The following is a 53,659-nucleotide window of genomic DNA, read 5'->3' as shown; positions in this document are numbered from 1 at the left end:
GTACTGCAGGGGGGACCCTGTGGGAGAGTAGGACGCCGCCGAACAATCTTTGAGAAAGCCCCTGCCGGGTGACCGGCGGGGGCTTTCTGCATTCCTGGGCGCATTTCGGCGTATTTCCGGTGCTTTTCGTGGCGTTCCTTCAGGACGGCTCTACCAATTTCGTGTCGTACGCCAGGATCACTGCCTGGATGCGGTCCCGTGAACCGGTCTTCGCGAGGACGCGGCCGACGTGGGTCTTCACTGTCGATTCCGCGAGATGGAGACGGGCCGCTATCTCGGTGTTCGTCCAGCCCTTGCCGATGACGGTGAGGATCTCCCGTTCTCGGTCGGTCAGGGGTGAGAGACGGGGGTCCGGGAGGGCGGGGGCTGTGGGTTCTTCCGGCTTCGGCAGATGACGGGCGTAGGTGTCGAGGAGGCGGCGGGTCAGGCTGGGGGCCACCACCGCGTCCCCGGAGGCGACGGCCCGGACGCCGGAGAGGAGTTCCTCGGGGAGGGCGTCCTTCACGAGGAAGCCCGAGGCGCCGGCGCGGAGACCGGCGTAGGCGTACTCGTCGAGGTCGAACGTGGTGAGGATCAGGACGCGGGTGCGGTCGCCTGCCGAGACGATGCGGCGGGTGGCCTCGATGCCGTCCAGGCCGGGCATGCGGACGTCCATCAGGACCACATCGGGGTGCAGCTCGGCCGTCATACGGACCGCCTCGCTGCCGCCCGGGGCCTCGCCGACGACCGTCATGTCGTCCTGGCTCTCCAGGAGCATGCGGAAGCCGAGCCGCTGTAGGGGTTGGTCGTCGGCGATGAGGACGGTCGTCACTGCGGGGATTCCTCCGGGAGGTGTAGGTGGACTCGCCAGCCGCGTCGCGGGTGGGGGAGGGGGCCGGCCTCAAGTGTGCCGCCGTACAGGGCCGTTCGCTCGCGCATGCCGGGGAGGCCGCGGCCGCCGTTCGTCGAGGAGGGCGGTGCGGGGGCGGTGCGGGAGGTGTCGGTGAGGGTCAGGGAGACGGCGCCGGATTCCTCGTAGGAGATGAGGAGGTCAGCCGTGGCGTCCGGGCCCGCGTGTTTGAGGGTGTTGGTCAGCCCCTCCTGGATGACGCGGTAGACGGTGAGCTGGCGGCCGGGGGAGAGGGCCGGGACGCCGTTGACGGTGCTGTGCACGGGAAGGCCCGCGGACCGTACGCCGGTGAGGAGGCGGTCGAGGTCGGTGAGGGTGGGCTGCGGGGTCAGATCGGCCGGCGGGGTGGGGGCGGACGTGTCCTCGGGGTCGTCGCGCAGGACGTCCAGGAGGCGGCGTAGTTCCGCGAGGGCCTGGCGGCTGGTGGTGGAGATGGCGTGGAGGGCCTCGGTGGCGCGGGCGGGGTCCTTCGGCGCGGCGTAGCGGCCGCCGTCGGCGAGGCCGGTGATGACGGAGAGGTTGTGGCCGATGATGTCGTGCATCTCCCGGGCTATGCGGGCACGCTCGGCGGCCGCGGCGAGGCGGAGCTGCTGGTCGCGTTCGACTTCGAGCTGACGGGCGCGTTCGACGAGGGAGGCGAGGTACTCCCTGCGGGTGCGCACGGCGATGCCGGCGACCGCCGCGAAGGCCAGGGCCGTCGCGGCGGGGCCGATGTTCTGGTTGAGGCCCTGTTCGGCCGGGTGGCGGATGCCGCCGACGACGTAGGGCAGGAGGGCCAGGGCGTAGGACCAGAGCAGGGTGCGGTGGCGGGTGCGCAGGGCGACGTGGAAGACGGTGAGCAGGCAGAGTTCCCCGGCCTGGAGGGAGGCGCCGGTCCAGGTGTTGACGAGGGCGAACGGCAGCGTCGTCAGGAGTACAGCGAAGGGGTGGGTGCGGCGCCGGAGGAGGGGGAGGGTGAAGCCGAGGGAGAGCGTGACGATCAGCCAGTCGGGGAGGGTGGGGTCATCGGCGACGTTCTGCCAGCCGTCGCTCGTGTAGTCGATGAGGGCGGCCGTCACGAAGAAGCCCGTGACGAGCAGGTCCCAGAGCAGGGGGCGGCGGCGGTCGAGATCCCGCGCTCGTTCGGTGACCTCGCGGAAGTGATGGGTGAGGGGTTGGGGGCCCGTCGGCCGCCGGTCGCCGTCGGTGTCGGGTGTGGTGCCGTCGCTCGTCACGTGGGCATCCTCGTACGTGGGCGTGGTCGGAGCGTGGGACCGGGGCCGGAAATCCGGTGAAGGGTGTAGTACCCCGGTACTACCTTGGCCCGCATGAAGCTGCCTGCGCGTGCTGAGAGCCCTGCTGTTCCCGAGGGGTACCGGATCCGGTCCGTCCGTACCGGGGAATGGCGTGAGGTGCGGGAGCTGAGGCTGGCCGCGCTGCGGGATCCGGTGGCTCATCTCGCGTTTCTGGAGACGTACGAGCAGGCCGCGGCCCGGCCGGACGGGTTCTGGCGGGAGCGGGCGGAGGGTGCCGCCGACGGGGTGGGCGAGCGGCGGCAGTTCGTGGTGCTGAGCGCGACCGGCGAGTGGGTCGGAACGGTGACCGTGCTCGTGGAGGAGGCCGGGACCCGGGACTTCTTCGGCGAGGTCGTCGAGCGGCGGCAGGCGCATCTGGTGGGCGTGTTCCTGCGGGACGGGCACCGGGGGAAGGGTGTGGGCGAGGCGATGTTCGCGGTCGCGGTGGAGTGGGCGCGGGAGGCGGGGGTCGAGCGGGTGCGGTTGTTCGTCAACGAGGGGAACGGGCGGGCCGCGGCCTTCTACCGGCGGGTCGGGTTCGTGGGCAGCGGGGTGTCCGTCGAGGGGGACGAGGGGCGGGAGTTGGAGTACGTGCTGCGGTCGGCGTAGGCGTCGGGCGCGGCGGCTCGGGTGTTAGCTTCGGCGGCATGGACGACAGCGTGTATGTGGGCAATGCGGGCAAGGACGCGGCGCTGGACCGGGGTTGGCTGCTCGGGCACTTCAAGGCGGAGGGGGATCCGCGGCGGAGTGAGGCGGTGGAGATCAAGTGGGGTGTCCATCCGCGGGGCGACACACGCGCCCAGTGGGTCCGGGGTGAGGAACGGACCGCCCTTCAGGTGCTGATCAGCGGGCGTTTCCGGGTCGACTTCCCCGGTCGTAGCGTGGTGTTGGAGCGGCAGGGCGACTACGTCGTCTGGGGGCGCGGGGTGGACCACTCCTGGGTCGCGGAGGAGGAGTCCGTGGTGCTGACCGTGCGGTGGCCGTCCGTGGCCGGGTACGCGGTGCCGGACTCGACCAGCGATGCGACCAGCGATGCGACCAGCGATGCGACCGGGGATGTGACCGGGGATGTGACCGGGGGTGCGGGCGGGGAGGCTCGCTGACGGTCGTCAGGGCAGTGGGAGTTCGGTGTTGGGCCAGCGGGATCTGGCCTGTTCGCGGGAGCGCAGGAGCGCCAGTGTGGGCAGGCCCTGGTCGGCGCCGTCGGTCAGGAGGGCCGGGAGCTGGGGGAGTGGGGCCACGGCCGCCACGTCGTCCAGGACCAGGGTGAGTGGTGGGTCGAGGCGGCCGGAGGATGACCGTTCGGCCATGCGCCGGCCGCGCTCGACCACGCTCGAGGCGAGGGCCGTCAGGAGAGGCATCGCCGAGGGGTTCGCCTTGGGGTCCTCGATGGGATCGCCGACCACATAGAGCGTTCCCCCCTCGTGCACGAAGGAATCCAGCGCCAGGGAGTCGGCTCGGTTGGGGGCGCAGGCTTCCCGGACGTTGACCGTGGAGAGGGCCGAGAGGGCGCGGGCCGTCAACTGCTGCGCGATGTCGCGGCGTTCGGGGTGGGAGGTGAGCGCCGACTCCAGTTCGCCCGCCGCGCCGGGGGCCGCCTTCGGGTTCGTCCGCAGGGCGCGGACCGCTTCCTGGACGTTGCTGCCCTGGGCCCAGCGGTGCAGGTGGCGGATGGTGCGGGTGTCTATGGCGGCGGCGTGCAGGTAGCTGCGCAGGAGCGTCTCCGCGGTGTCCGCCACCGCTTGGTCGATCCTGGCGGTGGGGCGGACCGGGGCGAGGAGGGCGGTGGCCCTCGCCAGTGCCGTCGGCTTGTCCTCGCAGCCGGAGATCGGCGACCAGTGCAGGCGGGCCGGGGTGTCGCAGCGGTGTGCGGGGTCGTAGAGGAGGACCGGGCCCAGCTTCGCGCGGGCGTCCTTGGTGTCCGACCAGAGCGTGGGGTCGGAGGTGACGACGAGGGCCGGTCCTTCTGCGTCCCGTACGGCCTGCGCGGCGACCGGGCGACGGGACTCGGCGGAGCCGAGGACGACCGTGGGGGCGGGGCCCGCCCAGCCGGTGCCGGTGCCGGTGCCGACGCTCGGGTGGGTGCCGGTGGGTGCCGTACCGCCAGTTGCGGACGGCAGGGGGGTGGTGGCGTACGCGCCGGCCGGGGGCGCGAGGGGCGTGGCCGGCGAGCCGGCGGGCGTGCGGGGCGCGCTGTGGCGTGGCTCCGGGACCGTTGGGGATGCCGCCGGGTCGGAGTCCGCCGGGTCGGGGGCCGTGAACCCGTCGGGCGGGGTCTCGTGCCGGGCGGGGTCCCCGGGATAGGGCTGGGCCGGGGGTGCCTGCTCCACGGGGGCGGGAGCCGTGCTCTGGACGTGGGCGGTGGCCGGGTCGGGGTGCTGGAGCGGGGCTCCTGCCGTCGGCCCGCGCTGCTTCTGGGCCCGTGCGGCCTTGTCCCTGGCGCGTACGGCGCGCCAGCGGGCCAGGGTGCCCATCGTGAAGACGGCCAGGACGAGCAGGACCATGAGCTGGCTGATGAAGAGGCCCCAGAAGAGGCCGTAGCCGGAGAGCTGGGCGCCGGGGGTGTCCGGCCAGGCGCCGGGGAGGTCCTGGGGAGCGGAGATCAGGCTGCGTACGGCCAGGGGTGTGCGGGTGAAGGTGACGCCGTCGGGCCAGGCGCCGTGGGCGAAGAGGCCGGCCAGGCCGGTGGCCGTCCAGACCAGCAGGGTCAGGCTCACCAGGAAGCCGAGGAGGGCGACGAGCAGCCCGTCGGGGATGCCGCCTCCGCTCTGCCGGGGGTGCCGGTCGTCCGGTCTCATCGCTCGCCGCCGTGCATGCCGTGTGTCCTGTCGCCGTACATGTCGCCGTACAAGCCGTTGCCCTGCTCGTTCCGGGTCATCGAGGGTGCCGCTCAAGCCACCGTCGACTCGGAGGAGCCGTATCCGTCGACCTCGCTCAGCCGGTGTTCGACGAACGCGGCCGCCCGTTCCTCCGCCTCCAGTTCGGCGGCGCGCAGTGCGTCGTCGTCCAGCAGGTGGTCGACGGAGGACTCGGTCATCGCGCGGTCGGTGAAGACGAGGGGGCGTTCGGTCTCGGTGATGAGGTGTTTGACCACCTGCACATTGCCGTTGACGTCCCAGACGGCGATGCCGGGGGTGAGGGTGGGGATGATCTCCACCGCCCAGCGGGGCAGGCCGAGGACACGGCCCGTCGCTCTGGCCTCGTCCGCCTTCTGGGCGTAGATCGTCCTGGTGGACGCCATCTTCAGGATGGCCGCGGCCTCCTTGGCCGCGGCGCCGTCGATGACGTCCGACAGGTGGTGGACGACGGCGACGAAGGACAGACCGAGCCGGCGGCCGAACTTCAGCAGGCGCTGGAAGAGCTGGGCGACGAAGGGGCTGTTGATGATGTGCCAGGCCTCCTCGACCAGGAAGATGCGCTTCTTCCGGTCGGGGCGGATCCAGGTGTGCTCCAGCCACACGCCGACGATCGCCATGAGGATGGGCATGGCGATGGAGTTGCGGTCGATGTGGGACAGGTCGAAGACGATGAGCGGCGCGTCGAGGTCGATGCCGACCGTGGTGGGGCCGTCGAACATGCCGCGCAGGTCACCGTCGACCAGGCGGTCCAGGACCAGCGCCACGTCCAGGCCCCAGGCCCGTACGTCGTCTATGGCGACGTTCATCGCCTCCGCGGACTCCGGTTCGGGGTGGCGGAGCTGGTCGACGATGTCGGTGAGGACCGGTTGGCGGTCGACGATGGTCTCGTTGACGTAGGCGTGCGCGACCTTCAGGGCGAAGCCGGAGCGTTCGTCCAGGCCGTGGCCCATCGCGACCTCGATGATCGTGCGGAGCAGCGCGAGCTGGCCCGTCGTGGTGATCGAGGGGTCGAGGGGGTTGAGGCGGATGCCCATGTCGAGGGCGGCCGTCGGGTCGAGGCGGATGGGAGTTATTCCCAGCTCCTCCGCGATGAGGTTCCACTCGCCGACGCCGTCCTCGCCCTGGGCGTCGAGGACGACGACCTGGCGGTCGCGGAAACGCAGCTGCCGCAGGACGTACGTCTTCTCCAGGGCCGACTTGCCGTTGCCGGACTCGCCGAGGACGAGCCAGTGCGGGGCGGGGAGCTGCTGGCCGTAGAGCTGGAAGGGGTCGTAGATGTAGCCCTTCCCGGAGTAGACCTCACGGCCGATGATCACGCCGGAGTCGCCGAGGCCGGGGGCGGCGGTCGGGAGGTAGACCGCCTGGGCCTGTCCGGTGGAGGTGCGGACGGGGAGGCGGGTCGTCTCGACCTTGCCGAAGAGGAAGGACGTGAAGGCGTCGGTGAGGGCGGAGATCGGGTCCCTCATCAGCGCTTCACCTCCAGGTGCGGTTGGATCGGGTGGTCCCGCATCGCGATGGCCCTACCTTCGGATTCCGGTGGCGAACGGGAGCGTGTTGACGAAGGCCCGGTGGTGCTCACGGTCGCACCACTCCAGCTTGAGGTACGACTTGCCGGCCGAGGCCCTTATCGTCCGCTTGTCGCGGGCCAGTGCCTCTGGTGAGCGGGAGGAGACGGTGATGTACCCGACGAGGTTGACGCCGGCGGCGCCGCTCGCGAGGTCCTCGCCGCGCTGGTCGAGGCGGGAGTGGGAGGCCACGTCACGCGGGTCGACGGTGCGGTTCATCTTGGCGGCGCGGGACGCCTCCGCCTCGTCGTTGGTCTTCTCGGTCAGCATGCGTTCGATGGCGACCTCGGTGGGTTCGAGGTCCATCGTGACGGCCACGGTGCGGATGACGTCCGGGGTGTGCACGAGCAGCGGTGCCAGGAAGTTGACGCCGACCGGGGTCATCGGCCACTCCTTCACCCAGGCCGTGGCGTGGCACCAGGGGGCGCGGGTGGAGGACTCGCGGGTCTTGGCCTGGAGGTAGTCCGGTTCCATCGCGTCCAGTTCGGCCGGCCAGGCGTTGCGCTTGGTCATGGCCTGGATGTGGTCGATGGGGTGGTCCGGGTCGTACATGGAGTGGATGAGGGAGGCGAGGCGGCCCTGGCCGAGCGGCTGCCGTACGCGGATGTCGGCCTCCTGGAGGCGCGAGCAGATGTCCGTCAGCTCACGGGCCATGACGACGGCGAGGCCGGCGTCCTTGTCGAGCTTGCGGCCCTGGGGGCGGGCGGCGCGGGCCATGGCGTGGCCCTCGGCGGCGAGTTCGCGGGAGTAGTGCATGCAGGCGACGAGGTACGCGCGGTGCTGCTCGCTGCTGGTGGAGACCATGGACTGCAGCTGGTCGTACGACTGCTGGAGCCAGCCGGGGGAGCGGTCGTCGCCGCGCTGGGCGACGTCCTTGGCGTGGGCGTCCGGGTCGGCGGGGAGCGTGCGGGCGAGCATCTGGAGGCGGGTGACGAAGCCGTCGCCGTTGGCCACGTGCTTGAGGAGGGTGCCGAAGCGGTCGACGAGGGCTTCCTGGTCCTCGGAGTCGCGCAGGCCGACGCCGGGGCCCTCGATCTCGATGGCGGCGGTGACGGTCCGGCGGTCGGCGTGCAGCAGGACGGCGATCTCGTCGGGGCCGAAGGGCGCGGCGAGCCAGGTGATGCGGCCGATGCCGGGCGGGGGGCCGACCTCGACCTCACGGCCGTCGAGGTGGGTGCCGGCCTCCATGTTGGCGGAGCGGTACGTGGTGCCCTTGCGCAGGCTGCGCTTGTAACTGCGGTTGATCTCGAACCACTTGTAGAACGTCCGCCGCTTGTACGGGACGTACACCGCGGCGAGCGCCAGCATCGGGAAGCCGGTCAGCAGGGCGATGCGCGGGACGAGCACCGGGACGAGGAGGCCGCACATCATGCCGAGGAACGCGCCCGCGATGATCAACGCGATCTCGCCGGACTCGCGGTTCCGGCCGATGATCGCGTTCGGCCGGGCGCGGCCGATCAGATATGTACGGCGGGGCGTGACCGGATGGAGATGGTGGGACTCGGTCGTCAACGCCCTTCACCTCCCGTGCGGTTGCTGTTGCGGGTGTTGCCGGCGTGGGGGGTGTTGACCGGGCTCGTACGGGGCGGGGGTGCGGCGGAGGGGACAGTTCCGCCGCCTCCGCTCGCGCTGCGCGAGCTGTGGGCGGCCACGCCGCCGGATGCGGGGTTGGACGGGCGGGGGGTGCTGCTTCCGCCTCCGCCGCCGTTGTTGTCGGCCCGGGAGCTGTGGGTCTTGATGCCCTGGGCGACGAGGGTGGCGGGGGAGCTGATCACGGCGGCGGCCTTGCCTTCGGCGCCGCGCATGATGCGGTTGTTGCGGGAGCTGGCGATCTCGTCCCCGAAGCCCGGGACGAAGCGGTAGATCATCGCCGAGGCGAAGATGGCGAGCAGGATGATGGCGAGGCCGGAGACGACCGCGGCGAGGGAGTCGGGGCCGTCCTCGGTGGTCAGGGCGCCGGCGAGGCCGAGCACGATGACGATGACGGGCTTGACCAGGATGATCGAGATCATGATGCCCGCCCAGCGGCGGACGTGGCCCCAGAGGTCCTTGTCGACGAGGCCGGCGTAGACGACGACGCCGAGGAGGGCGCCGACGTAGAGGAGGACGGCCCTCAGGTACAGCTCCAGGTACAGCACGCCGGCGGCGACGATGGAGACCAGCGACACCAGGATCAGCATGATGGGGCCGCCGCCGATGTCGTTGCCCTTCTTCAGGGCCTCGGAGAACGTGCCGAAGAACGTGTCCGTCTGGTTGCCGGTGGTCTTGGCGATGATGTCGCTGACGCCGTCGGTGGCGGAGACGATGGTGTAGAGGATCAGCGGGGTGAAGGCCGAGGCCAGCACGGTCAGCCAGAGGAAGCCGACGGCCTCGGAGATCGCCGTCGTGAACGGCACGCCGCGGACGGCTCGCTTGGTGACGGCGAGGAGCCACAGTACGAGCGTGAGGATGGCGGAGGCCGCGAACACGACCGCGTAGTGCTTCAGGAACGTCATGTTCGTGAAGTCGACGTTCGCGGTCTCGTTGACGGCTTCGGAGAGCTTGTCGACGGTCCAGGAGGCGGCGTCGGCGCAGCCTTGGGCTAGGGAGGAGAGGGGGTCGAGGGTGGTGGTGAGGTCTTTGGGGGTGGTGCCCGCCCCGCCACCGCCGCCGCCACCGCCGCTGTCGCTCTCGCAGAACTCCCTGGCCGTTCCGGAGAGCAGCGAGCAGGAGTCGCCACTGGGCGAGGGAGAGGGGGACGTGGGTGCGGCGACGGCACGCGTCGCCAGCAGGACGACCGCGGTCTGTACGGCTGTGAAGGCTGCGGCGACCTTGAGTACGCGGCGTGGCCTACCGGGCATAGGTGAACCCTCCGTACTCCTCGACGGCCTTCGAGATCTCGTCGGACGTGGAGATTTTGTTGTCGCCGTTGACCGGCGCGGGGCCTTCCTTCTGCGCGAAGCTGTCGACCTTCCAGTCGTCGTTCTCCCAGCGTAGTTGGAGGGTCATGGTGAACCAGTCGCTGGTGACCGGGGTGGTCGTGTTCTCCGACGCCATGCCGAACACGCCTGTGCACCAGACCTCGACGGTCGCGGTGCTGTCCGAGTAACTCGTGGTCGTGGTGCCGACCGGCATGGTGCGTGAGACGTATGTGCTGCCGGACGGTGCGTTGCCGTCCTCGTCCAAGCCGACCTTGTCGAGGAAGTCAGCGCTGTACACCGTGTTCAGGCGGTCTTCCAGTTCGGCCGACTTGTCGGCGGCGAAGACCTGCCGCACGATCTCACTGCGCCGTACAGGCTTGAGGATGTCGGCCGAGACCAGCACCACGGAGTAGTTGGCCGCCGCGGACTCCGCCCCCTGCTGGTCGTGGGCGAAGCCGGAGGGGATGCCGCCGGTCTTCGACTTGACCGGTCGCTCCCCCGAAGCCGCCGTAGGGGCCGTTTCCGGCTTGTCGGTGGTGGAGCCTCCGGATGTGTCGGAGCCTCCGCCTCCCCGGTTCGCGAAGGCGATCGCGGCGATGAGGAGGACGACGACGCCGACGACGGTGACGAGGCTTCTGGAGGAGGAGCGGGGGCGGCGCGGGGCGCCGCCGTAGGGGTCGCCGCCGCCCTCGGGGAGGCGGGTCCGGGTCTGGCCGGTGCCGGCGTATCCCCCGTACGCCCCGTCGTCCCCGGAGCGCGAGGACTCGCGGTACCCGTGCTCGTCGCCGAGACTCATGCCGCGGTCGCCCCTTCAACTTCGACGTCGTATTGAAAGGCGTAGCAGTACGACGGTAGCCGCGCTGGTTCCCGCGCGGGCGCGGTGTGGAGACTCGACATCAGGGAAACGCAACCTCAGCCGGTGGGCACGACGGACGGGTGGGGTGGGAGGGGAACCGGGCGAGGCCGGTGGACCGGCCGGGGCGGGTGCCGGCGGCCGCGGCTACACGGCCATGCCGTACACGATGGTGAAGAGCGTGCCCAGTGAGCCGATGATGAAGACGCCGGTGAGGCCGGCGATGATGAGGCCCTTGCCCTGTTCGGCGCTGAAGGTGTCGCGGAGGGCGGTCGCGCCGATGCGCTGTTTGGCCGCGCCCCAGATCGCGATGCCGAGGCAGAGGAGGATGGCGACCGCCATCACGACCTCGATCATCACGCGTGCCTCGTTGCCCAGGTCGCCGAAAGGCCCCCAGTCCGGGGCGATTCCGCCGATGATGGTGGTGATGTCGCCCTTGTCGGCCGCAACGAACATGTAAGTCACCGCCCCTAGTGGGTAGTTCTGTTGTCCTGTGTGGTGTGCGGCACGTGCGCCGCCTCGGCGTCCGCTCCGCACGCCTCCGCGCGGGTGCGCAGAGGTCGGGCCCATTCTCGCCGACAATGAGGCTGTCGTATGTCGACTTGGCGTCATTGATTGGCGGGTTTCGTACGGATCCCTTGCCTCCGACCCGCGCGGGACCCTAACGGGGGGCGCGGAACGGTAAACGAAGGGCTGTATCGTCACTCTGTGTATCACGGCAGGTCACGCCGGGCAATGAGGATCAAGCGGAACCTGTGGTGTGGTTCCGTCGTTATTCCCCTCTTGTGGCCTCAAGGGCCGGGCCTGTCCCGCTTCTGACGGGATGTCGGTTCGGTTCGGTGTGGTCCGTGGGTTCGAGTGTGCCTGATGCGGGCGTAAGGGTCGTGTCTGGGGCCCGGGTGCTTCCTGGGGGGCGGGCTTTGGCCAAAAGCGCGTGGGATCGCGATCGCAATTTTGGTACGGCTGGCCTCACCCCTGAGAACTCCGTCCGCATGACGACCCCGGAGGGGGATGTCGTCTACCTCGACACCACGACGGTGGTCGTGCACAACGCGGACGGGACGGTACGGGAGTCCCTGGACGCCCTGCTTCGCCCGCGAGCCGACGTGGCACCACCCCGCCAGGGGCAATTCTCGCCACAGATACGCTGCCAGGCATGATCACCCGCCTTCGTCGTCTGCCGGTGCCGCGCGCGGCCTCGGTCCTTCTCCTGCTCACCCTCGTCGGCTGCGGTTCCGGCGAGGGGGCGGGTCCCGCCGACGACAAGCCCGCTTCGCGTGTCTCCTCTTCCGCTTCACCTCAGTCCTCGCCGTCCCCCACGTCCAGCGTGAACGAGGACGGCACGGCGAAGGCGGGGACCCAGGCGAAGCTCGGGGAGCCGACTCTGCTCCGCTATGAAGGGGGGACGAAGTCGGGGCTTCTCCAGGTCACTGTCACCGGCATCGAGAAGGGCAGCAAGGCGGATGTGGCCTCGTTGGGGTTGGAGGACGACGCCAAGAAGATGACGCCGTACTACGTGCGGGCGACCATCAAGAACGCGGGCAAGAACGATCTCTCCCACGCGCCTGTCGATCCGCCGGACGGCCTGCTCGACGACGGGACCGCCGCCCGGCAGCTCCTGGTCATCGGGACCTTCGCCGCTTGCGACTCCTACCCGAAGACCAAGAGCTTCCCGCCCGGAGCCTCGTACGAGACGTGCGCACCGGTTCTCGCCGACCCCGGCACCGAGGTCACGGGCGCGGCGTGGACGGGTCAGGGCTACCCCGACTTCCCGCCTTCGGCCGGCGTGACATGGACATCGTGAGGGCGAGTTCGCTCCCCTGGTTTCCGGCTGAGGGAGTGTCAGTGGCTGCGGCTACGTTGAGGGCATGAGTTCTTCTCTGAGTGTGTATCTGCTCGACGTGGCTGCCACCCGTGCGCTCGTCGGTTCCGGTGACCAGCAGCTGTTGGATGTCGTGCGGAGCGAGTTCGGGGACGATCTGGCGCGGGACGACGAGTGGTTCGCGTCCGAGATCGAGGACGGGGCTCCGACGGCGTACGAGGCGTTGCGGGCGGTCGTGCACGGAGGGCCGTTCGGTGAGGACAAGGAGCATGCCTTTCAGTACGGGTACGCGTACAAGCGGCTGTCTTCCCTCACCGGGTCGTTCCTGGACAACAGTTGTTTCACCCCGCACCGCGGCGACTGGCTGTCGGTGGTCGACGAGGGGTTGAGCGCGCTCGGGATCACCGCGGTGTCCGTGGAGGAGTTCGGGTACGGAGGTCTGCCGGCCCCGCTGCCGTCGACGTACATGCCGGGCTGCGGTGAGTGGAGGCACGAGCAGTGTCTCCGGGCGTTGGAGCAGTTCGAAGCGACGAAGGCGACGGGCGCGGAGCCGCCGCCGCTGGAGCCGGAAGTCGTGGAGGCGGTCACGCAGGTCCTTCAGTGGCTGCGGCACGCGGAGTCGCGACCCGGGTTCGGGGTGATCGGGTTCAAGTCCTGAGGGCAGCGGCTTTTCCCCCACCCTCGTAGCCTTCCGGCATGGGTGACTACTACGAGTTTCAGCTCAGTCTCGATCTTCCTGCGTCCCTTCCGGTCGAAGATCTCACCTTGTTGCGCTGGCACTTGGGTGAGAGAGGCAACGACAGGCACGGAGACGACGATGCCGGAGGGGGCCAAGGCGCGTACGAGTACCCGCTCTTGGCCGAGCGAGGGGCGGCCTGGCGGGTCGGCGGCGCCCTGGTGGGGGAGCTGTGCGGGCGGGAGCGGGGGTGGGCTCTGACGGTGCGGCAGGAGGTGCATCCTGACCAGTTCGACGACCTGCGGCGGCTGGTGGGCTGGCTCGGGGAGCGCACCAGCACGGCAGGAGTCGTGGGGCACGTCCGCTTCTACGAGGAGTGGCTGCCGGATCTGCTGATCGTGGAGGCCGGTGTCGTGAGCCGTATGACGCCGAGTGCCGGGCTTCAGGCCGACGGGATCTTCGAGCTTCTCTAGCCTGCTCGGTCATCTGAGGGGTCGGGTGGCCGGTCGGTGTCGCTTTGCTCAGGCTTCCGGCTGCCGCACCGTCGGCTCGAAGCCCTCGACCCCCTCCACGAAGTGGTCGAACTCGCCTGCCTGGACGCCCAGTACGAACGCGTCCCACTTGCGGCGGTTCGTCGTCACGACGGTGTCCGGGTCGCTCGTCTCGCGGATATAGACGGGGGCCTCGGGGTCGTCGTCGCCGTTCCCCTCACCGAAGGCGAGTTCGATCCAGGGGCCGGGGCCGGTGGCGTCGTCGGGGGCGGCGCGGATCCAGTCGAGGTCCGGGGGGATGTCAGGCACGGGTGGGTTCCTTGTCGAGTTTGAGTGCGTGGAGGAGGGCTCGGAAGGAGGAGGGGGTGGTGGTGAGGGTGGATCGGGTGGGGTCGGCGGATTCGGTGAGGTGGATGGTGGTGGGGCCGGTGGATATGTGGACGCAAGCCTCGCCTTCGCTGCAGTAGGAGGACTTCTGCCAGGACGGTTTCATGGGCGTTCCCTCACAGGTCTCGCATCACGTTGTGGATGAGGTCCCGGGTTTCGGCGGGGCTGAGCGCGATCGCCTCGATCCGGTCGAAGAGGGTCCGGTACTTGTGCAACTGGGCCTCGGCGTCGACGAATGTGGCGCCGTGGGACTGGTCCAGTTGGATGGTGTCCAGCTGCGGTACGGGGCCGTGCAAGTAGTAGATCGACTGCCCCGATCCGGGATAGGCGCCGACGTCGAAGGTGATGGCGCGCAGGGTGACGTGGTCGCGTTCGCTCATGTCCAGCAGGTGCCGCAACTGCTGACGGGCGATCGTGGGGCCGCCGACTTTCATGCGGAGGGCCGCCTCGTGGACAGTCGCCGCATAGGGAGTGGGGTTGTCCTCGCGGAAGAGGATGGCCTGCCGCTTGATGCGGAACGAGAGCCGATGCTCGATGTCGGGCGGCGAGAGCTCGACGACCGCCTGGCGGAAGATTTCGAGCGCGTACTCGCGGGTCTGGAGCAGCCCAGGGATGCGGGCCGTGGTCGTGCTGCGCAACGAGTGGGCGTGGTGCTCCGCTTCGGCCAGGTCGAGCAGACCGCTGGAGAGCAGCTCGCGGTACTCCTCCCACCAGCCCCGCTTCCGGTCAGGTGCCATGGCTGCCAGCGCCTCGACCAAAGCCTTGTCCGAGCAGTCGTAATGGCAGGCGATCGTGCGCAGGCGCTCGACGCCCACGCCCACGCGTCCGGCCTCCATGTTGCTGACCTGCGTCTGTCTGATGCCCAGGAGTTGACCGGCCTCCGTGGCGCTCAGACCCGCGCGCTCCCGGAGTTTGCGCAGCTCTGTGCCGAAGCGGAGCTGTCTCCCCGTCGGGTTGGTCCTCACGGGCCTGCCCGCCTCCTCGCTGTCGCTGGTCACCCACATGAGTGGTAGTGAACGAGATCATAGGTAACTGATGAATGTGTTTACTGTTCGCCGCTACCTTGGTGCTCAGGAGCAGTATCCGACCAACTCCCCTCTGTAATCGGAGACTTCCATGACCACCGTATCCCCGTCCTGGAACTACACCCTTCGTCTCCCTCGGGACCCCCGATCCCCCGGCGTCGGCCGCGCCACCCTCCGGGTTGTGCTCGACGCCCACGGTCTCTCCGAGCTCACCCCCACCGCCGAACTGCTGGCCGCCGAGCTGCTCGCCAACGCTCATCGGCACACCGCGCAGGAGTACGCCCTGAGGGTGCTGGAGATCGGCGGGAGGCTGCGCGTGGGGGTGTGGGACCGGGACTGGCGGGTGCCGGTGGGGTTCACCGAGGACGCCCGGCCCGTCGACCTCGACGCCGAGTGTGGGCGTGGGCTGAAGCTCGTGCGCGCCTGCTCCGAGGGGCGGGGTGTGGCCGTGTTGCGCGACCTCGGTGTCTCGCAGGGTGGGAACCTGCTGTGGGTCGACTGTGGTGCCGTTGAGTGATCATTCCCCCGGGACCGGTGCCGCTCTACACTTGCTCGCGGTGGACTGGCGCGCGGTGAGGGGCGGTTGACGGTGCGTAAGGCGTGGATCGTGGTGATCGCTGCCGGCAGTGCCGGGCTCGCCTTCGTGATGGTGCTGGTCGTGGGTGTCTATCTGGTCGCGGGGAATCTCGCCGCCGGGATCGGCGGAAAGTCGGTCGGGCTGGCCAAGGGGGCTGTTCCCGCCGCTTATCAGTCGCTCGTACAGAAATGGGGCAATCTGTGCGAGGCCATCAATCCGGCCCTGCTCGCCGCGCAGCTGTACCAGGAGAGCGGGTTCAATCCGAAGGCGCAGAGCCCCGCCGCCGCGCAGGGGATCGCGCAATTCATTCCGGGGACCTGGGCCGCGCACGGACTGGACGGTGACGGGGACGGCGACCGTGATGTCTGGGACCCGAATGACGCGATTCCATCGGCCGCGTCGTACGACTGCTCGCTCGCGAAGTACGTGAAGGACGTACCCGGTGATCCGACGGCGAACATGCTCGCTTCCTACAACGCGGGGGCGTACGCCGTGATCAAGTACGGGGGTGTTCCGCCGTACAAGGAGACCCAGAACTACGTCAAGACGATCACGACCCTGTCGGAGAGTTTCGCGGCTCCCACGACCCGGGTCGATCCCAGCGAGCAGGCGGCCGGGGCCATCGCGTACGCGCAGAAGAAGCTCGGAACGCTGTATCTGTGGGGCGGTACGGGCACCGCTGAGCAGGGCGGACGCTTCGACTGCTCGGGTCTGACGCAGGCGGCGTACGAGAGTGTGGGGATCACGCTGCCGCGGGTCGCGAACGATCAGTACAACGCCGGGCCGCACCCCTCGCGCGAGGAGCTGCTGCCCGGGGATCTGGTGTTCTTCTCCGACGACCTCACCAACTCGCGGGCCATTCGGCACGTCGGGATCTATGTCGGAGGTGGATACATGATCGACGCGCCGCGGACGGGGGCGGTCATCCGGTTCGACCCGATTGACACCCCCGACTACTTTGGTGCGACCCGGGTAACCGAAGATGGCGCGAAAGCGCTGCCTACGGCGGTCTGACAACGCCGTAATTCTCCGTGAACCACTGCCCTGAGCTGCGCAGACGTGTCTCTCTTCGATAACGTCTGCGTGATCATTCGGTGGAGGGTGGAACGCATTGAGAAGGAGTGTGCGTTCCTATTTGACGTAGCGCGTCGACGCACACGCGGAAGCACTACGTACACCACGGGGGTGGCAAAGCGCGGCGCACGTACGGTGCGGTCGCGAGAACGATGACGAAAGGGCCGCAGCACGATGGCTGGACTCGCCGCGCATGCCGCTACCTCACTGGCCGCTGAATCCGGATCGAATCCCGACGTCGAGCTGCTCTACGACATCAATGGTCTGGCCAAGGACGCGCCGACCTGGCTCGACCGGGTGATGGAGTTCGTGGGGGAGTACGGGCTCCTCTTCGCGATGGTGCTGCTGATCCTGTGGTGCTGGTGGGGCGTGCGGAAGCGGGGCGGGGAGGATGCCGCCGCGTCCGTGGCCGCGTTGGTGTGGGCGCCGCTCGCCGCCGGGGTCGCCGTGCTGGTGAACGTGCCGATACGCGGGTTCGTGGAGCGGCCCCGGCCCTTCCTCGATCACGAGGGGCTGGAGGTGCTGGTCTCCGGCAAGACCGACTACTCCTTCGTGAGCGATCACGCGACGCTGATCATGGCGATGGCGGTGGGGCTGTTCGTCGCCAACCGGAAGTTCGGGATGGTCGGGCTGGTCATCGGGCTGCTGGGCGGGTTCATCCGGGTCTACATGGGTGTGCACTACCCGACCGATGTGATCGGCGGGTTCGCGCTCGGGACCGCGGTCGCGCTGTTGCTGTCGCCGCTCGCCATGGCTCTGCTCACGCCGCTGATGAAGGCGGTGGAGCGGTCGGCTCGGGTGGGGTGGATCGTGCGGGCTCGGGGGCGTGACGGAGGGCGTGCGGTGATTCCGGGGGCGCGGGTCGAGTCGGCTTCCGCGGAGGAGCGGGATTTGGCGGCCTGAGGGCTGAGGGTTCGCCCGGGCTCTTTTCGCCCCCGCCGCCCCTACCCGTCCCATCCTCCAGGGGCTGCGCCCCTTCGACCCCCTCCTTTGCTGCTCGTCCTTGACTCCCGTCTGCGGGTCGGTGGGGGCTGGTCGCGCAGTTCCCCGCGCCCCTTGAGGGGCGGGGGCTACAAGGCCTGGGGGAAGGTGAAGAAGCGGTTCGGGTCGTACTGCTTCTTCACCGTGGTCAGGCGGGGGGTCGCTTCGCCGTAGTAGGCCTTTTTCCAGTCGGTCAGGGTGGGGTCGGTGTAGTTCTGGTAGGCGGCGCCGGAGGCGTGGCGGGTCATGGACTTGTGGGCCGTGGTGAGCCAGGACTGGGCCGCCGTGCCGGCGGTGCCGGCCTTCCAGGAGGCGAGGTACTGCGCCAGCATCCGGGAACGGCGGTGGACGAAGGCCGTGGCCGTGGGGGAGACCCGGTTGACCTGGCCGCCGAGGGCGGTCAGGGCGATGCTGCCGGCCCCGCCCTTCACGCCCGTGATCTGGGTCAGCAGGGTCTGGACACCCGCCGAGTCGATCGAGCGGTCGAAGAAGTCCGAGCGGGCGGCGTACGTCTCCCGGCGCAGCGCGCCCTGCGGGCTGCGGCCCGGGGTCGAGCCGGGCAGATGGCACTTGGCGTCGGTCGAGAAGGAGCCACAGCCGGCGTAGCCCTCCATGGCGTCCTCGTACGAACGGCGCTTCAGGGAGACGCTGCGGGCCGGGGTGCCGACGCGGTCGGCGAGGCGGTCGAGGGCGTTCTCCAGGTCGCCGTAGGAGCCGAGGGAGAACGCGGCGACGGCGACGGTCGGGCTGCCGCCGTTCTCCAGATGGCAGGAGGACCAGATCTCGTCGGCCTGGGCCGGGCCCCACTCCTGCCAGGCCTTCAGTACGGCGGCGGCCTTCGACCACGGCCAGGTGAGGTAGGCGGTGACGCCCTGGCGGGCCGGGTGGGTCCTGAAGCGGAGTTCGGTGACCACGCCGAAGTTGCCGTTGCCCGCGCCTCGTAGGGCCCAGAAGAGATCTTTGTTGGTGGTGGCGTTCGCTGTGAGCTGCTTGCCGTCGGCCGTGATCAGCGTGGCCTGGGTGAGGCTGTCGCAGGTCAGGCCGTAGGCGCGGGAGGTGACGCCGTGGCCGCCGCCGAGGGTGAGGCCGGAGACGCCCACGGTCGGGCAGGAGCCGGCGGGGATGGTGACGCCCTTCGCGGCCAGGGCGCGGTAGACGTCGATGAGTTTGGAGCCGGCGCCCACGACCGCCTCGTTCGCGGAGGCGCGGACCTTGTTCAGCTTCGAGACGTCTATGACGAGGCGGCCGTTGCCGGAGGACCAGCCGGCGTAGGAGTGGCCGCCGTTGCGTATCGAGACCTTGAGGGCGTGGGCCCGGGCGTAGGCGAGGGTCGTGCGGATGTCGTCGGGGTGGGCGACATAGGCGACGGCGGTGGGCTTCAGGGTGTCGAAGCGGGTGTTGTAGAGCTGGCGGGCCGTGGACCAGGCCTTGTCGCCGGGGCGGACGAGGGGGCCGTCGAGGTCTCGGGCGAGGGCGGACCAGTTGGCGGTGGTGGGGTTCTTGGCGGTGCCGCTGGTCGTGGTGGTTGTGGTGGTGGTGGTGGTGCTGCGCAGGGAGGTGTCTGTGGCGCGCGTGCCGGGGGTGGGGGCGGTGCAGGCGGATGCCGTGAGGGTGGTGCTGATCGCGGCTGCGCCGCCGAGGAATGTGCGCCGTTCCATGTGGGTCTCCCGGTGCGCCGTGTGTGGGTTCGTGGAACGAGACGGGGTGGGTGGGGTGCGGGTTCCCAGGATCCGCGCCTTGGCTGCGCGCTCGGCTCCGCGCCTCGGCTCCGCCGTGGAGCGCCTGAGGGGTCGGGGGTGCGTGTGCGTCGCCGGCCATCCGTTCGTCGTGGCTGGTCGCGCAGTTCCCCGCGCCCCTGAGGGGCTTGCGGGCCGTGGAGACGGTGCGTGTTCGTTGTGGCTGGTGGCGCGGTTCCTCGCGCGCCTGGGGGGCGCGCAGGGGACTGGGCGTTTCTTCTGTCGAGCGGAGGGCGTGGAGTGGTGGGGAACTGGGGATGGTTCCTCTCTGTAGCTGGGTGAGTGCGCAGAGTCAGGAAATTGAGGGAGGGGTGGTGAGGTGTCGGGACCCTCGCGTGTTCTGGCCGTGAGCGTTCCGTTACCTCACCGCACTGTCGGCAGGGGTTCACTCGCCGTTCACTTCCGTCCATTGGCGGCTTCACCTGATCTGCCTAATTTCGGCCTTACCCGGTGCGGGATGTGGACCGAAATGCGGCCTCACAGCCCGTGACGACAGCAGTCTGAGGGACCGAAGGCATCAGCGGAACGGTTCCCGAGGCTGATACGACGACTTCGCACGCCGCCACGTGGACGGCGGCTCCTGGAAGGAACCCCCGAAAGTGAAGCTTCAGCGCAAGAACCGGCTGCGCGCCCTTTCTCTCGGTGCTGTCGCCCTCACCGGCGCCCTGACCCTCACCGCGTGCGGGTCCGACGACACCAGTGGTGGCGCGAGCGGCACGGGCGAGAGCACGGCCGCCGCCGGCAACATCGACTGCGGCGACGCCAAGGGCCAGCTGCTGGCCGATGGCTCCTCCGCGCAGAAGAACGCGATCGACGCCTGGGTGGCGCAGTACCAGAGCACCTGCAAGGACGTCGTGATCAACTACAAGGGCAGCGGCTCGGGCGCGGGCATCACCGCGTTCACCCAGGGCCAGGTCGCCTTCGCGGGTTCCGACTCGGCGCTCAAGCCCGAAGAGGTCACCGCCTCCAAGAAGGTCTGCACCGGCGGCCAGGGCATCGACCTGCCGATGGTCGGCGGTCCGATCGCCGTCGGTTACAACGTCCCGGGTGTCGACAACCTGGTCCTGGACGCCAAGACCCTCGCGCTGATCTTCGACAGCAAGATCACCAACTGGAACGACAAGGCCATCAAGGCGCTCAACCCCGACGCCGAGCTGCCCGACCTCAAGATCCAGGCCTTCCACCGCTCGGACGAGTCCGGCACCACGGACAACTTCACCAAGTACCTGATCGCCGCGGCCCCCGACAACTGGAAGTACGAGGGCGGCAAGGCCTGGCAGGCCAAGGGCGGCCAGTCCGCGCAGGGCTCCTCCGGTGTCGCGCAGGGCGTGAAGGAGACCAAGGGCGCCATCTCCTACATGGAGCTCTCCTACGCCAAGGACGGCATCACCACGGTCGACGTCAAGACCGGTGCCGCCGAGCCCGTGAAGGCGACCGTCGAGAACGCCACCAAGGCCATCTCCGAGGCCCAGGTCGTGGGCACCGGCAAGGACCTGGCGCTGAAGCTGAACTACACGCCGACCGCCGAGGGCGCCTACCCGATCACCCTCGTCACCTACGAGATCGTCTGTGACAAGGGCAACAAGGCGGACACCCTGCCCGCCACCAAGTCCTTCCTCACCTACATCGCGTCCAAGGACGGCCAGGCGCTGCTCTCCGAGGCCGGGTACGCCCCGATGCCCGAGGAGATCATCACCAAGGTCCGTACGACCATCTCGGAACTGAGCTGACCCGAGTGCGGTCCGGTCCCCACCGGGACCGGACCGCACCGTCCGGTGCACCGCCGCCAGGAGTCTCCCGCCACCGCGGACGGCTCCGCCCCGAGCCGCCGCCCCCACGGCGACGGCTCCGCAGACCGGAGAACCCGATGGACATATCGCTCAAAGACACTCCCGCACCCCACACCCCATCGCCTGCCGAGACGGCAGAGGACAAGCGTGCCGCCCGTGGCGTCACGCGCCTCGGCGACCGCGTCTTCCTCGGCCTGTCCCGCGGGTCCGGCATCTTCCTGCTGGTGCTCATGGCGGCCATCGCCGTGTTCCTCAGCTACCGGGCCGCGCTCGCCATCAGCAAGGACGAGGCCAACTTCTTCACCACCTTCGAGTGGAACCCCACCGCCGTCCCGCCGGTGTTCGGCATCGCGGTCCTGGCTTTCGGCACCGTCGTCTCGTCGGTCATCGCGATGGCCATCGCGGTCCCGGTCGCGGTCGGCATCGCGCTCTTCATCACGCACTACGCCCCGCGCAAGCTGGGCGGCCCCATCGCGTACGTGGTCGACCTGCTCGCCGCCGTGCCGTCCATCGTGTACGGCCTCTGGGGCATCCTGGTCCTCGTACCGCAGCTCGACGGTCTCTACGGCTGGCTGAACGACTACCTCGGCTGGACCGGCATCCTCGACTGGCAGGGCGGCGCCCCCCGCTCGATGCTCACCGTCGGCATCCTGCTCGCGATCATGATCCTGCCGATCATCACCAACGTGAGCCGTGAGGTCTTCCGCCAGGTCCCGCGGATGCACGAGGAGGCCGCCCTGGCCCTCGGCGCCACCCGCTGGGAGGTCATCCGCATGGCGGTGCTGCCCTTCGGGCGCTCCGGTGTCATCTCCGCCTCGATGCTCGGCCTCGGCCGCGCGCTCGGCGAGACCATGGCCGTGGCGATGGTCCTGTCGTCCAGCTTCGAGATCAACCTCAGCCTGCTCGACCCGGGCGGCGGCACCTTCGCCCAGAACATCGCCAGCAAGTTCAGCGAGGCCACCGAGATGGGCCGGGACGCCCTCATCGCCTCCGGTCTGGTCCTGTTCGTCATCACCCTGCTGGTCAACGGCGCGGCCCGGCTGATCATCGCCCGCCGCAAGGAGTTCTCGGGGGCCAACGCATGAGCAACGCAACTCTCTCCCCGAAGGGCCCGAGCACCCTGCGTGCCGCGTCCCTGCCCAAGTGGTTCCCCTGGGCGGTCGCCGCCGGCTCGGTCGCGCTGGGCCTCGGCATCAGCGCCGCGATCGGCCTCGAAAGCTCCGTCCAGTGGGCTCTGATCGCCGGCATCCTCTTCGTCCTCGGCTCGTTCGCGATCGCCGCGCGCGTCGAGGGCAAGCGACAGGCCAAGGACCGGGTGGCGACCAGCCTGGTCTGGGTCGCGTTCCTGCTGGCGGTGCTCCCGCTGGCCTCCCTCATCTGGGAGACCATCAGCCGTGGTGTGAAGGTCCTCGACGTCTACTTCCTCACCCACTCGATGGGTGTGGTCGCCACCTCCCAGCCCGGCGGCGGCATCTACCACGCCATCCTCGGCACCCTGGAGCAGGTCGGCATCGCCGCCGTCATCTCCGTGCCGATCGGTGTGCTGACCGCGATCTACCTGGTCGAGTACGGCCGGGGCAGGCTCGCCAAGGCCGTCACCTTCTTCGTCGACGTCATGACGGGCATCCCGTCGATCGTCGCGGGCCTGTTCATCCTCAGTACCTGGATCCTGATCCTCGGCATGGGCCCCTCCGGCTTCGCCGGCGCGATGGCGCTGACCATCCTCATGCTGCCGGTCGTCGTCCGCTCCACCGAGGAGATGCTCAAGCTCGTCCCGAACGAGCTGCGCGAGGCCTCGCTGGCGCTGGGCGTGCCGAAGTGGCGCACCATCCTCAAAATCGTGCTGCCCACCGCGATCGGTGGTATTACGACAGGTGTGATGCTCGCGGTCGCCCGTATCGCCGGTGAGACCGCTCCGGTCCTGCTGCTGGTGTGGGGTTCGAACTACATCAACGCGAACCCCTTCTCCGACCCGCAGGCCTCGCTGCCGATGTACATCTATCTGCAGTTCCAGCAGAGCGGCGGTTCCGGAGCGGCGTACGACCGTGCGTGGGCGGCCTCGCTGACGTTGATCGCCTTCATCATGATCCTGAACCTGGCGGCCCGCGGCATCGCCCGTTGGAAGGCCCCCCGATGACACTCACGCGGCGTCGCCGCGCGCCCGGTCGCTGACGCGGCCACCAGCGACCAGATCCCCGAATTCCCCGCGAATTCCTCGCGAAAGAAGCAGTGATTCCCATGGCCAAGCGAATCGACGTCAGCGGCCTCAACGCCTACTACAGCTCCTTCCGCGCCATCGAGGACATCTCGATGGCCATAGAGCCCCGCACCGTGACGGCCTTCATCGGCCCCTCCGGCTGCGGCAAGTCCACGTTCCTGCGCACGCTGAACCGGATGCACGAGGTCACGCCCGGCGGCCGTGTCGAGGGCAAGGTCATGCTCGACGACGAGAACCTGTACGGCGCCGGGGTCGACCCGGTCTCCGTGCGGCGTGAGGTCGGCATGGTCTTCCAGCGTCCGAACCCGTTCCCCACGATGTCGATCTACGACAACGTGGCGGCGGGTCTGAAGCTGGTCGGCGGCAAGAAGAAGTCCGAGCTGGACGACATCGTCGAGAAGTCCCTCAAGGGCGCGAACCTCTGGAACGAGGTCAAGGACCGGCTGAGCAAGCCGGGCTCCGGTCTCTCCGGTGGTCAGCAGCAGCGTCTGTGCATCGCCCGCGCGATCGCGGTCGAGCCGAAGGTGCTGCTCATGGACGAGCCGTGCTCCGCGCTCGACCCGATCTCGACGCTGGCCATCGAGGACCTGATCAGCGAGCTGAAGGAGCGCTTCACGATCGTCATCGTGACGCACAACATGCAGCAGGCGGCGCGTGTCTCGGACCGTACGGCGTTCTTCAACCTCGCCGCCGTCGGGCAGCCGGGCAAGCTGATCGAGATAGACGACACGGAGCGGATCTTCTCCAACCCGTCCGTGCAGGCCACGGAGGACTACATCTCCGGCCGCTTCGGCTGAGCCGTGCGCCGGGCGGTGTCCCGGCCGGCCTCCCCGAACCCCTCGCGGTGCTGCATGGCGGTGCCGCCGCGAGGTAGATAAAGGGCCCGCCCCCGGCTCCCGGGGGCGGGCCCGTCCGCTGTCCGGCACGGGTGCGCGGCAGCGGGAGGTCGGGGCGTCAGAGGACGGCCAGGTTCACGATCCAGAAGCTCGTCGCGGCGACCAGGGCCGCGGCCGGCATCGTGATGAACCAGCCGAGGATGATGTTCTTGGCGACGCCCCAGCGGACGGCGTTGATGCGCTTGGTGGCGCCGACGCCCATGATCGCCGAGGTGATGATGTGGGTCGTGGAGATGGGGGCCTTGAAGATGAAGGCCGTGATGAACATGATCGACGCGCCCGTGGTCTCGGCGGCGAAGCCCTGCGGCGGGTCGAGTTCGATGATCTTCCGGCCCAGTGTGCGCATGATGCGCCAGCCGCCCGCGTAGGTGCCGAGGGAGAGCATGACCGCGCAGGCGATCTTCACCCAGACCGGGATCGGGTCGCCGTAGTCCTCGACGTCCGCGATGACCAGGGCCATCACCACGATGCCCATCGTCTTCTGGGCGTCCTGGAGACCGTGGCCGAGGGCCATGCCGGCCGCCGACACGGTCTGCGCGATCCGGAAACCGCGCTTGGCCTTGTGCGGGTTGGCGCGGCGGAAGATCCACATGATGGCCGCCATCACCAGATAGCCGACGACCAGGCCGACCACCGGGGAGATGAACATCGGGATGACGACCTTCTCCAGCACGCCGGACCAGTAGACCGTCGTGCCGCCGGCGAGGGCCGCGCCGACCATGCCGCCGAAGAGGGCGTGCGAGGAGGACGACGGGAGGCCGAAGTACCAGGTGATCAGGTTCCAGGTGATCGCGCCGACCAGGGCCGCGAAGAGGATGCCCATCCCCTTGGAGCCCTCGGGCGTGGAGATCAGGCCCTCGCTGACCGTCTTGGCGACGCCGCTGCCGAGGAACGCGCCGACGAGGTTCATCACCGCGGCCATCGCGAGGGCCGCGCGCGGCGTCAGCGCGCGCGTCGACACCGAGGTCGCGATGGCGTTCGCGGAGTCGTGGAAGCCGTTGGTGTACGTGAAGAAGAGCGCGACGCCGATGGTCACGACCAGAGCGAAGGTGTCCATGAAGGGTTCAGGACTCCTTGACGGCGATCGTCTCCACCGTGTTGGCCACGTGCTCGAAGGCGTCCGCCGCCTCCTCCAGCACGTCCACGATCTGCTTGAGCTTCAGGACCTCGATGGCCTCGTACTTGCCGTTGAAGAGCATGGCCAGCAGCTTGCGGTGGATCTGGTCGGCCTGGTTCTCCAGGCGGTTGACCTCGATCCAGTACTCGGTGAGGTTGTCCATGGTGCGCAGGTTGGGCATCGCCTCGGCCGTCAGTTCGGCGGCGCGCGCCAGGACCTCGATCTGCTGCTCGACGCCCTTGGGGAGTTCCTCGACGTTGTAGAGGACGACCAGGTCGACGGCCTCCTCCATGAAGTCCATGATGTCGTCGAGGGAGGACGCGAGGTTGTAGATGTCCTCGCGGTCGAAGGGCGTGATGAACGAGGAGTTCAGCTGGTGGAAGATCGCGTGCGTGGCGTCGTCACCGGCGTGTTCCGCTGCCCGCATCCGCTCCGCGATCTCGGCCCGGGCGGACGCGTCCGCTCCGAGCAGTTCCATCAGGAGCTTCGAGCCCGTGACGATGTTGTCCGCGGAGGCGGCGAACATGTCGTAGAAGCTCGTCTCCCTGGGGGTCAGACGAAAGCGCACGTGGGGTCCTCGGTATGCATGGGTTTCGGTCAGGCTGATGCTAGGCGCATCATCCGGCCACGGCTAATGGGCCGTCCCCCAGTGTCGCCCATCAGACAGACGGGTCGGCATGGGGGCTGCCCGCAGGGCGTATACCCGCCAAAGTTCGATACGATATACCCGGTAGGGGTATATGTCTGGAGGCTGCGATGACGACCACAGGGGCCGGAGCCGGGGTGCCCCCCGCCGTCGACGGTGTGGAGCCGGGCGTGGAACCGGGAGTGGTGACCGACCACGACCGTGGAATCCACGGGTACCACGAGGAGAAGGGCGAACACCTGAAGCGCCTCAGGCGCATCGAGGGGCAGATTCGCGGGCTCCAGCGGATGGTCGACGAGGATGTCTACTGCATCGACATACTCACCCAGGTCTCCGCCTCGACCAAGGCCCTGCAGTCCTTCGCGCTGCAGTTGCTGGAGGAGCACCTGCGCCACTGCGTCGCCGACGCGGCGCTGAAGGGCGGTGCCGAGATCGACGCGAAGGTGGAGGAGGCCACGAAGGCGATCGGCCGGCTGCTGCGGACCTGAGGGGCGAGGGGCGGGGGCCCGTCGACGTGGGCGGTTTTCGGCCACCGGGTGCGGGCTTCCGGCACGGGTGTGCACCCGGGCCGGTCGGACGCGGTCGGCGGGTGGGTGACAGCGCCCCGTCGGACGCGTGCGGGCGCCGGCGCCCGGCGGACCGGAGCTAGCGGGGCCGTTCGCTGTCGTGGGTGCGTTCTTCCCAGACGCGCAGGACCTCGTCGATGCGGTCGGGGCTCAGGCGGTCGCCGTCGGTGGCGGAGGCCGCGATGATGAGGTCGCCGCAGAGTTCGATCTCGGCGAGGGCCACGTGGTCCTGAACCGCCGTACCGCCTGCCGGAGCCACGTGCATCACCTCTTCTCTGCCGTCACCGACTCCTAGGGTAGGCAGCGGCCCACAGCCCGCGCATGGCACCAACGGACCATTTCCGGCCCCGCGCGGTCCGCCGCGTCCGGGGCTACTCCTCCGCGATCTTCCCGGCGTAGATGTCCTCCGGCCGCGGCAGGCGTACGGCGACGGGGACGCCGAAGTCGAACAGCAGGGTCGTCGAGGCGACCGCGACGGTGCCCTGCCCGCCGCCGTTGACGAAGCTGAACCGGTGGCGGACCTTGCGGATGCGGCCCTCGTCGTCGAGGTAGGCGTCGAAGGGGACGCGGGCCGTGGCGAAGCCCCGGGCGGCGGCGCGCAGCGGGGCCCGGTTGCCCTCGGAGGCGGCGCGCGAGGCGATCGTGAGGTCGGCGGTGCCGCGGTAGTGACGCACCCGGACGCCGTCCACCTCGCTCTCCCCGATGAACTGCGCCGTGCGCGCCCCGCGCAGCACCTCGGCCGCCGCGAACGGGTCGGTGGCGCCGCCGGTGACGAGATTGCCGTCGGAGAGGGTGCCCGTGTCGACGCGGACCCATTTGTCGGCGGGGACGCCCGCGCCCCGGTTCTTCATGAACAGGGCGCCGGGGGCGAGCAGTTCGGTGATCGGGCGGTGCTCGCTGCGGCCGGCGGGGTCGTACGGCAGGGACACCTTGAGCCGGCCGCGCTGTCTGCCGTAGTCGTAGACGCCCTCGCCGTAAATGGTCACCCGGGTGCCGCCGGTGGCCATCTCCATCTCCGTACGGGCCTTGGAGCTGCCCGCGCGGACGAGGGCGGGGGCGGCGCGGTGCATGAGGTCGACGGGGTCGGAGGGGAGGGGGTCGTCGGTGAGGCCGGTGACGGCGCAGCCGGTGACGCCGGTCGCGCCGGCGATGAGTCCCGCCGCGACGAGTGCCGCGCCCGTCCTGCTGTGCCGCCGCGTCACCATCGCCTGCCGATCCCCTGCCGGGTTTGCCGGGTTCCTGTGGTCGTTTCGGATAACGACGGTCGGGGGAGGTCGTCACGCCGGGAGGGTGCGCGGGGAGGGTGCGGGGCGCCTGAGGGGGTGGGGGCGTCCGGTTCGTCGGCGGGTGCGGGTGCGGCGGGGTTGCTCGCGCAGTTCCCCGCGCCCCTTCACGGGCTTCGCCCGTTCATGGCGCCGGGTCCTGCGGGGCGTGGGGTTGGTTGCCTTGGGTAGCGTTGTCGGTGTGGTGCATCAGGACGAGCCAGAACCGCAGCGGCACCGTACGACCACCGTCGATCAGGGCCGCTTCTGCGTGGCGCGCTGTACCTGCGGTTGGCGCGGGCCGGCCCGGCGGGCGCGGAGTCTGGCGCGCAGTGACGCGGAGGGGCACGCGCTGAGCGGGGTCTAGGGCCGGCCCCTCCGACCTGGCTCCCCGCGGCGTATGGCGGAGTGTCAGGCGGCCGGCTCTACGCGTGGCGGAGGGTCGCCGGGAACTCGTCGACCAGTTCCCGGTCGCGCGGCTGGGTGAGCCGGTCGCGGGCGGCGTCCGGGGCCAGCCAGAGGATCCGGTCCACCTCGGCGGCGGGGGCGAAGCGGCCGCCGGTCGCCCGGGCCGCCCAGTAACGCACAGTCTCGGCCCGGCCGTTGACGAAGTAGTGGGCCGTGGGCAGCCGGGGCCCCGGCGCGCACCGGTGGCCGGTCTCCTCCTCGACCTCGCGCAGCGCGCCCGCGAGGGGGTCCTCGGCGCGCTTCAGCTTGCCCTTCGGGTGCGACCGACGGCGAGGCCGAGCAGGGCGAGGAAGCGGAAGCCCTTTCGCTCGTACCGGACGGTGAGCCGACGGCAGCCGGACAGTCAGGCGATCGACCGCCCGTTCTTCCAGCGGTGGAACCGAGCCCGGAACCGCCGGTTCGAGCCGGGCGGCACCCCGTGATCCGGCTGGTGACCCCGCCCTTCCCGAGAGCGGGCCGAGGGCCGGAATCAAGCACCGACACGACCGGCAGAGTGAATAACACACATCTCGCACCTCGTTCGGTCTCCTACGCATATGTACTTTATTGGGCTATTGCTAGCTTTTGACTGGTTGATGACGGCTCATCATCATCGGCAGGCTCCCGCCCTGACCAGGACTCACCATGGAGGCGGGGATGCCCTTGTGCCGGTGCGGCTGAGCTCAATGACGACAAGAAAGGCCAGTCTCATGACAGTCGTGGACGCACCACCTCCGCCGCGAGGCAGACCCCGTATACACCGCCGCCTCAAGGCGCGTCTCGCAGTGGTGCCTGGAGTGGTACTGCTGGCCATGGCCACTCTGGCCTGGAACACCACCGCGCAGGCAGCGGAGCCCCCCGTTCCGCTGGGGACCGCCGAGAGCTACGCGATCCTGGCCGGTTCGACGATCACCAACACCGGCGACTCCGACATCATCGGCGACGTGGGGCTCAGTCCGGGCACCTCCGTGACGGGGTTCCCGCCCGGAGAGATCTTCGGCGCCCTGAACATCGCCAACGGCGCGGCTGATCAGGCGAAGCTGGATCTGACCACGGCCTACAACAACGCGGCCGGCCGAAGCGGGACCGCCGTTGCGGTCGAACTCGGCGGACGGGTACTGGGGCCCGGCGTCTACTCGAACCCGACGTTGGGAATCACCGGAGAACTCACGCTCAATGCCCAGGGTGACCCCAACGCCGTCTTCATCTTCCAGACCACAGAGACGCTGATCACCGCTTCGAACAGCAGCGTCAGACTCATCAACGGTGCGCAGGCCTGCAACGTGTTCTGGAAGGTGGGCAGTTCCGCCACTCTCGGGACAAATTCAGACTTCGTGGGCACCATCATGGCCCTGGCATCCATCACGCTGAATACGGGCGCCGACGTCCAGGGCCGAGCACTTGCGCAGAACGCCGCGGTGACGCTGGACAACAACGACATCACGAGGCCGTTCTGCGTGACCGGGCCCGCCGGCCCCAGTGGTCCTCCTGGACCCACGGGACCAGCCGGCCCCAGCGGACCTGCCGGTCCCACCGGGCCCGCCGGTCCCTCCGGGCCTGAGGGCCCCCCGGGAGACACCGGTCCCACCGGGCCTCCCGGATCAGTCGGACCGACCGGGCCTGCCGGCCCCAGCGGTCCTGCCGGATCGGTCGGACCCACGGGACCTGCCGGACCGACCGGTCCTGTCGGGCCCACCGGGCCTGTCGGACCTGAGGGCCCCAAGGGAGACACCGGACCTCAAGGTCCTGAAGGGCCGCAGGGTCCTGAGGGGCCGCAGGGTCCTGCGGGACCCGGCGGTGGCCACGACGGCCACGACGGCCACGGGGACCACGGCGGTCACAAGCACCACTGCTCCAAGCACGAGGGTCCTCCCCCCTGGGAGGAGGACGGGAAGGACTGGCCGTGGAAGGCCAAGCCCAAGGCCAAGTCCCAGGCGAAGTGTGAGGACTGAGCGACACCATGGCCTCATCTCCTTGAGGAGGCCTGCGAAATGAGCGAGGGGCGCCCTCCCCGGGGGCGCCCCTCGGCTTTGAGCGTGGACGGCTCACCCGGCCGGGCCCCGGCCCTGGTCGGGGCATCCCTCACGCACCACGGGAAGGACTCGCCGGCGCGCACCTTCACACGCGAGCCCGCCCTCTAACGGTCCGTTCCTGTCCTGTGCAGCGCTTCGAGGAGCGAGGACACCACGGTTCGGTCCCTCTCGTGCGTGAGCCGCTGTGTCGCGGCCTCAGGAGGCAGCCAGAGGATGTCGGAGACTTCGCTGTTCGGGGTGAATGTGCCGCGCTTCGCTTCGGCCGCCCAGTAGCGCACTTGCTTGGGGCGCCCCTGGTGGTCGGTGTAGTGGACGGTCGGGAGTTCCGGGCCGAGGGCGCATCGCATGCCGGTTTCCTCGAGTACTTCGCGGAGGGCGCCGTCGCGAGCGTCTTCGTCGCGCTTGAGCTTGCCCTTCGGCAGAGACCAGTCTGACCACTTCGGCCGGTAGACCAAGGCCAGCTCGATGCCCCCGCCGGAGGACGACCGGCGCCACAGGGCGCAGCCTGCGGCACGTACCAGTGGTGTGATGTCCATCAGTACCTCGATCTCGTCATGCCTCTGACCTGCGGGTTCTTTCACCGTGATGAGCGGTGCCACGACTCGTCGTACTTCGGCCGGTGGACCAGGCAGATCTCGATGTCCCCGCCCTCGGGGGAGTGGCGCCACAGGACGCAGCCGGCCGCCCGGACGACGGTGTGCGCGGCCTCCGGGGCGTTGCCGGGATTCTCGGTCACGACGTGCTCACCGCCTCCTTCTGCCAGCACTGCTGGAACGCGAACCGGGATGCCTCCACTTCGTGGCGCTGGTCGGCGTGCAGGACGCCGAGGGCGTAGGCCGTGGCCGGGGCGATACGCGGGGTGCGGGCGGCGGCCGCCGCGGCGGAGGCGGCCTCGCTGGCGTCGCGGTGGCGGTTGAGGGCCTCGCCGGCCGCGAGGAGGCGTACGTCGACGGGGACGGCCTCGGGGTGCAGGACCTCCAGGGCGTAGCGGTGGAGGCGCAGCAGGAGCCGTACCTGGTGCCAGGGGGCGTCCTGGGGGTGGGGCGAGGTGTCCGGGGAGAGCCCGTGGATGAGGGCCTCGGCGTTGTAGGGGTGGCCGGCGCTGTGCAGCGGCAGACCGGTGACCGCGTCGCGGAGGCGGTCGTGCGCGGCGGTGGCGAGGGGGCCGAGGTCCGTGGCGGCGGCGCCGGGGGTGAGCGGGACCTCGCTGGCGAGGACGGCGACGCTGTCGGCGACGGCGTGGAAGCGGCTGGAGCCGAGGGCCTGGAGGGCGGCCGAGTGGGCCCGGGTGCGGGCGAGGGTGAGCTGGCGGTCCAGGAGGGCACCGGCTTTCGCGGCGCCGACGGTGAGGTTGCCGCGGTCGGGGGTGGGGTGGGGGTGCGGGGCTGCCGGCGCGGCCACCCGGGCCGCCCCGGCGGCACGAGCGCCCGCGGCGGGGTGGTGGGGGCTGCCCTGGGCCGGAAACGTGGTCGCTCCTGACAGGCGGTTCAGGGCGGTGACCAGGCGGTCGAGGCGGGCCGCGTAGGCGTGTTCGCGGCCCAGCGTGCCGGAGAGCCAGGCGAGTTCGGGGCGGAGGGACTCCGACCAGTCGGCGTCCAGCAGGGGCCGGAAGGTGTGCAGCGTGCCGCTGATGCGGCGGGCCGAGCGGCGCAGGGCGAGCGCCGCGTCGGTGGACTCCTCGGCTCCGTGCGCCGTGGCCCCACCGGTCTCCCGGTGGGTGCGCAGCGCGCGGAGGAACTCCGTGGCCCGCGCCCGCAGATAGCCTGCGACGGCCTCCGCGGGTGCGGCCGTGGGGTTCGTGGGGTCAAGGTGTCGCTGTGCCACGCCGGCGCCTCCGGGCGTCAATGAGCATCTCCTGGACGTTGCGCAGGGGCTGTCCGTCCGCGTCGGTCGAGTGCCGGGTCCACTCGCCGTCGGGACCGAGGTGCCAGGAGGAGGTCGTTTCGGACATACCGGTCTCCAGCAGGCGGTTGAGTGCCGCCCGGTGGGCCGGGTCGGTGATCCGGATCAGGGCCTCGATCCGGCGGTCGAGGTTGCGGTGCATCATGTCGGCGCTGCCGAACCACACCTCCGGCTCGCCGCCGTTGCCGAAGCCGAAGATCCGGGAGTGTTCGAGGAAGCGGCCGAGGACCGAGCGGACCCGGATGTTCTCCGACAGGCCCGGGACGCCGGGCCGTATGGCGCAGATGCCGCGCACCCACACGTCGACCGGGACACCCGCCTGCGAGGCCCGGTACAGGGCGTCGATGAGCGCCTCGTCCACGATCGAGTTGACCTTGATGCGGACGTACGCCGGACGTCCGGCGCGGTGGTGCTGGACCTCCTTGTTGACGCGGGCGATCAGCCCGTCGCGCAGGGACTTGGGCGCGACGAGGAGGCGGCGGTAGGTCTCGCGGCGCGAGTAGCCGGAGAGCCGGTTGAAGAGGTCGGAGAGGTCCGCGCCGACCTGCGCGTCGGACGTCAGGACGCCCAGGTCCTCGTAGAGCCGTGCCGTCTTCGGGTGGTAGTTGCCGGTGCCGACGTGGCTGTAGCGCCGGAGCGTGTCGCCCTCCTGACGGACCACCAGGGACAGCTTGCAGTGGGTCTTCAGGCCGACCAGGCCGTAGACCACGTGGCAGCCGGCCTCCTCCAGCCGCTTGGCCCACTTGATGTTGGCGTGCTCGTCGAAGCGGGCCTTGATCTCGACCAGGACGAGGACCTGCTTGCCGGCCTCGGCGGCGTCGATGAGCGCGTTGACTATGGGGGAGTCGCCGGAGGTCCGGTACAGGGTCTGCTTGATCGCGAGGACGTCCGGGTCCTCGGCCGCCTGCTCCAGGAACGCCTGCACCGACGTGGAGAACGAGTCGTACGGGTGGTGCAGCAGCACGTCGCGGTTGCGCAGGGCGGCGAAGATGTCGGGCGCGGACGCCGACTCGACCTCGGCGAGGTCGCGGTGGACGCCCGCGACGAACTTGCGGTACTTCAGCTCCGGCCGGTCCAGGGAGGCGATGCGGAAGAGGCCGGTGAGGTCCAGGGGCCCGGTCAGCGGGTAGACCTCGGACTCCTTGATCTTCAGCTCGCGCACCAGCAGGTCCAGGACCTCCTGGTTGATGTTCTCCTCGACCTCCAGACGCACCGGCGGCCCGAAGCGGCGCCGCATCAGCTCCTTCTCCAGGGCCTGGAGGAGGTTCTCGGCGTCGTCCTCCTCGACCTCCAGGTCCTCGTTGCGGGTGACCCGGAAGGCGTGGTGCTCCAGCACCTCCATGCCCGGGAACAGCTCCTCCAGATGCGCGCCGATCACGTCCTCCAGCGGGACGAACCGGCCCGGGGAGGCCTCCAGGAAACGGGACAGCAGCGGCGGCACCTTGACCCGGGCGAAGTGCGAGGTGCCCGTCACCGGGTTCTGCACGCGCACGGCCAGGTTCAGCGAGAGACCCGAGATGTACGGGAAGGGGTGGGCCGGGTCGACGGCCAGCGGGGTGAGGACCGGGAAGATCTGGTGGCGGAAGAGCGTGAACAGGCGGGCCTGCTCCTTCTCCGCCAGCTCGCTCCAGCGGACCAGGTGCACGCCCTCCTCGGCCAGCGCCGGGGCGACGTCCTCGTGGAAGCAGGCGGCGTGCCGGGCCATCAGCTCGCGCGAGCGGGCCCAGATCATCTCCAGCACCTCGCGCGGTTGCAGGCCGGAGGCGGACCTGGTGGCGACGCCGGTGGCGATGCGCCGCTTGAGACCGGCCACCCGGACCATGAAGAACTCGTCGAGGTTGCTGGCGAAGATGGCCAGGAAGTTCGCTCGTTCGAGCAGCGGCGTGTTGGGGTCCTCGGCCAGTTCCAGGACGCGCTCGTTGAAGGCGAGCCAGCTGCGCTCCCGGTCGAGGAAACGGCCCTGGGGCAGCCGTTCGCCGCCCTGTTCGTCCTCGTCGTACGCGTCGAGGTCGGCGTCGATGTCGGGTTCCAGGTCGGACACCACGGCCGACACCGTGTGCGGACGGTGACCGGTTATGGAGCCGACGGACGGCTGCGCGTGCTGGACCTGGGCTGCCTGGGCGTTGGACTGGCTCATGGAACCATTGTTCCGCGCCGCGAGCATCACAGGCGCGTCGGACAGGGCCGGTGGGAGTGCGGGGGCGCGCGAGGAGGCGTTCGCGGCGGTGTTCTCGGCGATGTCGGCGTCGATGCGGGCCACGACCTCGACGACGTCGGCGGTGTGGCGGGGGGCGACGGGCGCGGGCGTGCGGGGGTCGTCCCCCGTGCTGTTCCCGTTGCTTGGGCCGCTGCGTGGGGGAGGCGAGGGCTCGGGCACGACGGGGTTCATTGCGGAAGCGTCGCAAGGTCGTCTGAATCGCCGGTTACGGAGACCTTACGTGCGGGATAGCGCGGGGAGGACCGCCGGTTCCGTGACGGTGTGCGCGGCACCCCGGCGTACGCCTTCTCGTGATCACGCGCCGTTCACCGGGTGTACGCCGTCGGCACGCCCCTCCCCCCGTAGGAGGGGCGTGCCTGGTCCAGGGGCCCGGGTCGGGGCTCGGGCGGGGGCTCGGGCCGGGTGCGGCGTCAGTGGGGGCGGCGGCGCAGGAGCCAGAAGGCGGCGGCGGTGGCCAGGACCCCGACGGCGAGGATGATGCCGGTCGCCACGAGGTGCAGGGGCCAGAAGTGGGACGCCGGGTGCACCTCGGCGTACAGATCGGTGAAGCCCTTCCCGCTCATGCACCTGGTGTAGTCGATGTCGGCATCGGCGTCGAAGCAGCTCAGGTCGTCGACGCGGGCACCGGAGCCGGTGACGGCGCCCAGCTCCAGCTGGTCCGCCGTCATCGGCAGCCTGCTGGCGGCGGTGCCGCGGAGCGTCGTGGAGGGCCACAGCTCGTCGAACCGTTCGCCGAGCCAGAGGTGGAACGCGACCATGAAGCCGAGGGCCACGGTGAGCGCGGGCAGCGCCCGCCTGAGGACGATTCCCACCAGGGCGCCGACGGCCAACGCGCACAGGGCGTACGCCAGGACCGCGGGGCCGCGGTTCAGGAAGGGGTCGGTGTAGTACCACTCGTCCCCGCGCAGGTCCCGGTTCGTGGACCAGGCCCAGCGGTAGACCGGCACCAGGACGGCCATGCCGACGGTCAGCGCGGCGGCGGGCACCGCGAGCTTGACGGTGAGCCACCGGACCGGGGTGACGGACTGGGTCCAGGCCAGCTGGGCCGTGCCCCGTTCCAGCTCACGGCCGGTCAGTGAAGCCCCCGCCCAGGCGGCCACGGCGTAGGAGGAGTAGGCGATCAAGGTACCTATGGAGCTCATGGCCGAGGCGTAGTCGAAGGCGGATCCGAGGTCGATGCACCCGTTCTCCAGCTTCCGGCAGGCGGCCCGCTCCGCGCGTATCTCCGCGCCCGTGACGTACTCCAGCCAGAGCATCCACCCGACCATGAGCAGCACGTACGCGCTCCACACCAGCAGTGCCGGGCGGTGCACGCGCCACACGGTCCAGGTCAGGCCGCCGCGGGCGGCGGTGTCGGCCGGGGGTGTGGTGGTGAGGGTCTCGGTGCTCATGCGGTCCCTCCCGTACGGCGGCGCAGCAGCAGGAACGCGGCCCAGACCAGCAGGGCGGTGGCGGTGAGGACGAGGGCCGTCCCGACGAGGTGGAGGGGCCAGAAGTGGGAGGAGGGGTGGAAGTCGGCGTAGAAGCCGACGACGTCGGTCCGGCCGCAGGAGTCGTCCGTGCACGCCACGTCCGAGACGCGCTCGCCCGTGCTGGTGATGAAGCCGCGGTCGACCAACTCGCCTGTCCAGTCCCGGTCCGCGGTCCGGGACACGAGGGTCTCGGTGGGCCACAGCAGGTGACGGTTCCACTGGAGCGCGCCCGCCAGGACGCCGGTGCCCGCCAGGCCGACGGCGAGCGCGGGGAGTGTGCGGCGCAGCAGCAGGCCGGCGAGGACACCGACCGCGAGGCCCAGCAGGGCGTACGCCGTGGCGACGGTGCCGTGACCGGCGAAGGTCGCGGACTCGAACCAGTCCCGGGTCGCCAGCGCGTGCCGCAGCCGCTCCTCGCGCCACCACACCAGGCGGTTCAGCAGGGTCAGCAGGACCGTCCCGGAGACGATCATGGCGGCCGGGACCGCGAGTGTGGTGGCGAGCCAGCGGGCCGGGGCGACGGACTGGGTCCAGGCCAGCTTCGCCGTCCCGCTCTCCAGCTCGCGGCCGATCAGGGAGCCGCCCGCCCACGCGCCGATCAGGAGCGGAGCGATGGTGAGGACGCTGGAGCCCAGGGAGACAGCCGTGGCGTAGCGCGTGTAGGCCTCGCCGAGCGTGCAGTAGTCGGTCTCCACGCAACCGCTCTTCACATACGCCGTCCAGGCCGCGTCGTAGCCCGGTCCGGCGGCCCACAGCAGTCCGGCGGCGACGAGGCCCACCAGAAGGCCCCAGAACCACAGGGCGGACCGGTGGACGCTGAGCGTCGCCCGGATCATCCCTCCGGTCGGAGTCATGGCCGGGGCGGGGGCCGGGGCGCCGGAGCGGACGGTGCCGATGGTCTCGGTGGTCGTGGTCTCCGTGGTCGTGGTGCTCATACGGCCGCTCCCCTGGTCCCGGCCACGTCGGTGTCGTCCGCGTGGGCCGTGTGATCGGCGTCGGCGTCGCCCTCGTCGTCGATCGTGAGGGCCGGGGCCTCGGGCGCCCGCAGATGGGCGAGGACCAGCTCCTCCAGTGTGGGCTCGGCGGTCTGGCGGCCGGGGCCGACGGGGCCCCGCGGGCGGATCAGCGCGGTGAGCTGACGTCCCGTCGTGCGGGACTCGACCACGGTGTGCGGGGCGAGGTCGCCCACCGGGCCGGTGACCAGGGTGTGCGCGGCGAGGAGTTCGTCCAGCGGGCCCGCGAGCCGGACGCGCCCGGCGCCCAGCAGGAACAGGTGGTCGCAGGAGCCCTCCAGTTCGGCCACCACGTGCGAGGACATGACAACCGTGGTGCCGTGCTCTGCGGAGTCCGCGAGCAGCGTGCCCATCAGCTGGTGCCGGGCGAGCGGGTCGAGGTCGGCCATCGGCTCGTCCAGGAGCAGCAGTTCGGGCCGCTTGCCGAGGGCGAGGGCGAGCGCGACCCGGGTGCGCTGACCGCCGGAGAGGGAACGGATCTTCGCGTTCCGGTTCAGGTCGCCCTCGTCCACCACCCGCTCCGCGACGGCCGGGTCCCAGCGCCGGGCGTTGAGCTCGCGCCCCAGCCGCAGGGTCTCGGCGACGGTCAGCTGGGGATACAGGGGCTTGTCCTGGGCGACGTAGGCGATGCGCTCGCGGGCCGCCGCCGGGGTCGTGCCCAGCACGCTGATCGTGCCCTCGGTGGGGGCGAGCAGACCGGCCGCGTGGGCCAGGAGCGTCGACTTGCCGGCGCCGTTCGGTCCGACGAGCGCGCACACCCGCCCCCTGGGCAGCCGCAGCGTGCACTCGCGCAACGCCCAGCCCCCGGACCGCCACCCGAACTTCTTGCCGAGCGCGGCCGCCTCCATCGCGGTCCCCGTCATGCCTCGTCCCCCTGATCTCGCTTGTGCGCTGTGAAGTGTTCGTCCAGCACGGACGTGAAGAGGGCCTCCACGTCGTCCCGTTCGAGCCCGCTCTCCCGGGCCCGGACGGCCCAGCTGTCCAACTCGGCCCGCAGCGGGGAGTCGGCGGGCGTCGTGCCCAGTGACTTCCGTACGAACGTGCCGAGGCCGCGGCGGGCCTCGACCAGGCCTTCGCGCTCCAGCTCGCGGTAGGCCTTCAACACGGTGTTCGGGTTGATCGCGGTGGCCTCCACGACCTCGCGGGCGGTGGGGAGCTTGTCGCCGGGCTCCAACAGCCCCATCCGCAGGGCCTGTTTGGTCTGCTGGACGATCTGGACGTAGGTGGCGACACCGCTGCGCCGGTCGATGCGGTACTCGACCACTCGACAACCACCCTTTCACTAATTGAGTAGTGAAAGGGTGGTGCAAGAGAGGGGGCGGTGTCAACAACACCGCCCCCTGCCTGTGGAAAACTCCGCGTACGCGCGCTGTGTCAGGTTTCCGCGTACGCGCGGCCGTGTCAGGTTTCGCTGCGGTACATCAGGTCCGTCTCGTACGTCACGAAACCGAGGCGCTCGTAGACGGTGACCGCCGCCTTGTTGTCCGCGTCGACATAGAGCATCGCGGTGGGCAGGCCCTGGGCGGCGAGGTGGCGCAGGCCGATCGTGGTGAGGGCCTTGCCGAGGCCGCCACCCTGGGCGCCGGGGCGCACGCCGACGACGTAGACCTCGCCGAGCTGCTCGGTGGCGTGCGCCTTCGTCCAGTGGAAGCCGACCAGTTCCTCTCCCCTGAAGGCCAGGAAGAAGCCCGCCGGGTCGAACCAGGGCTCGGCCTTGCGGTCGTCGAGGTCGCGCTGGGTGAGGGAGCCCTGCTCGGGGTGGTGCGCGAAGGCCTCCGCGTTCGCGGCGAGCCACGCCGCGTCGTCCGCGCCGGGGACGAAGGCACGGACGGTGACGCCCTCGGGGAGCACCGGCTCGGGAGGGTCGAAATCGGCCAGGGAACGGCGCATCTGGCGGAGTTCGCGGAAGAGGGTGAGGCCGAGGACCTGGGCGAGGTGGCGGGCGGCCGAGTGACCGCCGTGCGCCCAGACGCGCAGCCGCTTGCCCGACTCGGCGAGCAGGGCGGAGCCGAGGGCGCGGCCGTGGCCGTGGCCCCGGTGGGAAGGGTGGACGACCAGCTCGGCGGCCGGGGCCTCGACGGGGTCGTTGTCCTCCAACTGGGCGTAGCCGACCAGGGTGTCGCCGACGGTGAGGAGGAGGTGGGCCACGCCTTCGCGGGGGCCGCCGCGGAGCTGGAGGCGGCCCTGCTCGGACACCGCCTGCTGGCCGTCGACCTGGGCGGCCTCCTCGAGGAGGGCGAGGACGGCTGCCTTCTGGTCGGGGGTGAGTTCCAGACGGGTTTCGATACTGCGAGCTGCTGCGCTGGCCGCTGCGCTCGGCCGGGCGGTGTCGTCGCTGGTCATGGGTTCGAGGTTAACCGGGGGGTGCGGTGGGGGAGCGCCTATGAATTCGGCTGGTTCCCCGGTCTGGCGGGTGCGGCTTGAATGTGGCTGATCGCGCCCCGCGGCGGAGCCGCAGATGTCACAGCCCCGCGTCCCTGCAAATGTCCCCCTTTGCCATCAGTCCTCCTCGATGGCAACCAGGTCGTAACCATGAACCCCCTGTCGCGCTACGCGCGTTGACCCTACGCTTCGGGCCGACGGGGCCGTTCTCACGTTTCCCTTACTTCTCTTACCTCTCACGAACCCAGGGGGGCACATGTCAGCCACACCCCAAGCGCAGCGCCGTAGAAGCCGCCGCAACCGGATCCTCGCCGCCGCGGCCGGGCTGGCGACCGTCGGGGCGCTGGCCGCCGCGCTCCCGGCGAGCGCCGGTGAGTCGAAGTCGGAGCCCGGCAAGGACAAGCCGGGCCGGTACCAGGACGTGCAGCTGCTGTCGTTCAACGACCTGCACGGCAACCTGGAGCCGCCGGCCGGTTCCTCGGGCCGGGTGACCGAGCTGCACGAGGACGGCACGACCACCACGATCAACGCCGGTGGCGTCGAGTACCTCGCCACGCACCTGCGTGACGCCCGCCGGGCCGACGACTACACGATCACGGCCGCCGCCGGTGACATGGTCGGTGCCTCCCCGCTGATCTCGGGCCTGTTCCACGACGAGCCCACCATCGAGGCGCTGAACGGGCTCGACCTCGACGTCACGAGCGTCGGCAACCACGAGTTCGACGAGGGCGCGAAGGAACTGGCCCGCCTCCAGAAGGGCGGCTGCCACCCGACCGACGGCTGCTACGTCAAGGGCAAGAAGTTCAAGGGTGCCGACTTCCCCTACCTCGCCGCGAACGTCATCGAGAAGAAGACCGGCAAGCCGCTCCTGAAGCCCTACTGGGTCTGGAAGAAGAACGGCGTCAAGATCGGCTTCATCGGCGTGACGCTGGAGGACACCCCGGGCGTCGTCTCCGCCGAGGGCGTCAAGGGCCTGAAGTTCAAGGACGAGGTCCAGACGATCAACAAGTACGCCAAGGAGCTGGAGCGCCAGGGCGTCAAGTCGGTCGTCGCGCTGATCCACGAGGGTGGTCTCCCCGCCTCCACGTCGTACAACTACGACTGCGACTCGCCCGGCGCCGGCGACGGCATCTCCGGTCCGATCGTCGACATCGCCAAGAACATCACGCCGAAGGTCGACGCCCTGGTCACGGGCCACACGCACGCCGCGTACGCCTGCACCATCAACGACCCGGCGGGCAAGCCGCGCATGGTCACCTCGGCCGCGTCCTTCGGCCGCCTCTACACCGACACGACGCTGACGTACGACCGCCGGACCGGCGACATCTCCCGTACGGCCGTGGACTCCGCGAACCACGTCGTCACCCGTGACGTCGAGAAGGCCGCCGACATGACGGCCCTCATCAGCCGGTGGAACACCCTCGCCGCGCCCATCGGCAACCGCGCCATCGGCCACATATCCGCCGATGTGCCCAACGTCGGCACCGAGTCCCCGATGGGTGACCTGATCGCCGACGCGCAGTTCTGGTACGGCAAGACTCTCGACCCCGAGGTCGACCTCGCGCTGATGAACCCGGGCGGTGTGCGCGCGCCGCTCACCTACGCGGCCAAGGGCGCCGAGGGCGACGGCGTGGTGACCTACGCCGAGGGCTTCACCGTCCAGCCGTTCTCCAACACGGTCAACCTCCAGAACTTCACCGGGGCCCAGCTCATCCAGATCCTCAAGGAGCAGGTCAGCGGGCCGAACGCCGCCGCGCCGAAGGTGCTGCTGCCGTCGTCCGGTCTGACGTACACGCTCGACCTGACGAAGTCCGGCGCGGACCGCGTGGTCACCGACACCATCAAGCTCAACGGTGCCGCGATCGACCCGGCCGCCACCTACCGGGTCGCGACCAACAGCTTCCTCGCGGGCGGCGGCGACGGCTTCCCGACGCTGGGCCAGGGCACGAACGACCTGGTCGGCGCGGACGACCTGGCGGCTCTGGAGCAGTACCTGCTCGCCAACTCCTCGGCCACCAGCCCGATCGCGCCCCCGGCGGCCAACCGGATCACGATCATCAGCTAGCCGTACCGGATCACCGAGGGTCGGATGTCCGGCCCGGGTGGTTCGTGGCTGGTCGCGCGGTTCCCCGCGCCCCTTCCGGGGTGCGGGGAACCGCTTTTTCGTGCCCCGCAGTGGGTGGTCCGGGTGCTTTCAGGTACCGGCTGAGGTGGGCGGACGCGTCCAGCATGGCGAGGCCCCGTACGGTCAGGCGGCGCCGCCAGTCGTCCAGTGCGGTGGAGAGGGCGTCCGTGCCGCCGGCCGTGCGGATCTGCCGGACCACGGTGGAGATGTGGTCCAGGGGGTGGTCCCCGCGGCGGAGGAGGTGGGCGAGTTCCGCGTCCCGGACGTCGGCCGGGTGGTAGAGGCGGTAGCCGGTGAGCGGGTCCCGCTCAGGGGTGAGGATGCCGGCGTCCTCCCAGTTGCGCAGGGTCGCCGGGGTGACGTCGAGCCGGTGGGCGAGTTCGCCGACGGTGAGGGGGGCGGGGCGGGCGGGGTGGCCGCGGAGTTCGGTGCCCGCCCTGGCCATGGGCTCCGCGCCCCCCGAAGCCGCCGTCAGATGGTCCACCGCGTCGCGTACCGCGTCGAGGGTCTCCCGGTCGCGGAGCAGCTGGGCGTGCCCACGGTCGACGATCGTCAGGGCGTCGTCGAGGGCGTCCTCGTGCACGGCCCGCATGATCCGCCCGGCGGCGGAGTGGCCGTACGCCGGGACGAGGGCGAGGAACGCGCGCAGGGCCGCCGCGTGCACCTCGGTGTAGACCCGGTAGCCGCTGCGCGTCCGCTCGGCGGCCGGGAGGAACCCGTCGCGCTCGTAGTTGCGGACGGCCTGGGTCGACAGCCCGTGCTCACGGGCCAGGTCGGACGGACGCATGGTGATCACCGCTTTGAGACTTTACGCGACGAGAAGCGACCGATGGGCTTCTCTCGATGGGCTGCATCTCTCACCGCCGCCGCCCAAGTATCAACCGTACTTTCAAGGTTACGATAGAGGCTCATGAGTCTGGACATGCGAGACCTCGTGACCCCGTCGTGCGACCTGCTGGCCCTCGGTGAGCCGACCCATCTGGAACCGGCGTTCGGGCACGCCCGCAACGAACTCTTCGCCCGTCTCGTCGAGGAGCGGGGCTTCCGTTCGATCGCGCTGGAGACCGACCGCATTCCCGCGCTCGTCCTGGACGACCACGTGCGGGACGGCACGGGCGACTTCGACGAGGCGATGCGGGAGGGCATCGCGTTCGGCCGTGGCGATCTGGCCCCCAACAGGGAGCTGATCACCTGGATGCGGGAGTACAACCGGACCCGCCCGCCAAAGGAGCGCCTCGCCTTCCACGGCTTCGACGCCGAGATGGAGAACATGAGCGCGCCCAGCCCGCGCCGCTGTCTCGAAGCCGCCCGCGCCTACCTGGCCCGTGACGAGGGCCTGGCCTCGCCCCTCGCGCTCGCCGCCGACCCCGCCGTCGACATCGCGAGCCTCGCCGGCGACGACGAACGGTGGAGCCGTACGGAGGCGGTGCTGGACGCGGCCTGCTCGATCGGCGCCACACCGGAGGCCGAGGCGCTGCGCTGCCTCGCCGACGACATGCTCACCGAGTTCCACGCCCGCGCGCCGCAGTTGATCGCGGCGACCTCACGGGCCGCGTGGTACCGGGCGAAGGCCCACCTCATGGCGGCGATCGGTCTCCTGCGCTACCACCGGCAACTGGCGCGCCCCGCCGAGGAGCACGTCCGGATCTCCCGCATGCTCGCCACGCGGGACGCGCTGATGGTCGAGAACCTGCTCGACATCCGCGCCGTCGAGGCCGACCGCGGCCCGACCCTGGTCTTCGGCCACAACCTCCACCTCCAGCGAGGCCCCAGCCATATGCGCATGCGCGACCTGGACCTCGACTGGCACGGCGCGGGCGCGATCCTGGGCCCGCTGGTGGGGGAACGGTACGTCTTCGTGGCAGCCTCTCTGGACGCTGACGACGACGGAGCCCTGCACGTCAGCGTCGCCGACTAGGGCCGGTCCTCGGGTACTTCGGCGGCCTCGCCGATCCGCTGCCCCCTGCTGACGGCGACACGCAGCACGTCCTCCAAGGACTCCACGGCCCGCGTCAGCGCGAACCGCACGGCCCGCTCCCCGGCCGCCGCGTCCGCGAGTACGGCCCTGCTGCCGGCCAACACCTCCTCGGCCGAGCCGAGTTGGGAGGTCTCCACGCTGTCGGCCAGCAGGGAGAGGGCCCCGGGGTGCGCGGTGTCCGGGGCGAGGTAGCAGGGCTTGCCGTCGGGGTCGGTCCACGGCAGCAGACGCAGCCCGTCCATCATGCGGGGACCTCCACGCTGTGCGTTCCACTGGTGTACAGCTCCTCGAGGCTCAGTACGTAGGGCCGTACGAGGTTGTCGTAGGACTCGAAGGGCCAGATGTCGTCGAGGGACCTGGTCGGGGGTGGGGGAGGGGCGGGTTCCTGCGCATCCTCCGCCTCGGGTGGCACGGGGCCGGGCGCGGCCCAGCGGAGCAGTGCCTCACAGAGCCGTACGACGAGCGAGCGCATACCGGTGCCTCAACTTTCGTCTCAGGGTTTTTTCAGGGTCGTCCTGACGAGCGGTGATTACCGTTCGTGTCTCGATCGTCACGGGTGCGCCGTACGTTGGGGAAGATGCCTGGCGTTGCCTGGAGCGCCAGACAACGGCGAGGGGTGACATGGGCGAAGTCGTTGACGAGAAGCGGGAATCAGGGCGGGCCGCGTTGGGGCGGACCCTGTTGCTCCTGCGCGAGAAGACGGGCAAGACGCTGACGCAGTTGGCGGCGGAGACGTCGTACGACAAGAGCTATCTCTATCGCCTGGAGAAGGGGGAGCGGCTCTCCAAGCGGGCGGTCATGGAGGACCTGGACACCTACTACGGCTCCGGTGACCTGCTGGTTCGGCTGTGGAGGGAGGCTCGCAAGGAGGTCATCAAGGACAAGTACAAGGCGTTCATGGAGCTGGAGGCGACGGCTCGGGTGATGTGGATGTTCCAGCTGCGGGTGCCGGGCATCTTGCAGACCGAGGAGTACGCCCGCACGGTGTTGTCAGGGTTGTCTGGAGCCCAGACAACGGCAGACAACAGGGAGGAGATCGAGGAACAGGTGGCCGCGCGTGTAGGACGGCAGGAGTTGTTGCACCGCCGGCCGGCGCCGAGCATCCGCGTGATCCTCGATGAAGGAGCTGTTCGGCGGCCCGTCGCCGACAGGAAGGTCTGGGCGGATCAGCTGTCGCATCTGGTGGAAGCCGCGGAGTTGCCGAACGTCGCGCTTCAGGTGCTCCCCTGGGAAGCCGGTGTGCACGACATCATGGACAGCCACCTCTGGCTGTTCTGGCAGAGGACTGGTGATCCCGTTGCCTACGCGGAGGGCACTGGTATCGGTGAGGTGATCGAGGATCCGGACAAGGTCCTGGCTCTCCGCCTGTCCTACGATCTTGTCCGGGACGCGGCCCTGACCCCGGTGGAGTCGACGGCATTCATCAAGCGCCTTCTGGAGGAGTGCAGATCATGAACCGGACCCTCGACCTCAGCGCCGCCGTCTGGCGAAAGTCGTCGTTCAGCGATGGAGGCGGCACGAACTGCCTCGAAGTCACCGACGACCTCCCCGGCATAGTCCCCGTCCGGGACAGCAAGGTCCCGGACAGCCCCCCGCTCCTGTTCTCCGCCGGGGCGTGGTCCGCGTTCGTCATGGGCGTCGCGGCCGGCTGAGCACCTTCGGGTGAAGGCGGTCCGCTATCGGGCCACCCGTGCCGTGGTCCGGCTATGGTGAAGCCATGGCTGAGACCACCACCATCCAGGTGTCCAAGCAGGCCCGCGACCATCTCGCCCAGGTCGCCAAGGAACGCGGCATGACCCTGGGCCAGCTGATCGAGCAGCTGGCCTCGGAACAGCCGACGGCGGAGCAGATCGCGGAGCGGGTCGCGGCCGATCGTCAGGTCGTGCGTGAGGTGATCGGCCTCGACATCAGCGACGACGAGTTCGACCGGGCTCCCGACGTGCTGGGCAACATTCAGAGGATCGCCGCCGAGAAGGCCCGCACGGCACGAGGACAGGCCGCGTGATCATCCTGGACACGGGGGCCACCCGCGCCCTTGCCGAGGGCCACAAGACCCTGAACCTCCTCGCCGGGAACATGGCACGGACCCCCGGCGATCTCCTACGGATCCCGGCCCTCTGCCTGATGCAGGCGGAGTCGGAGGACGCGGACGCGGGGCGGCGGGTGCTCGCGTTCTCCTCGGTCGTCGTCGACGACCTGGGTACGGCGGCCTCGATCACCGTCGGAGGCATGATCCGGGACGGTTACGGCGGGCCGGGCACCTGCCACGCCCTCTACTGCGCGCTGCCCCGCCCGGAGTTCACAGGCATGTCGATCCTGCTCACGGACCGCGAACAGGACTATCCCCGAGGCGTGATCACGGTCGACATCGACTCCCCCGGCATGCTCGGCTTCCACTGACCCAGGGCGCCGCCCCGGCCACCGCTCACGCACTCTCCGGGGGCGGAACCGCTGCCCCCGGCAGCCGTACCGTCGCCAGGGTGCCGCCGCCGTCCGCCCGGGTCAGGGTGATCTCGCCGCCCGCCTGCTGCACCGTGCGGGCCACGATCGACAGGCCAAGGCCGGAGCCCGGGAGGGAACGGGCCGACGGGGAGCGCCAGAAGCGGTCGAAGACGTGGGGGAGTTCGTCTTCGGGGATGCCGGGGCCGTGGTCGCGGACCGTGAGGACACCCGCGTCGAGGGAGACCTCGATCGTGCCGCCCTCGGAACTGAACTTCACCGCGTTGTCGAGGATGTTGACGATGGCGCGCTCCAGCGCGGACGGTTCGGAGCGGACGTACCAGGGGTTCAGGTCCGCCGTGATCGTCAGCTCGGGGCCGCGCAGGCGGGCCCGGCGCAGGGCCGCCTCCACCGTCTCCTGGAAGTCGACGACCTGGAGGTTCCGGCCGCCCTGGTGGCCCGCGTCCGAACGCGACAGCTCCTGCAAGTCGCCTATCAGGGAAGCCAGTTCGGTCATCTGGGCCTTCACGGAGGCGAGCAGGGCCTTGCGGTCGTCCGCCGGGATCGGGCGGCCCGTCTCCTCGCTGCGGGTGAGGAGTTCGATGTTCGTGCGGAGGGAGGTCAGGGGGGTGCGGAGTTCGTGGCCGGCGTCCGCGATCAGCTGTTGTTGCAGGTCGCGGGAGCTCGCCAGCGCGCTCGTCATCGAGTTGAAGGAGCGGGAGAGACGGGCGACCTCGTCCTCGCTCTCCTCCTCCACGGGGATGCGGATGCTCAGGTCCTCGGTGCGCGCCACGTGCTCGACCGCTTCGGTCAGCTTGTCGACGGGGCGCAGGCCCGCGCGGGCCACGGCGAGTCCGGCCGCTCCGGCGCCGACGACTCCGATGCCGGAGACGACGAGGAGCAGCAGCGCCAGCTCGTTGAGCGTGGACTGGGTGCCCTTGAGGGGGACGGCGACGACGTAGGCGGTGCCCGGCACCACGTCCTGGCCGCCGCCGGTGTCGACGACGAGCGCCGTGGCCAGTACGCGCACCGGGTTGCCCTCGCTGTCGGTGCCGTTGCGGATCGTCCCTTGCCTGATCTTGGGGTTCGCGGCCACCTCCTTGTCGCTCTCGGCGACGTTCACCACGCCCGTGGAGTTGGGGAAGACGCACCTCGTGCCGTCCGTGGTGACTACCTGGGAGTAGCCCTTGCTCTTCGGCCCCCAGAACGACTGCGACGGCGCCTGGGGGCAGGTGTTGAGGACGGAGTCCTGCACCATCTGCTCGGGCAGCGCTCGGCTGACCATGGCCTCCAGGTCGTTCTTGACCTCCTCGTACAGCTTCCCCTGCACGATGAACCAGCACGTCACCGACACCGCCGCCACCGCGAACGCCACCGCCGCCGCGACCAGCATCGACAGCCGGGCCCGGATGGGCAGGGAGCGATAGCGGCTCAGGAGCTTCTTCACTCCGCGCCGCCCTGTCGCAGGACGTACCCCACGCCCCGCACGGTGTGCACGAGCCGCGGCTCGCCGCCCGCCTCGGTCTTGCGGCGCAGATACATGACGTACACGTCGAGGGAGTTGGAGGACGGCTCGAAGTCGAAGCCCCAGACGGCCTTCAGGATCTGCTCGCGGGTGAGGACCTGGCGCGGGTGCGCCATGAACATCTCCAGAAGTGTGAACTCCGTGCGCGTCAGCTCCACCGGGCGCCCGCCCCGGGTGACCTCCCGCGTCGCCAGGTTCATCCGCAGGTCCGCGAAGGTGAGCGCCTCGTCCACCTCGGCGGTCGCGGCGACCGCCGCCGCGTACGAGCTGCGGCGCATCAACGCGCGGACCCGGGCGAACAGTTCGTCCAGCTCGAACGGCTTGACCAGGTAGTCGTCCGCGCCGGCGTCGAGGCCGGTGACGCGGTCGCCGACGGTGTCGCGGGCGGTGAGCATCAGGATCGGCGTGGTGTCGCCGGCCCCGCGGATGCGGCGGGCGGCGGTCAGCCCGTCCATGCGCGGCATCTGTACGTCGAGGATCACCAGGTCCGGCCGGTACGCGGTCGCCTTCTCCAGCGCGTCGGCGCCGTCCACGGCGACCTCGGTGTCGTAGCCCTCGAAGGCGAGGCTGCGTTTGAGTGCGTCGCGCACCGCCGGCTCGTCGTCGACGATGAGGATGCGCTGGGGTTCGGGTGCGCGGGCGCCTTCGGCGGAGCTCATGTGGTCTTCGTTCCTCGGAAGCGGTGGAGTGCATGGGGCGGGGCGCCGTGGGGGTTCTCGTGCGTTGCCTGGTGCGGGTCCGGTGGGGCTTCTCGCGCAGTTCCCCGCGCCCCTGATGGGGCGCGCGCGGTTTCGCCCTAGCCTCGCACGTCCCCTGGCCGCGCAGTAGGCCGTACCGGATCAGCCGCGAACCGTACGTCGGCGCGGGCGCGCGGCTGTGTTACGACGGACCGGGGCACGGGTGGCCGCCACCTCGGGGGCCCGCGTCACCGCCGGGTGAAGTTCGGCCGCCACCGCGAGGGCGAGGCCCAGCCCGGCCGGGTCGACGGCGGTGGCGACGGTGTGGGAGACCTGCGTGATCATGTCGAACTCCTTGGACTCAGCGGGACTGACGGGACGGAGGGGAAAAGACCTGGTCGGAGGGAAAAGACCTGGTCGGAGCGCCGGCCCTCAGTCCGACCCGCCCGCCCGCAGCGTGCTCAGGTCGGCCTTGACCGTGTTGACCGGGATGGCGAAGCCGAGGCCGACGCTGCCGGCGCTGGAGGAGGTGGCGTCCGCGGCGGAGTACATCGCGGAGTTGATGCCGATGATGTTGCCGTTCATGTCGATGAGGGCGCCGCCGGAGTTGCCGGGGTTGAGGGAGGCGTCGGTCTGGAGCGCCTTGTACGTCGTCGTCGACGAGCCCGTGTCGCCGTTGAACTGCCGGCCGCCGAACTCGAACGGCCACTGCCCGCCGCCACCGCCCTGCTGCTGGCCCTGGCTCTCGTCCGTCGAGACCGTGACGTCACGGTCGAGCGCGGAGACGATGCCGCTGGTCACGGTGCCGGTCAGGCCCTCGGGGGAGCCGATCGCCACGACCTGGTCGCCGACCTTGACGCCGGCGGAGTCGCCGAGCGTGGCGGCCTTCAGCCCGGAGGCGTCCCGGAGCTTGATGAGGGCGAGGTCCTTCTTGCTGTCGGTGCCGACGACCTCGGCGGTGTAGGACTTGCCGTTGCTGGTCGTCACCTTGATCTGGGAGGCGCCGGAGATCACGTGGTTGTTGGTGACGATCTCGCCGTCGCTGGTGATGATCACACCGGAACCGGTGGACTCGCCCGCGTTCGAGGAGGCGTTGATCTCCACGATGCTCGGGCTGACCGCCGTGGCGACGCCGGAGACCGTGCCCTTCTGGCTCGTCGGCACCACGCTGGTGCTGGTGGAGCTGGAGGCCACGGTGCCCGAGCCGGTCAGCTCCTGGATGCCGTACGCCGTACCGCCGCCGATCGCCGCCGCGACGAACGCCACGGCCGCGAGCAGCGCGATCGGCCCCCGGGTACGCCTGCGCGGAGCGGGCGCCGCCCCGGACTCCGGGGCACCCGCGGAGGAGACCGGCTCGCTGAGGAGCGCGGTGGGAGCGGCCTGAGCCGAGGCCGCCGTCGCCGGGTCGTACGCCGGCGGGGGCGGCCACTCCGGGTTCACCGGGGCGGAGGCGTGCTGCTGCTGGAGGTACGCGGGCTGCTGCTGGGTCCCGCCCTCGGCGTACCCGGAGTGCTGCTGCTGCCCCTGGTAGGGGTTCTCGTACTCGCCGCTGCGGCGGAAGCTCTCGGTCATGACTCAGAGCCTGCCGCCCGACCATGAGACCTTCCTGAGTGCTCCCTGAGAACCCCACCAGAACCTCGTTCGCCCCATGTAAAGGCCGCCCGCGAAGCCCGGAGAGGACCGGAGGGGCGGGACCATGGTCGAGGCCGGGGCGGAGCGGGTGGGCGACGGTGTGCACGCCGAACCCCTCCTGAACGTGGGCGGCGGCGAGGTCTACCGGTTCCGGCTGGTCTGCGTCGGCAGCGGCAGCGGCAGCGTGCGGGTGGTGGTCAGGCCTGCGGGCGCCGGGCAGAAGGCCACGGTCCCCTGCGACGGTGCGGTCGCCCCGTCTGAGAGGCAGCGGCACGCGTCAAGCGCGCGCTCTGAGGGGCGCGGGGAACTGCGCGACGAGCCACGACGAACCCGCGGCCGACAACGCACCCCAAGCCCCTACGGCGCCCGCGTGCGCCCCGGCGGAGCTAGCCGCAGCCGCACGACCGTCGGGCCACCAGCGTCGACGGAAACAGCTTCACGCGTTCGCGGCGGGAGCCGGCGACCCGGATGCCGTCGTCGAGGACCAGGTCCACCGCCGCCCGGGCCATGCCCGTACGGTCCGTCGCGATCGTCGTCAGGGGCGGGTCCGTGAGGGCCGCCTCCTTGACGTCGTCGAAGCCGGCGACGGCCAGCTCGGACGGGACCTCGATCCGCAGCTCGCGCGCGGCCCGCAGCACCCCGATCGCCTGGTCGTCGGTGGAGCAGAAGATCGCCGGCGGCCGGGTCGGCCCCGAGAGCAGCTCCAGCGCGACCTGGTAGGCGTCGTACCGGTTGTAGGGCGCCTGGAACAGCCGCCCCTCCGTGGAGATCCCGGCCTCGTCCATCGCCCGCCGCCAGCCCTCGACGTGGTCGGAGACGGGGTCGCCGATGAGCGGGGTCTCGGCGACGCCACCCATACAGGCGACGTAGGCGTAGCCGTGCGAGAGGAGGTGCTCCACGGCGAGCTTCGCGCCGCCGATGTCGTCGGTCACCACGGCCACGTCGTCGATCGCCTCGGGCCGCTCGTGCAGCAGCACGACCCGCGCGTCCCACGCCTCTATCTCGGCGGCGGCGTTGTCGTTGAGGGCGTGGCTGACGAGGATCAGTCCGGAGACCCGCATCCCGAGGAACGCCCGCAGATAGTGGACCTCGCGCTCGGCGACGTAGTCGGTGTTGCCGACGAGCACCATCTTTCCGCGCTCGGCGGCGGCCTGCTCCACGGCGTGGGTCATCTCACCGAAGAAGGGCTGGCGCGCGTCCGGCACGATCATGCCTATGAGGTCGGTACGCCGGGATGCCATCGCCTGGGCGACCCGGTCGGGCCGGTACGACAGTTCCTTGATCGCGGCGAGGACACGCTCGCGCGTGGCCGGTGCCACCGGCCGGGGTCCGTTGTTGATGACGTAGCTGACGACGGCGGTCGAAGTCCCCGCCAGTCTTGCCACGTCATCCCGAGTCACCTTGGCCACGCGCGGAGTCTACGCGGATGGACCGGCCCTGGGCAGGGCGTACGACGGCGCACCTGGGAGTTACCTGTGCGTACGCCGCCCGGGGTGTCCGCCACTACGCCTCGGCCGCGATCTCCACGGCGTCCAGCGACGCCGTCTCGTCCGCATCCGCCGCCTTTGAGGGGGCGGCCTTGGGCTTGGCCTCGTCGGCGGCGCGCTCCACCTTCTCCGGCGTAACGAATCGATAACCGACGTTCCGGACGGTCCCGATCAGCGACTCGTGCTCGGGGCCGAGCTTGGCGCGTAGCCGCCGTACGTGCACGTCGACCGTCCGCGTACCGCCGAAGTAGTCATAGCCCCAGACCTCCTGGAGCAGCTGGGCGCGGGTGAAGACGCGGCCCGGGTGCTGGGCGAGGTACTTGAGGAGCTCGAACTCCTTGAAGGTGAGGTCGAGCACGCGCCCCTTGAGCTTGGCGCTGTAGGTGGCCTCGTCCACGGAGAGATCGCCGTTGCGGATCTCCATCGGGGAGTCGTCGTTGACGATCTGCTGCCGGCCCATGGCCAGCCGCAGGCGCGCCTCGACCTCGGCGGGGCCCGCCGTGTCGAGGAGCACGTCGTCGATGCCCCAGTCGGCGGTGACGGCGGCGAGACCGCCCTCGGTGACGACGAGGATGAGGGGGCAGCCGGGCCCGGTGGAGCGCAGCAGCTGGCACAGACTGCGGACCTGTGGGAGGTCACGGCGCCCGTCGATGAGGATGACGTCCGCACCGGGGGTGTCGACGAGAGCCGGGCCTTCGGCCGGCGCCACGCGCACGTTGTGCAGCAGCAGACCGAGGGCCGGAAGCACCTCGGTCGACGGCTGGAGGGCGTTGGTCAGGAGCAGCAGAGAACTCATGCGTCTGGTTCCTCCTCGGTCCCTGCGAGGACGCGTGTGGCGGCGGCTCGTACAGCTGCGGTCACCTGGCGTTTTTCCGCTCGTATACAAGCTTGCCTAAAGCACGAAAGGACCCGGGGGCGACATTGCCCGAGTCCTCTGTCCAGCAGAATAGCCCACATGAGTGCTGGTCCGGCAGGCCATGTGACGCGATCTTTCGACATCCCGAACTCTGAGACGGCCCCTCGAACCGTTTCGGGACCTCCGCGAACCCCTTTGCGTAGGTTTCTGCGGACTGACGACGGGGTGAATATCGAGTCCGTATACGATCCAAAATCCGTTGTATACAACGGCCCGGACGACACCGGAACTCCACCCTCCGGCCACCTGGCCGTTGTCGTCGCGCACGGTTTCACGGGCGACGTCGATCGTCCGTACGTTCGAAGGGTGGCGGAGACGTTCGCCCGGTACGGGTCCGTCGTCACCTTCTCCTTCCGGGGCCACGGACGATCCGGCGGCCTCTCCACGGTCGGCGACCGTGAGGTGCTCGACCTCGCGGCGGCGGTCCGCTGGGCGCGTGAACTCGGCCACACGCGCGTCGCCACCGTCGGCTTCTCCATGGGCGGCTCGGTCGTCCTGCGCCACGCGGCCCGACCGGACACGGCCACGGACGCCGTCGTCGACCCGGACAGGGGCGCTTTAGTCGACCCGGGTACGGACGCCGTCGTCTCGGTCAGCGCCCCGGCCCGCTGGTACTACCGGGGCACGGCCCCCATGCGCCGGGTCCACTGGCTCATCACCCGCCCCGAGGGCCGCCTTCTCGGCCGCTACGGCCTCCGCACCCGTATCCACCACCGCGACTGGGATCCCGTCCCCCTCTCCCCGGTGGAATCCGTGCCCCTCATCGCCCCGACCCCCCTGCTGATAGTCCACGGCGACCGGGACGGCTATTTCCCGCTCGATCACCCGGAGATGCTGGCCGCGGCGGCGGGCGACGACGGGGAACTCTGGCTGGAGCGGGGGATGGGCCACGCGGAGAACGCGGCGAGCGTGGAATTGCTGGAGAGAATCGGGGAGTGGGTGGTGAAAGGGGTCGCGGGCAGGGGCGTAGCCTGACCCCGTCACGACTCATACACGAGGAACGCAGATGCCAAAGGGCACCGTCCGCTACTGGGCCGCAGCCAAGTCCGCAGCCGGCGTCGCCGAGGAGCCCTACGACGCGGCCACCCTCGCGGACGCCCTGACCGCCGCCCGTGACCGCCACCCCGGCGAACTCGACCGGGTCCTGCGGCGATGCTCGTTCCTCGTCGACGGAAACCCCGTGGGTACCCGTGCGCATGAGACGGTACGTCTGGCCGAGGGCGGCACGGTCGAGGTGCTCCCGCCGTTCGCAGGAGGGTGACCCCCACATCATGAGCAACCAGCCGTACGGGTACGAGGGCCACCAGGCGTACCCGGAACAGCAGGGACACCCGGGACAGGGCTACGACGCCCACCAGCACCCGCAGCAGCCCCAGGCGCAGGCGCAGCCGCACTGGCAGGGCTACGACGAGGGCCAGGCCGCCCACGCCCAGCACTACACCCAGCAGTGGGAGGGGCAGACCTGGGAGACCCAGATGCAGCCCCGGACCTCGCCCGCCGCCAACCTGACGGAGACGGCGTACCTGCCTCAGCAGACGGACGCCGGCCAGTACGCCCCGCAGGCCCAGCACCACCCACAGCACCAGCCCCAGCACCCGCACCAACCTCAGCATGCGCACCAGCCCCCCGCGCAGCCGCAGTTCCAGGCGCAACCGCACGCACAGCCGCAGGCCCAGCCTCCGGCGCACGCTCGGCCCCAGGCCGCTCCGGACGCCGTCGCCGCCCCTTCCGCGCCCGGCTACGGTCCGCCCACCCTCACCGGCAACACCCGGGTCACCGACGCCCAGCGGGCGCGGGCCGAGGGCCGGTC

General features: G+C 70.3%; 58 protein-coding genes (1 of these 58 running past the window's edge). 23 read left to right on the top strand and 35 right to left on the bottom strand.

Annotated features, from left to right (window positions below):
• Window positions 1-139: 139 nt before the first annotated feature.
• Together ACZ52C_RS38940 and ACZ52C_RS38935 are read right to left on the bottom strand one after the other, a co-directional pair.
• Window positions 140-811: a response regulator gene (locus ACZ52C_RS38940; RefSeq protein ID WP_469079268.1), complete on the bottom strand. Its 672-nt coding sequence runs from the start codon at window positions 809-811 to the stop codon at window positions 140-142.
• Window positions 808-2,103: a sensor histidine kinase gene (locus tag ACZ52C_RS38935; RefSeq protein WP_469079267.1), complete on the bottom strand. Its 1,296-nt coding sequence runs from the start codon at window positions 2,101-2,103 to the stop codon at window positions 808-810. Before ACZ52C_RS38935 ends, ACZ52C_RS38940 begins: the two co-directional genes overlap by 4 nt.
• Window positions 2,104-2,196: 93 nt before the next feature.
• Here ACZ52C_RS38935 and ACZ52C_RS38930 point away from each other — a divergent pair, with 93 nt between their 5' ends.
• Together ACZ52C_RS38930 and ACZ52C_RS38925 are read left to right on the top strand one after the other, a co-directional pair.
• Window positions 2,197-2,772 (top strand): GNAT family N-acetyltransferase, encoded by a 576-nt coding sequence (locus ACZ52C_RS38930; RefSeq protein ID WP_469079266.1) that lies wholly within the window; start codon window positions 2,197-2,199, stop codon window positions 2,770-2,772.
• A gap of 38 nt (window positions 2,773-2,810) precedes the next feature.
• Complete coding sequence (locus ACZ52C_RS38925; protein WP_469079265.1) at window positions 2,811-3,266, top strand: cupin domain-containing protein; 456 nt, start codon at window positions 2,811-2,813, stop codon at window positions 3,264-3,266.
• Between the two features lie 6 nt (window positions 3,267-3,272).
• Here ACZ52C_RS38925 and ACZ52C_RS38920 read toward each other — a convergent pair whose 3' ends face one another.
• The 6 genes from ACZ52C_RS38920 to ACZ52C_RS38895 form a co-directional block, all read right to left on the bottom strand.
• Window positions 3,273-4,961: a type IV secretory system conjugative DNA transfer family protein gene (locus tag ACZ52C_RS38920; protein WP_469079264.1), complete on the bottom strand. Its 1,689-nt coding sequence runs from the start codon at window positions 4,959-4,961 to the stop codon at window positions 3,273-3,275.
• Window positions 4,962-5,053: 92 nt separating this feature from the next.
• Entirely contained in the window at window positions 5,054-6,487 is a 1,434-nt protein-coding gene (locus ACZ52C_RS38915) for an ATP-binding protein (RefSeq protein WP_469079263.1), read from the bottom strand.
• 54 nt (window positions 6,488-6,541) lie between these two features.
• Complete coding sequence (locus tag ACZ52C_RS38910; protein WP_086801713.1) at window positions 6,542-8,098, bottom strand: SCO6880 family protein; 1,557 nt, start codon at window positions 8,096-8,098, stop codon at window positions 6,542-6,544.
• Window positions 8,095-9,426 carry a hypothetical protein gene (locus tag ACZ52C_RS38905; RefSeq protein ID WP_469079262.1) on the bottom strand — a complete coding sequence of 444 codons (1,332 nt, stop codon included), beginning with the start codon at window positions 9,424-9,426 and terminating at the stop codon, window positions 8,095-8,097. The genes ACZ52C_RS38910 and ACZ52C_RS38905 overlap by 4 nt, the downstream gene beginning before the upstream one ends.
• A complete protein-coding gene (locus tag ACZ52C_RS38900) occupies window positions 9,416-10,282 on the bottom strand; it encodes a DUF8175 domain-containg protein (RefSeq protein WP_469079261.1) in 867 nt (288 codons plus the stop codon). Before ACZ52C_RS38900 ends, ACZ52C_RS38905 begins: the two co-directional genes overlap by 11 nt.
• A 204-nt stretch (window positions 10,283-10,486) precedes the next feature.
• A complete protein-coding gene (locus ACZ52C_RS38895; RefSeq protein WP_033525053.1) occupies window positions 10,487-10,795 on the bottom strand; it encodes a hypothetical protein in 309 nt (102 codons plus the stop codon).
• 700 nt (window positions 10,796-11,495) lie between these two features.
• On the opposite strand from ACZ52C_RS38895, the gene ACZ52C_RS38890 reads away from it, so the two are divergent.
• From ACZ52C_RS38890 to ACZ52C_RS38880, 3 genes are all read left to right on the top strand, one after another.
• The gene (locus ACZ52C_RS38890; protein WP_469079260.1) at window positions 11,496-12,143 is read left to right on the top strand and encodes a hypothetical protein; all 648 of its coding nucleotides are present in this window, start codon (window positions 11,496-11,498) and stop codon (window positions 12,141-12,143) included.
• Window positions 12,144-12,207: 64 nt separating this feature from the next.
• Window positions 12,208-12,819: a DUF7691 family protein gene (locus tag ACZ52C_RS38885; RefSeq protein WP_469079259.1), complete on the top strand. Its 612-nt coding sequence runs from the start codon at window positions 12,208-12,210 to the stop codon at window positions 12,817-12,819.
• Between the two features lie 197 nt (window positions 12,820-13,016).
• A complete protein-coding gene (locus ACZ52C_RS38880) occupies window positions 13,017-13,310 on the top strand; it encodes a hypothetical protein (RefSeq protein WP_469079258.1) in 294 nt (97 codons plus the stop codon).
• A gap of 48 nt (window positions 13,311-13,358) precedes the next feature.
• On the opposite strand, the gene ACZ52C_RS38875 is transcribed toward ACZ52C_RS38880, so the two are convergent.
• Genes ACZ52C_RS38875 through ACZ52C_RS38865 form a run of 3 tightly spaced genes read right to left on the bottom strand, consistent with a single transcriptional unit; the run spans window position 13,359 to window position 14,680 of the window.
• Window positions 13,359-13,637, bottom strand: coding sequence for a DUF397 domain-containing protein (locus ACZ52C_RS38875; protein WP_469079257.1), 279 nt, complete (start codon window positions 13,635-13,637; stop codon window positions 13,359-13,361).
• On the bottom strand, window positions 13,630-13,821 hold the full coding sequence (locus ACZ52C_RS38870) for a DUF397 domain-containing protein (protein WP_469079256.1): 192 nt from the start codon (window positions 13,819-13,821) through the stop codon (window positions 13,630-13,632). Before ACZ52C_RS38870 ends, ACZ52C_RS38875 begins: the two co-directional genes overlap by 8 nt.
• A gap of 10 nt (window positions 13,822-13,831) precedes the next feature.
• Window positions 13,832-14,680, bottom strand: coding sequence for a helix-turn-helix domain-containing protein (locus ACZ52C_RS38865; protein WP_469079271.1), 849 nt, complete (start codon window positions 14,678-14,680; stop codon window positions 13,832-13,834).
• Between the two features lie 151 nt (window positions 14,681-14,831).
• Between ACZ52C_RS38865 and ACZ52C_RS38860 the strand changes: the two genes are divergently transcribed.
• The 3 genes from ACZ52C_RS38860 to ACZ52C_RS38850 all read left to right on the top strand — a co-directional run bounded on the left by ACZ52C_RS38860 (window position 14,832) and on the right by ACZ52C_RS38850 (window position 17,294).
• Window positions 14,832-15,257: an ATP-binding protein gene (locus tag ACZ52C_RS38860; RefSeq protein ID WP_469079255.1), complete on the top strand. Its 426-nt coding sequence runs from the start codon at window positions 14,832-14,834 to the stop codon at window positions 15,255-15,257.
• Window positions 15,258-15,323: 66 nt separating this feature from the next.
• A complete protein-coding gene (locus ACZ52C_RS38855; protein WP_177261865.1) occupies window positions 15,324-16,331 on the top strand; it encodes a C40 family peptidase in 1,008 nt (335 codons plus the stop codon).
• Between the two features lie 234 nt (window positions 16,332-16,565).
• Window positions 16,566-17,294: a phosphatase PAP2 family protein gene (locus ACZ52C_RS38850; RefSeq protein WP_469079254.1), complete on the top strand. Its 729-nt coding sequence runs from the start codon at window positions 16,566-16,568 to the stop codon at window positions 17,292-17,294.
• Window positions 17,295-17,461: 167 nt separating this feature from the next.
• Here ACZ52C_RS38850 and ACZ52C_RS38845 read toward each other — a convergent pair whose 3' ends face one another.
• Window positions 17,462-19,030: an FAD-binding oxidoreductase gene (locus tag ACZ52C_RS38845; RefSeq protein ID WP_469079253.1), complete on the bottom strand. Its 1,569-nt coding sequence runs from the start codon at window positions 19,028-19,030 to the stop codon at window positions 17,462-17,464.
• A 677-nt stretch (window positions 19,031-19,707) separates the two neighbouring features.
• Here ACZ52C_RS38845 and pstS point away from each other — a divergent pair.
• The 4 genes from pstS to pstB all read left to right on the top strand — a co-directional run bounded on the left by pstS (window position 19,708) and on the right by pstB (window position 23,913).
• Window positions 19,708-20,838: a phosphate ABC transporter substrate-binding protein PstS gene (pstS, locus tag ACZ52C_RS38840; RefSeq protein WP_469079252.1), complete on the top strand. Its 1,131-nt coding sequence runs from the start codon at window positions 19,708-19,710 to the stop codon at window positions 20,836-20,838.
• Between the two features lie 137 nt (window positions 20,839-20,975).
• Entirely contained in the window at window positions 20,976-21,983 is a 1,008-nt protein-coding gene (pstC, locus tag ACZ52C_RS38835; protein ID WP_469079251.1) for a phosphate ABC transporter permease subunit PstC, read from the top strand.
• On the top strand, window positions 21,980-23,035 hold the full coding sequence (pstA, locus tag ACZ52C_RS38830; RefSeq protein ID WP_469079250.1) for a phosphate ABC transporter permease PstA: 1,056 nt from the start codon (window positions 21,980-21,982) through the stop codon (window positions 23,033-23,035). The genes pstC and pstA overlap by 4 nt, the downstream gene beginning before the upstream one ends.
• A gap of 101 nt (window positions 23,036-23,136) precedes the next feature.
• Window positions 23,137-23,913 carry a phosphate ABC transporter ATP-binding protein PstB gene (gene pstB / locus ACZ52C_RS38825; protein WP_319105408.1) on the top strand — a complete coding sequence of 259 codons (777 nt, stop codon included), beginning with the start codon at window positions 23,137-23,139 and terminating at the stop codon, window positions 23,911-23,913.
• A 157-nt stretch (window positions 23,914-24,070) separates the two neighbouring features.
• Here the strand turns inward: pstB and ACZ52C_RS38820 are convergent, their stop codons facing one another.
• Entirely contained in the window at window positions 24,071-25,069 is a 999-nt protein-coding gene (locus ACZ52C_RS38820; protein WP_469079249.1) for an inorganic phosphate transporter, read from the bottom strand.
• Window positions 25,070-25,076: 7 nt separating this feature from the next.
• On the bottom strand, window positions 25,077-25,697 hold the full coding sequence (locus ACZ52C_RS38815) for a DUF47 domain-containing protein (protein ID WP_045555910.1): 621 nt from the start codon (window positions 25,695-25,697) through the stop codon (window positions 25,077-25,079).
• A gap of 188 nt (window positions 25,698-25,885) precedes the next feature.
• Between ACZ52C_RS38815 and ACZ52C_RS38810 the strand changes: the two genes are divergently transcribed.
• The gene (locus ACZ52C_RS38810; RefSeq protein WP_469079248.1) at window positions 25,886-26,263 is read left to right on the top strand and encodes a metal-sensitive transcriptional regulator; all 378 of its coding nucleotides are present in this window, start codon (window positions 25,886-25,888) and stop codon (window positions 26,261-26,263) included.
• Window positions 26,264-26,420: 157 nt separating this feature from the next.
• Here ACZ52C_RS38810 and ACZ52C_RS38805 read toward each other — a convergent pair whose 3' ends face one another.
• From ACZ52C_RS38805 to ACZ52C_RS38795, 3 genes are all read right to left on the bottom strand, one after another.
• Window positions 26,421-26,606 carry a hypothetical protein gene (locus ACZ52C_RS38805; protein WP_469079247.1) on the bottom strand — a complete coding sequence of 62 codons (186 nt, stop codon included), beginning with the start codon at window positions 26,604-26,606 and terminating at the stop codon, window positions 26,421-26,423.
• Between the two features lie 106 nt (window positions 26,607-26,712).
• Window positions 26,713-27,546 carry an SCO4651 family lipoprotein gene (locus ACZ52C_RS38800; RefSeq protein ID WP_469079246.1) on the bottom strand — a complete coding sequence of 278 codons (834 nt, stop codon included), beginning with the start codon at window positions 27,544-27,546 and terminating at the stop codon, window positions 26,713-26,715.
• Window positions 27,547-28,028: 482 nt separating this feature from the next.
• Complete coding sequence (locus ACZ52C_RS38795) at window positions 28,029-28,406, bottom strand: NUDIX domain-containing protein (RefSeq protein WP_469079270.1); 378 nt, start codon at window positions 28,404-28,406, stop codon at window positions 28,029-28,031.
• Window positions 28,407-28,862: 456 nt separating this feature from the next.
• Here ACZ52C_RS38795 and ACZ52C_RS38790 point away from each other — a divergent pair, with 456 nt between their 5' ends.
• The gene (locus ACZ52C_RS38790) at window positions 28,863-30,002 is read left to right on the top strand and encodes an ice-binding family protein (RefSeq protein WP_469079245.1); all 1,140 of its coding nucleotides are present in this window, start codon (window positions 28,863-28,865) and stop codon (window positions 30,000-30,002) included.
• A 185-nt stretch (window positions 30,003-30,187) separates the two neighbouring features.
• Here ACZ52C_RS38790 and ACZ52C_RS38785 read toward each other — a convergent pair whose 3' ends face one another.
• The 9 genes from ACZ52C_RS38785 to mshD form a co-directional block, all read right to left on the bottom strand.
• On the bottom strand, window positions 30,188-30,619 hold the full coding sequence (locus ACZ52C_RS38785) for an NUDIX hydrolase (protein ID WP_469079269.1): 432 nt from the start codon (window positions 30,617-30,619) through the stop codon (window positions 30,188-30,190).
• 41 nt (window positions 30,620-30,660) lie between these two features.
• A complete protein-coding gene (locus ACZ52C_RS38780; protein ID WP_469079244.1) occupies window positions 30,661-30,819 on the bottom strand; it encodes a hypothetical protein in 159 nt (52 codons plus the stop codon).
• Entirely contained in the window at window positions 30,816-31,907 is a 1,092-nt protein-coding gene (locus ACZ52C_RS38775) for a CHAD domain-containing protein (protein ID WP_469079243.1), read from the bottom strand. Before ACZ52C_RS38775 ends, ACZ52C_RS38780 begins: the two co-directional genes overlap by 4 nt.
• Window positions 31,888-34,122, bottom strand: coding sequence for an RNA degradosome polyphosphate kinase (locus ACZ52C_RS38770; RefSeq protein ID WP_177261870.1), 2,235 nt, complete (start codon window positions 34,120-34,122; stop codon window positions 31,888-31,890). The genes ACZ52C_RS38775 and ACZ52C_RS38770 overlap by 20 nt, the downstream gene beginning before the upstream one ends.
• Before the next feature lie 491 nt (window positions 34,123-34,613).
• A complete protein-coding gene (locus tag ACZ52C_RS38765) occupies window positions 34,614-35,594 on the bottom strand; it encodes an ABC transporter permease (protein ID WP_469079242.1) in 981 nt (326 codons plus the stop codon).
• A complete protein-coding gene (locus ACZ52C_RS38760) occupies window positions 35,591-36,610 on the bottom strand; it encodes an ABC transporter permease (RefSeq protein WP_469079241.1) in 1,020 nt (339 codons plus the stop codon). Before ACZ52C_RS38760 ends, ACZ52C_RS38765 begins: the two co-directional genes overlap by 4 nt.
• A complete protein-coding gene (locus ACZ52C_RS38755; RefSeq protein WP_469079240.1) occupies window positions 36,607-37,551 on the bottom strand; it encodes an ABC transporter ATP-binding protein in 945 nt (314 codons plus the stop codon). The genes ACZ52C_RS38760 and ACZ52C_RS38755 overlap by 4 nt, the downstream gene beginning before the upstream one ends.
• Window positions 37,548-37,952, bottom strand: coding sequence for a GntR family transcriptional regulator (locus ACZ52C_RS38750; RefSeq protein ID WP_469079239.1), 405 nt, complete (start codon window positions 37,950-37,952; stop codon window positions 37,548-37,550). The genes ACZ52C_RS38755 and ACZ52C_RS38750 overlap by 4 nt, the downstream gene beginning before the upstream one ends.
• 137 nt (window positions 37,953-38,089) lie before the next feature.
• A complete protein-coding gene (mshD, locus tag ACZ52C_RS38745; protein WP_469079238.1) occupies window positions 38,090-39,031 on the bottom strand; it encodes a mycothiol synthase in 942 nt (313 codons plus the stop codon).
• Between the two features lie 295 nt (window positions 39,032-39,326).
• Between mshD and ACZ52C_RS38740 the strand changes: the two genes are divergently transcribed.
• Window positions 39,327-41,135 (top strand): bifunctional metallophosphatase/5'-nucleotidase, encoded by a 1,809-nt coding sequence (locus ACZ52C_RS38740; RefSeq protein WP_469079237.1) that lies wholly within the window; start codon window positions 39,327-39,329, stop codon window positions 41,133-41,135.
• Between the two features lie 10 nt (window positions 41,136-41,145).
• On the opposite strand, the gene ACZ52C_RS38735 is transcribed toward ACZ52C_RS38740, so the two are convergent.
• Window positions 41,146-41,982 (bottom strand): TioE family transcriptional regulator, encoded by an 837-nt coding sequence (locus tag ACZ52C_RS38735; RefSeq protein WP_469079236.1) that lies wholly within the window; start codon window positions 41,980-41,982, stop codon window positions 41,146-41,148.
• A gap of 123 nt (window positions 41,983-42,105) precedes the next feature.
• Here ACZ52C_RS38735 and ACZ52C_RS38730 point away from each other — a divergent pair, with 123 nt between their 5' ends.
• Complete coding sequence (locus tag ACZ52C_RS38730; protein WP_469079235.1) at window positions 42,106-43,113, top strand: erythromycin esterase family protein; 1,008 nt, start codon at window positions 42,106-42,108, stop codon at window positions 43,111-43,113.
• On the opposite strand, the gene ACZ52C_RS38725 is transcribed toward ACZ52C_RS38730, so the two are convergent.
• Together ACZ52C_RS38725 and ACZ52C_RS38720 are read right to left on the bottom strand one after the other, a co-directional pair.
• The gene (locus tag ACZ52C_RS38725; protein WP_469079234.1) at window positions 43,110-43,418 is read right to left on the bottom strand and encodes a hypothetical protein; all 309 of its coding nucleotides are present in this window, start codon (window positions 43,416-43,418) and stop codon (window positions 43,110-43,112) included. The genes ACZ52C_RS38730 and ACZ52C_RS38725 overlap by 4 nt on opposite strands.
• Entirely contained in the window at window positions 43,415-43,645 is a 231-nt protein-coding gene (locus ACZ52C_RS38720) for a hypothetical protein (RefSeq protein WP_469079233.1), read from the bottom strand. The genes ACZ52C_RS38725 and ACZ52C_RS38720 overlap by 4 nt, the downstream gene beginning before the upstream one ends.
• A 149-nt stretch (window positions 43,646-43,794) precedes the next feature.
• On the opposite strand from ACZ52C_RS38720, the gene ACZ52C_RS38715 reads away from it, so the two are divergent.
• From ACZ52C_RS38715 to ACZ52C_RS38700, 4 genes are all read left to right on the top strand, one after another.
• Window positions 43,795-44,628: a helix-turn-helix domain-containing protein gene (locus ACZ52C_RS38715; RefSeq protein ID WP_469079232.1), complete on the top strand. Its 834-nt coding sequence runs from the start codon at window positions 43,795-43,797 to the stop codon at window positions 44,626-44,628.
• Complete coding sequence (locus ACZ52C_RS38710; RefSeq protein WP_469079231.1) at window positions 44,625-44,825, top strand: DUF397 domain-containing protein; 201 nt, start codon at window positions 44,625-44,627, stop codon at window positions 44,823-44,825. Before ACZ52C_RS38715 ends, ACZ52C_RS38710 begins: the two co-directional genes overlap by 4 nt.
• 65 nt (window positions 44,826-44,890) lie before the next feature.
• Window positions 44,891-45,178, top strand: a complete 288-nt coding sequence (locus ACZ52C_RS38705; RefSeq protein WP_469079230.1) for a hypothetical protein — start codon at window positions 44,891-44,893, stop codon at window positions 45,176-45,178.
• The gene (locus ACZ52C_RS38700) at window positions 45,175-45,573 is read left to right on the top strand and encodes a PIN domain-containing protein (protein ID WP_469079229.1); all 399 of its coding nucleotides are present in this window, start codon (window positions 45,175-45,177) and stop codon (window positions 45,571-45,573) included. Before ACZ52C_RS38705 ends, ACZ52C_RS38700 begins: the two co-directional genes overlap by 4 nt.
• Before the next feature lie 25 nt (window positions 45,574-45,598).
• On the opposite strand, the gene ACZ52C_RS38695 is transcribed toward ACZ52C_RS38700, so the two are convergent.
• From ACZ52C_RS38695 to ACZ52C_RS38670, 6 genes are all read right to left on the bottom strand, one after another.
• Window positions 45,599-47,059, bottom strand: a complete 1,461-nt coding sequence (locus ACZ52C_RS38695; protein WP_469079228.1) for a HAMP domain-containing sensor histidine kinase — start codon at window positions 47,057-47,059, stop codon at window positions 45,599-45,601.
• The gene (locus ACZ52C_RS38690; RefSeq protein WP_319238424.1) at window positions 47,056-47,796 is read right to left on the bottom strand and encodes a response regulator transcription factor; all 741 of its coding nucleotides are present in this window, start codon (window positions 47,794-47,796) and stop codon (window positions 47,056-47,058) included. The genes ACZ52C_RS38695 and ACZ52C_RS38690 overlap by 4 nt, the downstream gene beginning before the upstream one ends.
• A gap of 180 nt (window positions 47,797-47,976) precedes the next feature.
• The gene (locus ACZ52C_RS38685) at window positions 47,977-48,159 is read right to left on the bottom strand and encodes a hypothetical protein (RefSeq protein WP_469079227.1); all 183 of its coding nucleotides are present in this window, start codon (window positions 48,157-48,159) and stop codon (window positions 47,977-47,979) included.
• Window positions 48,160-48,246: 87 nt separating this feature from the next.
• A complete protein-coding gene (locus ACZ52C_RS38680; protein WP_469079226.1) occupies window positions 48,247-49,386 on the bottom strand; it encodes a S1C family serine protease in 1,140 nt (379 codons plus the stop codon).
• A 446-nt stretch (window positions 49,387-49,832) separates the two neighbouring features.
• Window positions 49,833-50,855: a LacI family DNA-binding transcriptional regulator gene (locus ACZ52C_RS38675; RefSeq protein WP_469079225.1), complete on the bottom strand. Its 1,023-nt coding sequence runs from the start codon at window positions 50,853-50,855 to the stop codon at window positions 49,833-49,835.
• Window positions 50,856-50,949: 94 nt separating this feature from the next.
• Window positions 50,950-51,729, bottom strand: a complete 780-nt coding sequence (locus ACZ52C_RS38670; protein WP_469079224.1) for a winged helix-turn-helix transcriptional regulator — start codon at window positions 51,727-51,729, stop codon at window positions 50,950-50,952.
• A 159-nt stretch (window positions 51,730-51,888) separates the two neighbouring features.
• Between ACZ52C_RS38670 and ACZ52C_RS38665 the strand changes: the two genes are divergently transcribed.
• The 3 genes in view from ACZ52C_RS38665 to ACZ52C_RS38655 are tightly spaced (at most 31 nt apart) and all read left to right on the top strand, a layout consistent with a single transcriptional unit that may run on beyond the window.
• Window positions 51,889-52,824: an alpha/beta hydrolase gene (locus ACZ52C_RS38665; protein ID WP_469079223.1), complete on the top strand. Its 936-nt coding sequence runs from the start codon at window positions 51,889-51,891 to the stop codon at window positions 52,822-52,824.
• A gap of 31 nt (window positions 52,825-52,855) precedes the next feature.
• On the top strand, window positions 52,856-53,110 hold the full coding sequence (locus tag ACZ52C_RS38660; protein WP_045555936.1) for a MoaD/ThiS family protein: 255 nt from the start codon (window positions 52,856-52,858) through the stop codon (window positions 53,108-53,110).
• 10 nt (window positions 53,111-53,120) lie between these two features.
• Window positions 53,121-53,659, top strand: the 5' portion of a protein-coding gene (locus tag ACZ52C_RS38655; RefSeq protein ID WP_469079222.1) for a hypothetical protein. The gene runs 718 nt beyond the window's last position; only the first 539 of its 1,257 coding nucleotides appear in the window; the start codon lies at window positions 53,121-53,123; its stop codon lies off the right edge, out of view.

Source organism: Streptomyces sp. NPDC034049 (assembly GCF_055575575.1).
Note: the sequence above shows the minus strand (reverse complement) of the source record. Positions and strands in the feature narration are given on the sequence as shown.

Bases quoted from the DNA above. Each gene is read 5' to 3' on its own strand.
- ACZ52C_RS38810 (WP_469079248.1), top strand. From the start codon at position 25,886: ATGACGACCACAGGGGCCGGAGCCGGGGTGCCCCCCGCCGTCGACGGT.
- ACZ52C_RS38710 (WP_469079231.1), top strand. From the start codon at position 44,625: ATGAACCGGACCCTCGACCTCAGCGCCGCCGTCTGGCGAAAGTCGTCG.
- pstA (WP_469079250.1), top strand. From the start codon at position 21,980: ATGAGCAACGCAACTCTCTCCCCGAAGGGCCCGAGCACCCTGCGTGCC.
- ACZ52C_RS38820 (WP_469079249.1), bottom strand. From the start codon at position 25,069: ATGGACACCTTCGCTCTGGTCGTGACCATCGGCGTCGCGCTCTTCTTC.
- ACZ52C_RS38755 (WP_469079240.1), bottom strand. From the start codon at position 37,551: ATGACGGGGACCGCGATGGAGGCGGCCGCGCTCGGCAAGAAGTTCGGG.
- ACZ52C_RS38680 (WP_469079226.1), bottom strand. From the start codon at position 49,386: ATGACCGAGAGCTTCCGCCGCAGCGGCGAGTACGAGAACCCCTACCAG.
- ACZ52C_RS38760 (WP_469079241.1), bottom strand. From the start codon at position 36,610: ATGAGCACCACGACCACGGAGACCACGACCACCGAGACCATCGGCACC.
- ACZ52C_RS38770 (WP_177261870.1), bottom strand. From the start codon at position 34,122: ATGAGCCAGTCCAACGCCCAGGCAGCCCAGGTCCAGCACGCGCAGCCG.
- ACZ52C_RS38860 (WP_469079255.1), top strand. From the start codon at position 14,832: ATGACCACCGTATCCCCGTCCTGGAACTACACCCTTCGTCTCCCTCGG.
- ACZ52C_RS38685 (WP_469079227.1), bottom strand. From the start codon at position 48,159: ATGATCACGCAGGTCTCCCACACCGTCGCCACCGCCGTCGACCCGGCC.
- ACZ52C_RS38660 (WP_045555936.1), top strand. From the start codon at position 52,856: ATGCCAAAGGGCACCGTCCGCTACTGGGCCGCAGCCAAGTCCGCAGCC.
- ACZ52C_RS38705 (WP_469079230.1), top strand. From the start codon at position 44,891: ATGGCTGAGACCACCACCATCCAGGTGTCCAAGCAGGCCCGCGACCAT.
- ACZ52C_RS38800 (WP_469079246.1), bottom strand. From the start codon at position 27,546: ATGGTGACGCGGCGGCACAGCAGGACGGGCGCGGCACTCGTCGCGGCG.
- ACZ52C_RS38895 (WP_033525053.1), bottom strand. From the start codon at position 10,795: ATGTTCGTTGCGGCCGACAAGGGCGACATCACCACCATCATCGGCGGA.
- pstB (WP_319105408.1), top strand. From the start codon at position 23,137: ATGGCCAAGCGAATCGACGTCAGCGGCCTCAACGCCTACTACAGCTCC.
- ACZ52C_RS38870 (WP_469079256.1), bottom strand. From the start codon at position 13,821: ATGAAACCGTCCTGGCAGAAGTCCTCCTACTGCAGCGAAGGCGAGGCT.
- ACZ52C_RS38920 (WP_469079264.1), bottom strand. From the start codon at position 4,961: ATGAGACCGGACGACCGGCACCCCCGGCAGAGCGGAGGCGGCATCCCC.
- ACZ52C_RS38900 (WP_469079261.1), bottom strand. From the start codon at position 10,282: ATGAGTCTCGGCGACGAGCACGGGTACCGCGAGTCCTCGCGCTCCGGG.
- ACZ52C_RS38930 (WP_469079266.1), top strand. From the start codon at position 2,197: ATGAAGCTGCCTGCGCGTGCTGAGAGCCCTGCTGTTCCCGAGGGGTAC.
- ACZ52C_RS38665 (WP_469079223.1), top strand. From the start codon at position 51,889: ATGAGTGCTGGTCCGGCAGGCCATGTGACGCGATCTTTCGACATCCCG.
- ACZ52C_RS38765 (WP_469079242.1), bottom strand. From the start codon at position 35,594: ATGAGCACCGAGACCCTCACCACCACACCCCCGGCCGACACCGCCGCC.
- ACZ52C_RS38690 (WP_319238424.1), bottom strand. From the start codon at position 47,796: ATGAGCTCCGCCGAAGGCGCCCGCGCACCCGAACCCCAGCGCATCCTC.
- ACZ52C_RS38785 (WP_469079269.1), bottom strand. From the start codon at position 30,619: ATGGACATCACACCACTGGTACGTGCCGCAGGCTGCGCCCTGTGGCGC.
- ACZ52C_RS38740 (WP_469079237.1), top strand. From the start codon at position 39,327: ATGTCAGCCACACCCCAAGCGCAGCGCCGTAGAAGCCGCCGCAACCGG.
- ACZ52C_RS38885 (WP_469079259.1), top strand. From the start codon at position 12,208: ATGAGTTCTTCTCTGAGTGTGTATCTGCTCGACGTGGCTGCCACCCGT.
- ACZ52C_RS38790 (WP_469079245.1), top strand. From the start codon at position 28,863: ATGGCCACTCTGGCCTGGAACACCACCGCGCAGGCAGCGGAGCCCCCC.
- pstC (WP_469079251.1), top strand. From the start codon at position 20,976: ATGGACATATCGCTCAAAGACACTCCCGCACCCCACACCCCATCGCCT.
- ACZ52C_RS38905 (WP_469079262.1), bottom strand. From the start codon at position 9,426: ATGCCCGGTAGGCCACGCCGCGTACTCAAGGTCGCCGCAGCCTTCACA.
- ACZ52C_RS38670 (WP_469079224.1), bottom strand. From the start codon at position 51,729: ATGAGTTCTCTGCTGCTCCTGACCAACGCCCTCCAGCCGTCGACCGAG.
- ACZ52C_RS38715 (WP_469079232.1), top strand. From the start codon at position 43,795: ATGGGCGAAGTCGTTGACGAGAAGCGGGAATCAGGGCGGGCCGCGTTG.
- ACZ52C_RS38850 (WP_469079254.1), top strand. From the start codon at position 16,566: ATGGCTGGACTCGCCGCGCATGCCGCTACCTCACTGGCCGCTGAATCC.
- ACZ52C_RS38805 (WP_469079247.1), bottom strand. From the start codon at position 26,606: ATGCACGTGGCTCCGGCAGGCGGTACGGCGGTTCAGGACCACGTGGCC.
- ACZ52C_RS38720 (WP_469079233.1), bottom strand. From the start codon at position 43,645: ATGCGCTCGCTCGTCGTACGGCTCTGTGAGGCACTGCTCCGCTGGGCC.
- ACZ52C_RS38735 (WP_469079236.1), bottom strand. From the start codon at position 41,982: ATGCGTCCGTCCGACCTGGCCCGTGAGCACGGGCTGTCGACCCAGGCC.
- ACZ52C_RS38730 (WP_469079235.1), top strand. From the start codon at position 42,106: ATGAGTCTGGACATGCGAGACCTCGTGACCCCGTCGTGCGACCTGCTG.
- ACZ52C_RS38845 (WP_469079253.1), bottom strand. From the start codon at position 19,030: ATGGAACGGCGCACATTCCTCGGCGGCGCAGCCGCGATCAGCACCACC.
- ACZ52C_RS38725 (WP_469079234.1), bottom strand. From the start codon at position 43,418: ATGATGGACGGGCTGCGTCTGCTGCCGTGGACCGACCCCGACGGCAAG.
- ACZ52C_RS38890 (WP_469079260.1), top strand. From the start codon at position 11,496: ATGATCACCCGCCTTCGTCGTCTGCCGGTGCCGCGCGCGGCCTCGGTC.
- mshD (WP_469079238.1), bottom strand. From the start codon at position 39,031: ATGACCAGCGACGACACCGCCCGGCCGAGCGCAGCGGCCAGCGCAGCA.
- ACZ52C_RS38925 (WP_469079265.1), top strand. From the start codon at position 2,811: ATGGACGACAGCGTGTATGTGGGCAATGCGGGCAAGGACGCGGCGCTG.
- ACZ52C_RS38915 (WP_469079263.1), bottom strand. From the start codon at position 6,487: ATGAGGGACCCGATCTCCGCCCTCACCGACGCCTTCACGTCCTTCCTC.